Here is a 56404-nt window from a genome sequence, read left to right as displayed (position 1 = left end):
ATCCGCCAGTCCGGTCAGGTCTTCCTCGGCGAGGACGAGCTCACCGACGACACCATCATCCCGAAGCTGACCCTGGAGGCCAAGTCCGGCTTCGAGGAGCGCGTCTTCGTGCGCGGCGACAAGCGGGTCGACTACGGCCGGGTCGCGCAGGTGATGGCGATCGTCACCGGCGGCGGCTTCAAGAAGGTGGCGCTCGTCACCGAGCCCGAGCAGCGGTAGCGCGTCCGTGAGGCTCCCCTCCTTCCGCAGCGAACCGGGCTTCTGGGTCTCGGCCGGCACCCATGTCGGGCTGCTGGTCTTCGCCCTGTTCAGCGTCGCCGCGCCCGCGCTTCCCGAGGCGCAGGAGGGCGTGCCCGTCGAGGTGATCACCGAGAACCAGTTCTCCGAGCTGACCAAGGGCGAGCGCAACGCCGAGAAGCCGTTGTCGGACGCCAAGCCCCGTGCCGACAAGAAGGCGGAGAAGTTCGAAGAGAAGGAGCCGGAGAACGCGAAAGTCGATTCTCCGACAGCGCCGACGCGCACCAGCGACATGAAGCTCGCCAACGCCGACGAGATGCCGCTGCGCGTCAACGAGCCCGACCCGTCGGCGGAAGCGGCCAAGGCCGCCAAGATGGCCAAGGAGAAGGCGGAGGCCGAGAAGGCCGACGCCGCCAAAGCCGAGGCGAAGGCGGAAGCCGCCAAGGCCGCCGCCGCGGAGAAGGCCGCCGCCGCCAAGGCGGAAGCGAAGGCCGCCGCCGCCGAGGCCGCCAAGGCGGAGGCGGTGAAGCGCGAGCAGCTCGCCAAGCTCGTCGAGCGCGAGGAGGCGGAAGCCGCCGCCGCAGAAGCCAAGGCTGCGGATGCGAAGGCCAAAGCCGAGGCGAAAGCCAAGGCGGACGCGGCCAAGGAGGCGGCCAAGGCTGCCGAGAAGGCGGCCGCCGCCAAGGCCGAAGCCAAGGCGAAGGCGGAAGCCGAGGCCGAGCGCCAGAAGGAGATCGCCGAAGCCAAGGCCGAGGAGGCCAAGGAGAAGGCTGAGGCCGCAGCCGCCGCGAAGGCCGAGGCTGCGGCAAAAGCCAAGGCGAAGGCGGTCGCGGATGCGCGCGCCAAGGCCGACGCCGAGGCGAAGGCGCGCAAGCAGGCCGAGCTCGCCGCCAAGTTCAATGCCGGCGACATCAAGTCGATCCTGGCTTCGAAGGCGCCGTCGCAATCCACCGGCTCGACCGGTCACGAGGTCCAGCGCACGGCCTCCCTCGGCGCTGCCACCGGCACCGCGCAGCGCCTGTCGCCCTCGTTGCGCGACGCCCTCGTCGGCATGCTGCAGCAGCAGATCGAGCGCTGCTATTCGGCGCCGCCCGGCGCGGCGCAGGGCGTGGTGCTGCCGGTGCTCGACATCCGCCTGAACGCCGACGGCTCGCTCTCGACCGAGCCGCGGATAATGCGCGGCGGGTCGAGCTCGGTCGACCAGTCGATCGCGCAGGCGGCGTTGCGCGCCGTGCGCCGGTGCGCGCCCTACAAGATCCCGGCGCAGTACCAGCCCTATTACAACGACTGGAAGGCGATCAACGCGGAGTTCGAGTTCACCGCGACCTGACGCCGAAGCCGACCCGAAGTCTCGACCTCGCCGGCACCCGCTCCAACGTTTCCGGACCAAACCCCATGCTGCATCGTTCGCTCACCCGGGCCCGGCACGTGCCCGCCGCCCTCTATGGCCTCGCGCTGCTGCTGCTCGCGGCCATCGGCTTGAGCGGGCCGGCCCAGGCCCAGCTTCAGCTCCGCATCGGTGGCGGCTCGTTCCAGCCGATGCCGATCGCGGTGACCGACTTCTCGGGCGACGCGAACCTCGGCGGCCTCGTCTCGAGCGTCGTGACGAACGACCTGCGCCGCTCCGGCTACTTCCTGCCGCTGGAGAAGGGCCGATTCCCCGAATCGCCGAACTTCGATGCCGCCCCCGGCTTCGAGAAGTGGCGCGCGGCCGGCGTGCAGGGCCTCGTCACCGGCCGCGTCTCGCGCGACGCCTCGGGCCGCCTCAAGGTCGAGTTCCGCTTGTGGGACGTGACCTCGGGCCAGCAGATCACCGGCCAGCAATACGGCACCGACGCCGCCAACGCGCGCCGCGCCGGGCACCTGATCTCGGACAGCGTCTACACCAAGATCACCGGCCTCGGGCCGTGGTTCGACAGCCGCATCGCCTTCGTCGACGAATCCGGCCCGAAGGAGAACCGCCGCAAGCGCCTGATGGTGATGGACCAGGACGGCGCCAACGTCCGGGCGCTCACCACCGGCGAGAACGCCGTCGTCGCCCCGCGCTACTCGCCGGCGACGCAGGACATCGCCTTCATGGCGCAGGCCACCGGCCACCAGCCGCGGGTGCAGGTGATCAACCTCGAGACCGGCAGCCGGACGGCGATGGGCAACTTCGACTCGATGAGCGCGAGCCCGCGCTTCTCACCCGATGGCCGCCGCCTCATCATGAGCGTGCAGCAGGGCGGCAACGCAGACATCGTCACGATGGACATCGCCTCGAAGGCCCAGCATTCGATCACCAATGGCATGGCGATCGACACGTCGCCGACCTACTCGCCGGACGGCGGCCAGATCGTGTTCGAATCCGACCGCGGCGGCTCGCAGCAGGTCTACGTGATGGGCGCCGACGGCTCGAACCCGCACCGCATCTCGTTCGGGGAGGGCTCGGCCTCGCAGCCGGCCTGGTCGCCCAAAGGAGACCTCATCGCCTTCACCCGCCAGCGCAAGGGTGGCTTCGCGATCTGCGTGATGAAGCCCGACGGCTCCGGCGAGCGGGTGCTGACGGAAGGCTTCCACAACGAGGGGCCGACCTTCGCGCCGAACGGCCAGTACGTGCTGTTCTTCCGCGATCCCGGCGGCCAGGGCGGCGGCAAGCTCTACATGGTCGACATCACCGGCAAGGTCGAAAATCCGGTGCCGACCCCGTCCTACGCCTCCGACCCGACCTGGTCGCCGCTGCTGGCCGGGAAGTAGTTTTCGGAAGCGGAGCCCGGCGACCCGTCGGGCTCCCCTTCACCCGCGCTTCTGCGCCTTCACGTATCCACCGATCGCGGCCTGGCAGTTCGGCGAGAGGCTGGCGCGGTTCTGCTTGAAGCAGGCCTGGACCTCCGGGGCGTCGGGGGAGAATTCGCTGCATAAGGCGAGGTAATCGCCGGTGCAGTTCTGCTTCAGCGCGGCGCGGTCGGGCACGGCCGACGCGTTCGGCGCGGCGAGCGCGGCGGTGGCGGACAGGGTGAACGCGAACACGGTACGAACGAGCAAGGTCGGCTTCCTTCAGCGACCCGGACGACCCGGGCGGAGGTGCGTAGACCAGCCCATCCTGGCCGGAATGGGTTAGCTTGGCCGTCGGCCTCCAGCTTCACCCCTCGCGCAGAAGCCGGTCGCGCGCTCGGAGTGCCGGGAAGAGCCGGCCCCAGAGCACGGCGACCAGCACGGTGGCCGCGCCCCCGACCACCACGGCCGGCACCGCGCCGATCAGCGCCGCGACCGAGCCGGACTCGAACTCGCCGAGTTCGTTCGAGGCGCCGATGAAGACGGTGTTCACCGCCGACACCCGGCCGCGCATCGCGTCCGGGGTCTCGCCTTGAACGAAGGTCTGGCGGACGTAGACGCTGATCATGTCGGCGGCACCCGTGACGAACAGGCAGGCCATCGACAGCGGCAGGGAGGTCGAAAGGCCGAACACGATGATCGCGACACCGAAGACCGCTACGGCGCGCAGCATCCTCACGCCCGCATGGCGCCGCAGCGGCCGGTAGGCCAGCACGACGGCCATCAGCACGGCGCCGGCCGCGGGCATGCTCCGAAGCGCCCCGAGCCCGAGCGGGCCGACATGCAGCACCTCGGCCGCAAAGATCGGCAGCAGGGCGGTGGCGCCCCCGAGCAGCACCGCGAACAAGTCGAGGCTGATCGCGCCGAGCACCACCGGATGGGCCCGGATATAGCCGATCCCGGCCGACAGCGTCGCCCAGGTCACCGGCGGCCGCTCCGACACGGGGGCCGGGCGGAAGCGGATCGCGGCGGTGGCGACCGCCGCGAGGGCGAAGCTGGCGGAGGCCGAGCCGAACACCACCTTGGGCCCAAGGGCGTAGAGGAAGCCGCCGAGCGCCGGCCCGAGCACCGACGCGCTCTGCCAGAGCGAGGCGTTCCAGGCGATCGCCGAGCCGAACAGGTCGCGCGGCACCAAGGTCGGCAGCAGCGCCTGCAGGGAGGGGTTGGCGAAGGCGCGCGCCGTACCGATCAACACGACGAGCCCGTAGATCGGCCAGACCGCGCCGGCGCCGCGCCAGGCGTAGGCGAGCAGCGCCGCGCTGGTCGCCGCCTGCACCGCGAAGGACGCCGCCGCCACCAGGCGCCGGTCGTAGGTGTCGGCGACGTGCCCGGTGATCAGCGCGGCCAGCATCGCTGGGAGGAACCCCGCCAGCCCGACGAGGCCGAGCGCGAGCGCCGAGTGGGTCAGGTCGTAGACGAACCAGCCGACCGCCACCGCCTGCATCTGGTAGGCAAGGCCGGTGAGGAACCGGGACATGCCGAACAGGCGGAAGTCGCCGTTGCGGAAGACGGTCCAGCCGGATGAGGAAGGTTCGTACATCGCCTGCGTCGTGGCCACGCGAAACCGCTTGGTCAAGCCGGCCGGCGAGGTCGTATTGAGCGTCTGCGTCGAGACTGCGATACCAAGCGTGTGGATCGCTGCGAACGCGTCGGCGGCGTCATGGAATGTCTGCGATGCCGTCGCCGACCGCTAGCGGGACGACAGGGCGCAACCTTACTCTTAGATAGCCCCTTTGACTTACACCTAGAAGTTGTTGCTGCGACCCATAAACTAATATGTCATGTTAAAAGTCTTGGAAGCCGATTTTTTAAGCTTTCTCCGCAATATTACATGAAGATCACGAACTACAAGACTCACTGGAATGTCGTTTATCAACCAGAAGGTGAATGCCGTCATCGATGCGATCGACCGGTCACAGGCCCGCATTGTGTTCGGCCTGGACGGCCGGATCCTCGATGCAAACGCGAATTTCCTGAGCCTGTTCGGCTATGCCTTGTCTGAGATCCGCGGCCAGCATCACGGAATCTTGATGGAGGGCGCCGAGCGCGAGACCGCAGAGTATCGAGCGTTCTGGGAGGCCTTGGCCCGCGGCGAGACGCAAGCCCGCACCTTCAAGCGCGTCGCCAAGGACGGCCGTGAGATCTGGCTGCAGGCCTCCTACAATCCGGTGCTCGATCGCGGCGGCCGGCCGGTACAGGTCGTCAAACTCGCCACCGACATCACCGCCGAGACCAAGGCGGCAGCAATCTGCCAGGGCCAGATCGATGCGCTCAACCGCTCCCAGGCGGTGATCCACTTCACGCTGGACGGCATCGTCACCGATGCGAACGCGAACTTCCTTACGACGATGGGCTACCGCCTCGACGAAATCAAAGGCCGCCACCACCGGATCTTCGTCGAGGCGGCGGACGCCGCCTCGCCCGCCTACGCCGCGTTCTGGAAGACGCTAGCCGCGGGCACCTTCCAGGCGGGCGAGTTCCGCCGGGTGGGCAAGGCCGGCCAGGAGGTCTGGATCCACGGCGCCTACAATCCGATCCTGGACCGCGATGGACGTCCCTTCGCCGTGGTGAAGTTCGCTACCGACGTGACCGCGCAGGTAAACGAGCGCCGCCGCCGCGCTGAAGGCCAGCGCCTCATCCAGGTCGACCTCGGCCACATCATGCAGGAGATGTCGGGGGTCAGCCGCCAATCGACCGAGACCGCGCGCGCGGCGGCCGAGACCTCCGGCAACGTCCAGGCGGTGGCAGCCGGGGCCGAGGAGTTCTCGGCGTCGATCGAGGAACTGACCCGGCACGCGGTCGAGGCGAAGTCGGCATCCGACGAGGCGGTCGGCCGCTCGGACGAAGCGCGCACCATCATCTCCGGCCTCACGGCCTCGGCCGAGCGGATCGGCAGCGTCATCACCACGATTCGCACCATCGCCGACCAGACCAACCTCCTGGCTCTGAACGCGACCATCGAGGCGGCGCGCGCCGGTCAGGCTGGCCGCGGCTTCGCGGTGGTCGCCGCCGAGGTGAAGGCCCTGGCCACGCAGTCGTCGCAGGCGACCGAGGAGATCGGGAGGCAGGTCACCGCTGTGCAGGAGGCGACGGCCGAGGCAGTACGGGCGATCGAGCTCGTGAGCCAGACGATCGGGCAGGTCAGCCAAATCTCGCTCAGCGTCTCCTCCGCCGTGACGCAGCAGGCGGCGGTGACGCGTGACATGTCGGTGAACATGCAGAACGCGGCCGAGAGCGTCCAGCGCGTCCGGCTGAACATGGACGGCATCGCCGACGCCTCGAGGACCGTCGACACCCGCGTCCAGGCCGTGGCCGAGGCGGCCCGCGCCCTCGGCTGAACCGGGGCGGCCTACTCGGCCGCCTCCTCGGTCGCCTCGGATTCCAGGTCCCGCGCCGCGTGCGACGCGGGCAGGACGATCGGGAAGGTGCAGCTCACGCAGGTGCCGGCGCCGGGGCGCGAATCGAGCGAGACCCGGCCGCCATGCAGCTCGACGAAGGAGCGCACGATCGACAGGCCGAGGCCGACCCCGCGATGGCGCGTGCCGAGGGTGTGGCTCTCGAACCGGTCGAACACGTGGGCGGCGATCTCGGGCGGCATGCCACGGCCCTGGTCGCGCACGCTGAGGACGAGGTCGCCAGCCGTCCGGCGCGCCTGCACGGTGATGCTCTGGCCGGCGCTGGAGAAGCCGACGGCGTTCGACATCAGGTTGAAGAGGATCTGGCGGACGCGCTTCCCGTCCACGAACACGCTACCGATGTCGTCGGGCACGTCGAGGACGAGGCTGAGATCGGATTCCGCGAGGCGGTCCTCGATGCCGAGCAGCGCGGCCTCGATGGTGGCCTGAACGTCCACGGTCTCGCGCTGGAGCTCGAGGGAACCGGCATCGATCGAGGCGAGGTCGAGGATGTCGTTGATGATCACCAGGAGCGCGCCGGACGAGCGCATGATGTGATCGGAATATTCGCGCTGGCGGGCGTTCAGCGCACCCACGGTCTCGTCTCCGAGAAGCTGGGTGAAGCCGATGATGTTGGTGAGCGGCGAGCGCAGCTCGTAGGAGACGTGGTGGACGAACGTGTCGCGAAGCTGCGCCGCCTTTTCGAGCGCGTCGTTCTTCTCGGTCAGCGCCCGCTCGACGTTCACGCTTGCGGTGACGTCGATCAGGGTGATCAACGTCGCGCCTTCGGGCAGAGGCTGGGCGGTGCAGTCGAGCACGGTGCCGTCCACCATCTCGAGCTTGCAGGCGATGCCGGTGCGCGATTCGAGGCCAACCACCGCGTCGCGGATGTCGAGCCACGGCTCGTCGGCTGGCGCCAGCACGCGGCACGCCTCGATCACCGCCTCGACGTGCGGGCGGGCTTCCAGGCTCTCGTGGTCTAGTCGCCAGGCAGCGGCGAAGGCGCGGTTGGCAAAGGTGAGGCGCCCGTCGGCGCCGAACACCGCCACCGGCTCCTTGAGGGTATCCAGGGTCTCGGCCTGCACCCGCATCAGCGCATTGTATTGCGATTCGAGCTTCATCCGGTCTGAGACGTCATCGAAAAGGTAGGTCAGGCCGCCTTGCGGGTTCGGCTCGGCCAGCACCCGCAGCGTGCGGCCGTCGGGCAGGTACCACCAGGCCGGGTTGGCTTCCGCCGACCGGTAGGCGGCCAGCACGCCCTGCTTCCAGCTGCGGAAGTCGGCATGCTCCTCGAGCTTTCGCGCGGCGCGCAGGTGGTCGAGGATCTCGCCGTCGAGGGGGCGGGCGTCGAGGAAGCCTTGGTCGAGGTCCCAGAGCTGGCGGTAGGCGGCGTTGTGGAAGATCAGCCGCTGGCCGGCATCGAACATCGCGACCGCGGTCGGCAACTGGTCCAGGGTGCGGACATTGGCGTCCATCTGGCGCTGCAGGTCGGCGCGCACACTCTCCAGCTCGGAGACGTCCACCGCGATCCCGACCCGTCCGCCCTCCAGGGCGGTCTCGGTGACGTCGAGGATACGCCGGCCACCCGCCACCACCGCGGACAGGCGAAGTGCCGGACGTTGCCCGGCGGGGCGGCGCTGGGCGTCCTCGCGGGCGATCATCTCGCGGGCCGGACGGTCGAGGAGCTCGATGCCGTCCTGGATCGCGCCCTCGCGGGTGGTGGCTTCCACGGCGGCAACGTAGGCGGTGTTGACCCAGGCGAGGCTGCCCTCGCGGTTGCGCCGCCAGACCGGCTGCGGGATCGCGTCGAGGAGGCCGGCCAGCGCCGAGAGGCCGCGGCGGGCATCTTCCAGGGTCTCGCGCAACTCGGAGATCTGCCGTCGGTCCTCGGTGGTCTCGCGCAGGCGCAGCAGGACGCGGCCGGCCACCGCCTGACCCTGCGCCTCGATGCTGCGGCCGGACTGGCTCCGCAGCGTCGCGCGGAAGCTCGTGCCGCGCACCCGAAGCGCCTCGACGGCGGTCTCGACCGCCTCGGCGTCGGCGGGGACGAGCCAGCTGCCGAAGGCGAGGATGCGGCGGGCCGAGCCGGAGGCCGGACGCGCGCCGTCGAAGGCGAGGCCGACATCGCCTTCGACCACCGCCTCGCTGCGGCCGTCCCAGGTCACGATGATCTGGCGCTCGGCGGCGAGCAGCATTTCGGCCCGGTCGTGGGCGCCGCTGAGGGCGTCGAGGGCCGCCGCCTGCTCGCGCTCGCGGCGGGTCCAGCGCGAGCGCTCGCTCAGATAGAGAAGGGCGACGATGGTGGCGAAGGCGACGAGGCCGCCGAAGATCGCTGCGGCGGCGACGTTGTGCATGTGCGAGCCGAAACCCCAGCTCGGAAGGTCGGCGCCCGCCGCAAGGGAGGGAGCCGGCAGGCCGACGGCGGCGATGAAGAGAGCGCCGGCCCCGGCTGTGCGCCGTGCCGCCCGATCGACCGCCATGATCCGTCCCGTCTCCAAAAACCGCCGGTCAGATCGACGCGAACGAACGCGCGGCGACGGGTCCCCGCCCGCACGATTCGGGTGGATGGAGATCCGACGACCCGACGACCTGTCGAACCGCAGGTAGTCTAACGCGCCGGGGATTTGCGCCGGAAGGGGAATTAGCTTGGCTGTAACCCGTCGCCGGCAGGTCGCAGACGAACGACACACAGAAGACACAGTCCGCCATGGCCCTTGCGGCTTGACAAACGAAGAGGGCCCGGCGCTTCCGCCGGGCCCTCTTGTCGCTCGTCCGTACCGGTCGGCGCGTGCCCGCGCCGAGCGCCTCAGTAGCGGTAGTGGTCGGGCTTGAACGGGCCGTTCTCGGAGACGCCGATGTAGGCGGCCTGGTCGGGGCGGAGCTTGGAGAGCTTCACGCCGATCTTCTCGAGGTGGAGGAGGGCCACCTTCTCGTCCAGCGCCTTCGGCAGGGTGTAGACCTGCTTCTGGTACTTGCCCGGGTTGGTCCAAAGTTCGATCTGGGCGAGCGTCTGGTTGGTGAACGAGGCCGACATCACGAAGGACGGGTGGCCGGTGGCGTTGCCGAGGTTCACCAGGCGACCTTCCGACAGCAGGATGATGCGGTGGCCGTCGGCGAAGGTGATCTCGTCCACCTGCGGCTTGATGTTCGACCACTTGAGGTTCTTGAGGCCGGCGACCTGAATCTCGTTGTCGAAGTGACCGATGTTGCAGACGATCGCCCGGTCCTTCATCGCCCGCATGTGGTCGAGGGTGATGATGTCCTTGTTGCCGGTGGCGGTGACGAAGATGTCGGCGCGCGGCGCCGCGTCTTCCATCGTCACGACCTCGTAGCCTTCCATCGCGGCCTGGAGCGCGCAGATCGGGTCGACCTCCGAGACCAGCACGCGGCAGCCGGCGTGGCGCAGGGAGGACGCCGAGCCCTTGCCGACGTCGCCGAAGCCGGCGACCATCGCGACCTTGCCGGCCATCATCACGTCGGTGCCGCGGCGGATGCCGTCGACCAGCGACTCGCGGCAGCCGTAGAGGTTGTCGAACTTCGACTTGGTGACGGCGTCGTTCACGTTGATCGCCGGGAAGAGCAGCTTGCCCTCCTTGGCGAGGTTGTAGAGGCGGTGAACGCCGGTCGTGGTCTCTTCGGAGACGCCCTTGATCGAGTCGGCGAGACCGGCGAACCAGCCCTTCGGCTTCTCGGCGAGCTTCTTCTTCAGGAGCGCGAAGAAGATCTCCTCCTCCTCGGACTCCGGCTTGTCGAGGAAGGCGGTGTCGCCGTTCTCGGCACGCAGGCCCAGGTGGACGAACATGGTGGCGTCGCCGCCGTCGTCGAGGATCATGTTCGGCATGCCGCCGCCATGCCAGTCGAACAGCTTCGAAGTGTAGTCCCAGTACTCCTCCAGGGTCTCGCCCTTGATGGCGAAGACCGGGATGCCGGCGGCAGCGATCGCCGCGGCGGCGTGGTCCTGGGTCGAGTAGATGTTACAGGACACCCAGCGGATGTCGGCGCCGAGGGACTTCAGCGTCTCGATCAGCACCGCGGTCTGGATCGTCATGTGCAGCGAGCCGGCGATCCTGGCGCCCTTGAGCGGCTGCGACGGGCCGTACTCCTCGCGGGTGGCCATCAGGCCCGGCATCTCGGTCTCGGCGATCGAGATTTCCTTACGGCCGTAATCGGCCAGGCCGATGTCCTTGACGATGTAATCCTGGGCCATGCTGCGTCGCTCCGTGTCTCGGGTTGCCTCTCGCCGAGGCATCTAGCAGAGCACCGGATACGAAGCAATCAAGACATAAAGATGTCTTTATGCGTTTTCGAACGACTTCAGGAAGCTCGCGCTCAGCTCTTCAGGCGGTAACCGGTGCGGAAGATCCAGGCGACGAGGCCGAGGCAGACCGCCAGGAACAGGCCGGTCATCGCGAGGCTGATGCCGATGGCGACGTCGGCCGTGCCGAAGAAGGCCCAGCGGAATCCACTGATTAGGTAGACCACCGGGTTTGCGAGGCTGACGGTCCGCCAGAACGGCGGCAGCATCTCGATCGCGTAGAAGCTGCCGCCGAGGAAGGTCAGCGGCGTCACGACGAGGAGCGGCACCAGCTGCAGCTTCTCGAAGCCGTCGGCCCAGAGGCCGATGACGAAGCCGAACAGGCTGAAGGTCACCGCCGTCAGCACCAGGAAGGCCATCATCCAGACCGGGTGCTCGATGTGAAGCGGCACGAACAGGGCGGCGGTGGCGAGGATGATCAGCCCGATCAGGATCGATTTCGAGGCCGCGGCGCCGACATAACCGAGCACCACCTCCACCGGTGAGATCGGCGCCGACAGGATCTCGTAGATCGTGCCCGCGAAGCGCGGGAAGTAGATGCCGAACGAGGCGTTGGCGATGCTCTGGGTCAGCAGCGCGAGCATCACGAGGCCCGGCACGATGAAAAGGCCGTAGGGCACGCCGTCGACGGTGCTCATGCGCGACCCGATCGCCGCACCGAACACCACGAAGTAGAGCGAGGTCGAGATCACCGGTGCGAGGATGCTCTGCATCGCCGTGCGCCAGAAGCGGCTCATCTCGAACCGATAGATCGCGCGGATGGCAGGCCAGTTCATCGGTTTGCCTCTCGATACTGACGCCCAGAGAGGCGAGCGCCACACGGGCGGCGACGCGCATTCGCGCTTGCCGGCAGCCGGGGGATGGTGGGTTGGGATCTCGCGGCCGCCGGGATCATGCGCGTTCCCTGACGAGGTCGACGAAGATATCTTCCAGAGATGACTGGCTGGTGCGCAGGTCGCTGAACCGGATGCCGGCCGCGCCGAGGTCGGTGAGCAGGCCGGTGATGCCGGTGCGCTCGGCCTTGGCGTCGTAGGTGTAGACGAGCTCCTGCCCGCCTTGGCTCAATTCAAGGCCGCGGTCGGCAAGGTCGGCCGGCAACGCGGCCAGCGGCGCCTGCAACTGAAGCGTGAGCTGCTTGCGCCCGAGTTTGCGGATCAGCTCGGCCTTCTCCTCGACCAGGATGATCTCGCCCTTGCGGATCACGCCGATCCGGTCGGCCATCTCTTCGGCTTCTTCGATGTAGTGCGTGGTTAGGATCACGGTCACGCCCTGCTCGCGCAGGCGCCGCACCATGCGCCACATGTCCTGGCGGAGTTCCACGTCGACGCCCGCCGAGGGCTCGTCGAGGAACAGCACCGTCGGCTCGTGCGAGAGCGCCTTGGCGATGAGAACCCGGCGTTTCATGCCGCCCGACAGGGTCATCAGCCGCGCGTCGCGCTTCTCCCAGAGCGAGAGGTCGCGCAGCACGCGCTCGATGTGGCCTGGGTCCTTCTTCAGCCCGAACAGTCCGCGGGTGAAGCTCACCGTGTTCCACACGCTCTCGAAGGCGTCGGTGGTGAGTTCTTGAGGCACCAGCCCGATCGCCTTGCGCGCGCCGCGATAGCCGGAGCCGATGTCGTGCCCGTCCACCGTCACGGTGCCGGTGCTCGGCGTGACGATGCCGCAGACGATGTTGATGAGCGTCGACTTGCCGGCCCCGTTCGGCCCGAGCAGGGCGAAGATCTCGCCGCGGGCGATCGCGAGGTTCACGGTCTTCAGGGCCGAGAGGCCCGAGGCATAGGTCTTCGACAGGTTCTCGATGGAGATGATCGGCGACATCGTGGCCCGTTCAGGAAGTTCCGGCCCGGCGAAGGCGGAAAGGGAGTGCCCTACAGCATTTCCGTAGCGTCCTGCAGGGCGACGAATTAGACGCCCATCGCGCGCGGTGTTGAATGGCACCTGCCACTTTCACGTGCACCTCGGCAGCCATCGCGCCCGGCTCACCGCTTGCGCGGCGCCCGCCTCGCCGGCTTGCGGACCGGCGGCACCACCTCCGCGTCCGCCTCGAACATCTCGTCGGTCTCCGCCGGCGCCGGTGCGACCACACGCGGGGCCGGCTTCGGCACCGGGCGGAAGCGCGGCGGGTCGGCCACCGTCTCCGGCGCTTCCCACACCGCCAACATCGGCATCGGCGGCGGGTCGCGCTTCGGGCGGCCGCGCGGCTTCAGTTCGGGCTCTGGCTTCGGGTCGAAGGCGTGGGCCAGCACCTTCTTCATCACGCCGGGCAGCGGCTCCTCGTCGAGGTCGCGGCGCGGGGTGAAGCGCATCCCGGCCGGCGCCTGCGTCGACAGCGCGACGCGGGCCAGGAACACGGTCAGCTCCAGCGGGAAGTGGGTGAAGCCGTGCCGCACCAGGCCGGGCAGGCGCTTCCAGCGCGCGTCGAGCGGCGCGTCGAGGAGCGCGCCGGCAGGGTCGTAGTCGGGCGCCCACGGGCTCATCGGCGGCTCGGCCATGCTGCCGAGCAGGCCTTCCGGCGGGCGGGTGCGGAGCAGGACCGCCTCGTCACCCGAGCGGACCACGACGAAGGCCGCGCCGCGCCGCAGGGTGCCTTTCACCGCCTTCACCTTACGCGGGAAGGTCTCCGGGTTGCCGGCCGCGCGAGCGCGGCAGGGCGCCATCCACGGGCACAGCGCACAGGCCGGACGCTTGGGCGTGCAGATGGTGGCGCCGAGATCCATCACGGCCTGCGCGAAGTCGCCGGGCCGCTCGGTCGGCACCAAAGCTTGCGTCACGCGCCGGATTTCGGGACGCGCGCCGGGCAAGGGCGCCTCGATCGAAAACAGCCGCGTCATCACGCGCTCGACGTTGCCGTCCACCGCCGCCTCGGGCCGGTCGAAGGCGATCGCCGCCACCGCGCCCGCCGTGTAGGCGCCGACGCCGGGGAGCTTGCGCAACCCATCGAGGGTGTCGGGGAATCGCCCAGCCGCAGCGACCGCCTTGGCGCAGGCGTGGAGGTTGCGCGCCCGGGAATAGTAGCCGAGCCCGGCCCAGGCCGACATCACCGCCTCCTCCGGGGCCGCGGCCAGGGCTTCGATGTCGGGGAAACGGGCGAGGAAGGTCGCGAAGTAGGGCTTCACCGCCGCGATCGTGGTCTGCTGCAGCATCACCTCGGAGAGCCAGACCCGGTAGGGATCGGGCCGCTCGCCGGGCAGCGCGCGCCAAGGCAGGACGCGGCGGTGCCGGTCGTACCAGACCAGCAGGTCGGCGGCCTTCGGGGAGGGTTCGGACGCAGGCATCGCCGGCAGGCATAGCGGCATGGCGCGTGCGCCGAAAGCGCTCCCTTTGCCGCCGGCCTTGCGCTATCCTCGCCGTCGCAACCGGCGGGATCTTCCACAAGCATGGCGCGCGTCAAACCGCTGGCCGAACTGATCGAGGGCTGCATCGGCCCGGCCTTCGCGGCGCAGGGCTTCGCCTCGACCGACATCCTCGCGGCATGGCCGGACATCGTCGGCGAGCGCCTGGCGAAGTTCTGTAGGCCCTCGAAGCTCGAATGGCCCAAGCGCAAGCGCCGGACCGAGGACGCGCCCGATTCGGGCACGCTGGTGGTGCGGGTCGAGGGCGTGTTCGCGATCGAGCTGCAGCATCTGGCGCCGGTGGTGATCCAGCGGATCAACGCCCATTACGGCTGGGCCTGCGTCGGCCGCATCGTGCTGCAGCAGGACCGGGTCGGGCGCGTCGCCCGGCGCGCACCGGAACCGACGGTGGATCCGGGCCGGCGCGGCGAGATCGCGCAGGCGGTCTCCGCCATCGAGCACGACGGCCTACGCGATGCCCTCGACCGCCTCGGGCTCGCCGTCGTGGCGACCTCGCCCCGGCGCTAGGCGCCTTGCCAGGGTGCGCCGGCGCGGTTACCGCATCCCGAGAAGTCGACAGGACGGAACGCGGAAGGCAGGCACGGCCATGATCACCCGGCGCGACGCTTTGAAAGCCACGGGCCTCGCCATCGGCGCCGCCCTCATCCTGCCGAAGCTGTCGGCGGCCGCGTTCGCCGAGAGCGTGCCGGTCGACGGGCTGATGCAGCCGGGTCCGCTGGGCGACGTCTGGCTCGGGCCGAAGGACGCGAAGGTGACGATCATCGAGTACGCATCGATGACCTGCTCGCACTGCGCCGCCTTCCACAAGGCAACCTACCCGACCCTCAAGGAGCGCTACATCGACACCGGCAAGGTACGGTTCACGCTACGGGAATTCCCCCTCGATCCCCTCGCCACCGCCGCCTTCATGCTGGCGCGCTGCGACGGCGACGCGAAGTACTACCCGATCACCGACCTGCTCTTCGACCAGCAGCCGGCCTGGGCCTTCACGCCGAAGCCCGTCGACGCCCTGGAGCAGATGCTGAAGCAGGCCGGGATCTCGAAGGACAAGTTCGAGACCTGCCTCAAGGACCAGAAGCTTTACGCCGCCGTGAACGGCGTGAAGCAACGCGGGCTCGAGACCTTCAAGGTCGATTCGACGCCAACCTTCTTCATCAACGGCGAGCGTTACACCGGCGAGATGACGGTCGATGGAATCGAGAAGATCATCAAGCCGATCCTCGGCGCGTGAGGGGGTTCCGGCCGGCCTGCGCGCGACGGCTTGCGCGCGTGCGGGCTTGGGCCGGAATTCCTCAATGCCGAGAATGATTTAAGCTCGGCTTTTCGAGCCTTGACACCCTGGGGCGCCGAAACTAAGGTGCGCCGCGCTTCAAGGAGGCAATCCGCCCGGTTTCGTTCCTCTCGCCAATGTGAGTTTTCGCTGTGAGCGGCAACGACGCAAGGGAGGAGGGTGAGTCCGGACGGCCCGTGCCGCCCGACAGCGAACTCTCGGCGAGGCTCCGACGTCTCGAGACGCAGATCGAACGGAAGCGGCCCCCGGCCCCTCCCGCTCATCCGTCGCGTTCAGGGTCGTCCGGAAATCCCTCCGCCCTCGGGCAGGCCATGACGATCTCCACTGAGTTCGTCGCCGGCGTGATCGCGGGCGGGGTACTCGGCTGGATCTTCGATCGGATGCTCGGGACGAAGCCCTGGGGACTGATCGTCTTCCTGATGCTGGGGTTCGTCGCCGGCGTCTTCAACGTGATGCGGGCGTCCGGTTTCGCCGGGGCCCGTTCCGGACGGGACACCCCACGGGATCCGTGAGGGCGACCGGTGTCTTGTGACCAACGACCGGGTTCGGCCATGCGGGCCGCCGGCAGCGAAACGTGAGGGCGGAAGACGGCATGGCGGCCAGCATCGACCCGGGGCACTCCGTCGCCTTGCGACCGGATCCGATCCATCAGTTCGAGCTCAAGTCGATTCTGCCCTTCGGGCATCTCGGCCATCAGGAACTCGCGTTCACCCAGTCGGCGCTGTACATGTTCGCCGCCGTCGGCGTCATCGCGCTCCTGACGATCGTCGCGACCTCCAGCCGCTCGGTGGTGCCGGGCAGGATGCAGTCGCTGGCTGAGATCTTCTACGAGTTCATCGCCGACACCCTGCACCAGGCCACCGGCGACGGCGGCAAGCGCTTCATGCCGCTGGTGTTCTCGCTGTTCATGTTCGTGCTGATCCTCAACCTGTTCGGCATGATCCCCTACGCCTTCGCGGTGACGAGCCACCTCGTCGTCACCTTCGGCCTCGCGGCCCTGGTGATATCGGTCGTGGTGATCTACGGCGTGATGAAGCACGGCGCCCACTTCTTCGGCCTGTTCGTGCCGCAGGGCGTTCCGAAGCCGCTGCTGGCGCTTCTGGTGCCGATCGAGGTGATCTCGTTCATCTCGCGGCCGATCAGCTTGTCGGTGCGTCTGTTCGCCAACGTGCTCGCCGGGCACATCGCGATGAAGATCTTCGCATTCTTCGTCGTCGGGCTGCTTTCCGCAGGCGCATGGAGCGTGCTATCGCCCCTCCCGCTGTTCCTGACGATCGCGCTGACGGCCCTCGAATTCCTCGTTGCGGCGCTTCAGGCCTACGTCTTCGCGACGCTGACGGCGATCTACCTCAACGACGCGCTTCACCCCGGCCACTAACGGCCGGCTCCACCCGCGGCAAACGACGCACTCGTTTCTAGACACTTCAGGAGTTTTCTATGGATCCCGTCGCTGCGAAGTACATCGGCGCCGGCCTCGCTTGCCTCGGCATGGCCGGCGCGGGCATCGGCCTCGGAAATCTGTTCGGCCAGTTCCTGGCGGGCGCCCTTCGCAACCCCTCGGCCGCCGACGGCCAGCGCGCTACGCTGCTCCTCGGCTTCGCGCTGACGGAAGCGCTCGGCATCTTCTCGCTGCTGATCGCCCTGCTCCTGCTGTTCGCCGTCTGATCGACGTCGACATCGCCGCCGCGCCGTTCCAGGCCGCGGCGGCCGATCACCGGTGAGCGCTCCGCCCGTCGCGCGAGCGCTCGATTTCTTCCAAGGTCATACGGACGGGGCCATGGCGCAGCCGAATTCCCTCACCACACCGCCTCCCGGTTCCGACGTCCACATGGTGCCGGCCGGCGCCCCGGAGCCGGTGCATTCCGCTGCGTTCCCGCCCTTCGAGACCCACACCTTCCTGGCGCAGCTGATCTGGCTCGCCCTCGCCTTCGGCCTGCTCTACTGGCTGATGGCCAACATCGCCCTCCCGCGCATCCAGGGCATCCTGCACGACCGCTCCGCGCGACTCGCCGCCGACCTCGACCAGGCGCAGGCGATGAAGGCCGAGGCCGACGCCGCCGGCGAGGCCTACGCCAAGTCGCTGCGCGACGCGCAGGGCAAGGCCCGCGAGATCGCCCAGGGCACCCGCAACGACCTTGCCGCCGCCGCCGAGACCAAGCGAAAGGCGCTCGAGGCCGAGCTCAACCAGAAGATCGCAGCCTCCGAGGCGACGATCCAGAGCCGGACCCAGGAAGCCATGGGTAACGTGCGCTCCATCGCCAGCGAGACCGCCTCGGCGATCGTCGAGCGGCTGACGGGCCAGGCGCCGGACCAGGCCAGCCTCGACCGCGCCCTCGATTCCACCGCGACCGCGCACTGAGACGGAAGAACCCATCATGTTGATGACAGCGGAATTCTGGGTTGCCGTCGCGTTCGTCATTTTCATGGCGATCGTCTGGAAGGTCGGCGGCTTCGGGATCATGACCAAGGGCCTCGACGGCCGCGCCACCCGCGTCCGCCACGAGCTCGACGAGGCCAAGCGCCTGCGCGAGGAGGCGGCCGCCGTGCTCGCCGACTACAAGCGTCGCCGCACGGAAGCGGAGCGCGAGGCCGAGGCGATCATCTCGAGCGCCCGCGAGGAAGCCGAGCGCGCCGCAGCCGAAGGCCGCCAGCGCCTCGACGACTTCATCGCCCGCCGCACCAAGTCGGCCGAGACCAAGATCGCCCAGGCCGAGGCGAAGGCCCAGGCCGAAGTCCGCGCCGCCGCGGCCGACGCCGCGGTGAAGGTCTCCGAGACGATCCTGCGCGAGCGCATGCAGGGCGACGCCGCCCAGGCGCTGGTGCGTTCCAGCCTCGGCGAGATCCGGACCCGCATGCGGGCGTAAGCGCCGCATCACCGTGACGAACGGATCAAGCCGCCTTCGGGCGGCTTTTTCGTGTGCTTTCCAATGTGCGGAAGTCGTTCGAGCAGGCTTGTGCGTCGTTCGCCGCCAGCGCAGTCGGACGCCCCCGCCGTTCGAGGAAGGGGCGTGCGACTGCGGGCTTAACTGACAAGACGACGATGAGTGGTGGGCGCCAGGCGCGGGTGGTTCAGCCTGCCGCGCCCATCACCGCGCGCAGCTTCGCGCGGTAGGTGTCGATGACCACGAGCTTACCGGCGCGCTCGGCGTGCCAGAACGTCCAGCCGTTGCAGGCGGGCAGGCCCTGGACCAGGGCCCCGACCTTGTGGATCGAGCCGATGGCGACGCCGACGTCGAGCTGGCCGTCCGGACGCACGGTCGCCTTGAAGCGGCGGCGCTCGTCGGTAAGCACGTCGCCGGCCTTGAGGTGCCCGGCCTCGACCACGGAGAGGAACGGCACCCGCGGCTCGGCGCGCTTGGTCGGCGCGACGAGGAGCGCAGCCCGCGACAGCGGCACGACCGCGTCGATGCGCCGACGCGCGGCCTCCGCGTAGACCTCTTCGCGCTCGCAGCCGATGAAGCGGCGGCCTAGCAGCTTGGCCACGGCGCCGGTGGTGCCGGTGCCGAAGAACGGGTCGAGCACCACGTCGCCGGGGTTAGTCGCCGAGAGCAGCGTGCGCGCCAGCAGCGCCTCGGGCTTCTGGGTCGGGTGGACCTTGTTGCCGTCGGCACCCTTGAGGCGCTCGTCCCCGGTGCAGAGCGGAATGAACCAGTCCGAGCGCATCTGGAGGTCTTCGTTCCCCCCTTTGAGCGCGTCGTAGTGGAAGGTGTAGCCTTTCGATTCGGCGGAGCGGGAGGCCCAGATCAGGGTCTCGTGCGCGTTGGTGAAGCGCTTGCCGCGGAAGTTCGGCATCGGGTTGGCCTTGCGCCAGACGATGTCGTTGAGGATCCAGAAACCAAGATCCTGCAGCGCGCTGCCGACGCGGAAGATGTTGTGGTACGAGCCGATGACCCACAGGGTGGCGTTCGGCTTCATCACCCGGCGGCAGGCGGTGAGCCAATCGCGGGTGAAGCTGTCGTAGCTGGCGAAGCTTGCAAACTTGTCCCAGTCGTCGTCGACGGCGTCGACCCGGCTCTGGTCCGGCCGCATCAGCGAGGCGTCGCCGAGCTGCAGGTTGTAGGGCGGGTCCGCGAAGACGCAATCGACAGAGGATGCCGGCAGGCGGTTCATCGCCTCGATGCAGTCGCCGACGAGGATCTCGTCGAGGGGAAGGCGCTGGACGGCGGGTACGAGACCCAACCGTGGTGCCGACGAAGCGCGCCCGGTACGCGAGACAAGTTTCCGGGCGGCGGCGTCGGCAACCACGGTACGCGGGGAAGCCATGGCAAACACCGGTTACGCGACTGACAGGCAGACTATGCCCCCGTTAAGGTAAAGGTCGGGTTTCCAATTTGCGGAACTTCATGTCCCGGTTTGGGGCTGGCTCTGCTTGCAAGCTCTCCGATCTGGTCGCCGTGCGTTGCGTTCACACGGATTTAACCTTTGCCGCCGGCGCGGTTTGCCTGGTCGACTCCGAACGCAATCCGCCCCGGCCGGAGCCGACACGGAGTGCGCAACGAAGTGATCGCAGCGTTGCAACTTCAGACATGGAAAAGGCCGCCCCTCCCGGGGCGGCCCTTTCATTCGGCAATCTAAAAAGAAATCACCCGCCGATGCGGTTGGCGAGGGTGGCCGAGTGGCCGTGCTCGTCGGCGATGTAGGGCAGCGCCTCATTGGCGAACTGGCGGCCTGCGGCGTTGTCGCCGTTGCGCGAGTAGGTCTCGTAGAGTGCCAGGGTGCGGGCGTCCGAGCGGGCCTGCTGGTCGATGTAGGTGCGGTCGAAGTCACGGCCGTTGCGGGCCGACTTCAGGCGCTCGATCCGGTTCTGGCCGTTCGGGCCGATCGCGACGCGGCGACCGGGCTCGGTCGGGCTGTTGTCGATGATGCCGACGCCGCCGAGCACGCCGCCGACGATGCTGGTGCCGAGGTTGGCGGCGATGGTCACCGGGGCGAGCACGAGGCCGACCGGGTTGTCGATGCGGGTGTCGAAGCCCTGGCGATCGGAGACGACGGTGCCGCCGCTGCTCAGCGACGTGCCCTCGGGCAGCAGCGCCTTGGTGGTGGCCTCACGCTCGGTGATCACGCGGTTGGCGTAGTTGCGGACCCGAGGGTTGCGCGAACGCTCCAGGGCGATGCGGCTCGACTCGATGCTGACGGCGTCCGAGCGAAGCGCCTCGGCGCGGAACTCGGGGGTGTCGGTGCCGGCGGCGCCGACGCCGCGCTCGAACGGCGAGACGCGGATCGGAAGGGCGTCCTGCGCGAAGGCGGGGGCGGTCAGCGCGGCGAGCGAGAGGCCGAGCACGGCGAGGGTGGCGGTACGCTTCATAGGATGACGATCCTTTTTGTGGTTCGCCGGCACGTCGAGGCGCCAGGGCGATTGCCGGCACAACAACCTGCGTGTCCGCCTGTTCCGCACCTGCGAAGCTTAAAGCCAAGCTTGCGACGCATATCAGCCTACAGAGTTCGCCGTTCGCGAGCTTGTGAGAGGAGTGGCGGAACCCTGATTAATCGTTCTAACAGGATGACTTATGCGAGAACCGGGGGCTTCGCCTGCTTGCCCTACCTACCTGATTCAATGCATTCAATGCATAGCTGCGAGTGGTAGACGACATGCGAGCCCTCTGCTGGATGGTCTCAGTTCCCGGCAAACCGCACGGCGGTCGCGCAAGCGCGGAGGAAAACCCTACGCCTCGGGCTCGGCGTCGGTGAAGAGGCCGACCTGGGTGATCGGATCACGCTTCGGCACGGGAAACCCCATGTGCTCGAAGGCGCGCCGGGTCAGCACCCGTCCGCGTGGCGTGCGCTGCACGAAGCCCTGCTGGAGCAGGTAGGGTTCGATGATGTCCTCGATCGCATCGCGGGGCTCGGAAAGCGCGGCGGCGATGGTCTCGATCCCCACGGGGTTGCCGCCGAACGAGACCGCCAGCAGGGTCAGGTACTTGCGGTCCATCACGTCGAGGCCGACCGGGTCGACGTCGAGCAGCTTCAGCGCCCTGTCTGCGATCGCGCGCGTCACGGTCGGCGCCTCGGCGACCACGGCGAAGTCGCGCACCCGGCGCAGCAGGCGGCCGGCGATGCGCGGCGTGCCGCGGGCGCGTCGCGCGATCTCGTTGGCGCCGTCGTCCGACATGCCGAGCCCGAGCACGCGCGCACCGCGGGAGACGATGAGCTGAAGCTCGTCGATGTCGTAGAACTCGAGCCGGATCGGGATGCCGAAGCGGTCGCGCAGCGGCGTCGTCAGCAGGCCGGCGCGGGTGGTGGCGCCCACCAGCGTGAACTTCGGCAGCTCGATCTTCACGGAGCGGGCGGCCGGCCCCTCGCCGATGATCAGGTCGAGCTGGTAATCCTCCATCGCGGGATAGAGGATCTCCTCCACAGCCGGGTTGAGACGGTGGATCTCGTCGATGAAGAGCACGTCGCGCTCTTCGAGGTTGGTGAGCTGGGCCGCGAGGTCTCCGGCCTTGGCGATCACCGGCCCCGACGTCGAGCGGAAGTTCACCCCGAGCTCGCGCGCGACGATCTGCGCCAGCGTGGTCTTGCCCAGGCCCGGCGGCCCGACGAACAGGACGTGGTCGAGCGCCTGGCCGGTCATCTTCGCGGCCTGGATGAAGACCTCCATGTTGGCGCGCGCCGCCCGCTGGCCGATGAACTCGGACAGGCTCAGCGGACGGATGGTCTGATCGACGTCGTCAGCCCGCTTCTCCGGGTCGAGGATCGCGCTGGTCAGGGGTTTCGGCTTACTCATGGAGCCTCGGCTGGGGATGCGATCCTCCTAACCCGCGGCCGGCGCGATGTCTAAGCGCGGCGGCCGCTCGCCAGGTCGTCCCCTCTTATCGCTTCCGACGGCGCCACCACGCGACGAGGTCGGCCCAGGTCGCCTCGATCCAGCGGGCGGACTTTTCGAGCGGCACCTTCAGCCCGGGCACGTCCTGCGCCAGCAGCGCGAGGCCGAGCGGAAGCATCCACAAGCCGAGCACCGGCAGGATCGAGAAGATCCCGCCGAGGATGAACAGCAGCGCGGCCCCGACCCGCAGCCACACCCGCGACGGCTCGCGCAGCCAGTCGACCATGCGCCGCAAGGGATCGGGCAGTTTCTCGGAGAGACGCGAGACGCGCGCGTCCCAATCGTCCGGTGTCGGTTCCATCACCCAGGAACGCACAAGGCGCGAAAACGACGACTCGTTTTTTGGTCAGCGCGGGCGGGACGGCGGGATTCCTCGCTGCTCGCCCATCGAAGCCTGCAAAAACGGACGCCCAATCAGTAGCCCAACGCCAACCCCGTGTTCCGCCGCGGGTCGTTCGCCCCGTAGAACCGGTTCGCGCCGACGGCCTTGCCGCCCAGCACCGGCGCGCCGATCAGGATCGTAGCGAGGTGGTTGGCCGGCTGCGAGCCGGCGAAGTGGTGGCCCATGCCCTCCAGGATCTTGCGGGTGTCCGGCGAGAGCGCGAACCGCTCCACGTTGGTCACGTCGGGCATCCACTGGTTGTGGATGCGGGGCGCGTCGGCGGCCTCCTGCACGTTCATGCCGTAATCGACGACGTTGAGGATGCTTTGCAGCACGACCGTCGGGATGCGGCTGCCGCCCGGCGTCCCGGTGACGAGGACCGGCTTGCCGTCCTTCGAGACGATGGTCGGGCTCATCGAGCTGAGCGGCGTCTTGCCAGGCGCGATGGCGTTGGCCTTGCCCTGCACCAGGCCGTAGATGTTGGGCACCCCGACCTTGGCGGTGAAGTCGTCCATCTCGTCGTTGAGCAGCACGCCGGTGCCCGGCACGGTGATGCGTGCGCCGAACCAGTCGTTGAGGGTGTAGGTCACCGACACGGCGTTTCCGGCGCCGTCGACGATCGAATAATGCGTCGTGTTGCTGCCCTCGTGCGGGGCGACGCCCGGCCTTAGCGCGCTCGACACCCCGGCCTTGGCCGGGTCGATCGCGGCGCGGATGGTGGCGGCGTAGGCCTTGTCGGTGAGGCGCCGCGTCGGGTTGTCGACGAAGTCTGGGTCGCCGAGGTAGCTGTTGCGGTCGACGTAGGCGTGGCGCATCGCCTCGATCTCGTAGTGGATCGCCTGCGCCGAGCCCCAGCCGAGTTCCCCGAGGGGATAGCCTTCGAGGATGTTCAGCATCTCGCAGATGACGACGCCGCCCGAGCTCGGCGGCGGCGCCGAGATCACGCGATAGCCGCGATAGTCGCATTCCACCGGCGCCATCTCGCGGGTGCGGTAGCGGTCGAGGTCGGCCTGGACGATGAGCCCCTTGCCGGCCTGGCTCGAGGCGACGATCGCGTCGCCGACGCGGCCCGCGTAGAAGCCCGCCGGACCTTGCTCGGCGATGGCGCGCAGCGTACCCGCGAGGTCCGGCTGCACCAGCTTTCCGCCCGCCTGGAACGACGCGCCCGCATCGAGGAAGATCGCGGCGGAGGTCGGGTCCTTGCGCAGGTCGGGGCTCGCGATCGCGAACATGTCGGCATCGCCCTGCTTGAGCACGAAGCCGCCCTCGGCGTAGGCGATGGCCGGGGCGATCAGGTCGGCCCGCGACATCGTCCCGTACTTCTCGCGCGCCGTCTCCAGGCCCGAGACGGTGCCGGGCACCGCGACGGCGAGCGGACCGCTGACGCTCAAGCCCTTGATGACGTTGCCGTCCTTGTCGAGGTACATGTCGCGGGTCGCGGCCAGCGGCGCCTTCTCGCGGAAGTCGAGGAAGGTCCGGCGCCCGTCGGCGAGCTGAACGGTCATGAAGCCGCCGCCGCCGAGGTTGCCAGCGGCCGGGTAGACCACCGCCAGCGCGTAGCCGACGGCGACCGCCGCATCAATGGCGTTGCCGCCGCGCTTCAGCACGTCGACGCCGACCTGCGTCGCGAGGTACTGGGCGGTGACGACCATGGCGTGCTCGGCGACCGCCGGTGCGACGGAGGCGGCGCTGGCGGGCTCGGCCGCCGTCGCGAACGTCAGCAGCGCCATCGCGGCCACCGCGCGACGCCCCCGGGGCGATGTCCGATCGGTGGTGGCCTTCGTTCCGTCCGTTTGATCCAAGCGCATCGTCGCTCCGAGCCGTCATGGTGAAGGTGGCATGGACGGCGAAGGCCGGCTCCCCGTCAACCGGGGCTGTACAAGATCGGGCCACGGATCGCGTCCGCCGTCTCGCAAGCCGCGTTCCGCGACTTCGATCCGCGCTGGGCTTGGAGAAACGGCTCCCGCTGGCCTCGGCCCCGCGCCACCTGTTAAGAGGCCCATCGACGGGCGGCCCGCCAGAGGCTCGCCCCGACGGAGGAACGATGCCTCGCTTTATTCTCCCCATCGCCGGAGCCGTGCTGATCGCCATGACCGCTGCCGCCAACGCCGACTACACCACCCTCCCCTCCGGCCTGAAGTATCAGGATGAAGTCGTGGGCGCCGGCCCCGAGCCGAAGGCCGGCCAGAAGGTGACCGTGCAGTACACCGGCTGGCTCGACGACGCCGGCAAGAAGGGCAAGAAGTTCGATTCCTCGCGGGACCGCAACCAGCCCTTCACCTTCACCCTCGGCGCCGGCCAGGTGATCCAGGGTTGGGACCTCGGCGTCGCCACAATGAAGCAGGGCGGCAAGCGCACCCTGGTGATCCCGGCCGAGCTCGGCTACGGCGCCCGCGGCGCCGGCGGCATCATCCCACCCGGCGCGACGCTGATCTTCGACGTCGAGCTGCTCGGCGCGAAGTAAGGCAGACGGCTCGGCGGCGGGAAAGGTCGGCCCAGAATGCTGTTCGCGCAGCTTCCCGACGACCTGTTCCGGCCGCTGGCCTCGCCGAGCCGCGCGTTCAACGCGGCGCTGCTGCTGCACCTGCACCGGAAGGTGATGGGCACCAGCCCCGACCCGGTGCGCAAGGCGGAGCTGCTGGCCGCCATCGGCGACTTCTCCGCCGAGTGGGCGCTCGATCAGCAATCCGACGACGAGCCGGTGCCCATCGATCCGATCGAGCGCCGCTCGGCCCTTTTTCGGCGCTTCCTCGAGACCGGCTGGCTGATCGAGCGGCGCGAGCGCTACGTGCCGGTGGTCGACTTCGACCCGGAGGCGCGGCTCCTGCTCGAGGAGCTGTCGCGGATGGAGCGCGGCGAGACCCGCTCCTACGGCGCCGCCATCCTCGACGTGCTCGGCAGCCTGGAGAGTGCGATCGCCAACCCGGCCGACCGCTCGGAGGCGCTCGGCAATGCGGCGCGCGCGGCGCAGGCCTTCCTCGGCCACGTGCGGGGGCTGGCCGGCGCGATGCGCAAGATCGAGGAGCGCATCCTCCACGAGGAGGACATGCGCGCGGCCTTCCGCCTCTACTTCGAGGACTTCGTCGAGCGCCACCTGATCAGCGACTACCGGACGCTGAACACCCGCTACAACCCGTTCCGCTTCCGCTCGGCCATCGTGCGGGAGGCCGGACGCGCGCTTCGCGACCCGCTGCTGATCCGGGCGCTGGCCGAGGCGATCCTGCGCGAGGGCCGGGCGGCGGAGCTGCGCACCGCCGAGCGCGGGGTGCGCGCCGACCTCACCCAGATCCTGTCGATTTTCGAAGGCCTCGACCGGCACCTCGACGCCGTCGACGACGTGGTCGCGCGGATGGAACGCCGGATCGCGGCCGCCGTGCGCTACATGGACCGGCCGGATTCGGCGGGCATCGAGCGCACCGCGGCGGCGCTCCGCGCGGTCGGCGCGGCCGCGGGCGCGCCGGACGTGGCGCCGGCGATATCGCTCCTGCGGCCGCCGATCGGCACGCCGCACCTGTCGATCCCGCGCGGGCGCAAGGCGCCGATCGAGCTGGAGGCGCTGCCGGATTTCGAGATCGATCCGGCGATCGAGGCCTTCGTCGAGGCGAAGGCCGCCTACCGCCGGCGCACCACCGTGACGGCGGAAACGATGACCGCCTTCCTCGACCGCCATCTCGGATTGGACGGGACTCTGCGCGGCTCGGCGATCGCGGTGGCCGACGTCGACGCCTTCGTGGTGTTCCAGCGCCTGCGCGAGATCGACGTGCTGTTCGAGGGCGCCCTCGGCACCCGTTACGCCGTGTCGCGGGTGGAGGGGCGCCTCTCGAACGGGTGGCTCGATTGCCCCGACTTCGTCATCCGCCGCACCTCTAGCGATCGGCATGCGGGCGACCGACCCGCAGGGAATCGGCATGCTTGAGCCGTTCCGCGCCATCATCGACGGCGAGGAGACGCCGCCGCCCGGCGCCCGTGCGCCCGACGTGGAGGAGCTGACCCGGGCGCTCGCGGTGCTGCTGAAGGGCCAGGTGATCTATTCGAACACCCCCGGCATCGGCCGCAGCTACGAGCTCGCCCGGCACTATGCGCCGTTCTTCACCGACTACTTCGCCTGCCTCGGCTACGCGCTGACCGTTTCCCACCGCGACCAGATGGTTTCGCTGACCCTCGCGCCGGACGGGCCGCGCCACGACATCGTCGCCGAGCGCCTGCGCAAGGACGAGACCCTGGTGCTGCTGGCGTTGCGCCTGATCTACGAGGAGGGCCTGCGCGACCACCGCGTTTCCACAGACGGCCTGGTCGAGGCCACCACCGACGACGTCACCGAGCGCATCCGCACCGCAGCCCGCAACGACCCGCCGGAGGAGACGCGGCTGATCGAGATCCTCCGTCTCGTCGCCCGCCGCGGCGGCCTCCGGCTGGGCGAGCGCGACCGGGCCGAGCGCGTCACCCCGGTGAGCGTGCTGCCCGGCATCCTCGTGCTTGCCTCAGATGCGTGGCTCGACCGGCTTCGCGCGTGGTTGGAGGCCGGTGAGGCGTAAGGGTCAGGGCCTCTCCGCGTGCGGCGGGGGAACGAGCGTGCGCAAGGCCTCGAAGTAGCGTCGCCCGAGGATACGCTGCGAGGCGGCATCGAAGTGGATCCTGTCGCCCGCGTTGCCGGCGAGTCCGTCCGCGGAGACGTTGGTCGTCAGCGCGACGGCGTCGGAAAGATGCGCGAGCGCATCGAGGATCGCGAGCCGTGCCGGGCTCGACGTCACCCAGTCCGGCTCGAAACCGCCTGTCACGAACGGCACCTGGCGCGCGCCGCCGATGCGGGCGCGGAAAGCGGCGACGGTGCGGGCGAGCCGGGCGGCGTAGTCCGGACCGGACAAGGCGCCGGCGTCGGCCTCGCCCTGGTGCCAGAGAATCGCGGCGAGGCACGCGTTCGGCGCCGCGTCGAGTGCGGCCCGTGTCCGCCGCACCGCGCCCTCGAACAGATCGTCGCCGGGGTTCCAGTGGCCGTTGGCGAACCCGGTGCCGCCGACGGCCGCGGGTACGAGCAGGATGCGGCGGCCCGGCGGGCGCGTGGCGATGTAGGCGCGGGCGAAGCTCAACCCCAGGCCGACCCGCCCCGCGGCCGGGCCGGGATGCAGGAGCGGATCGATCGCAGGCACGATCCGGCCCCGGCTGCCGGCCTGGCTCCATTGGACGATGCGGGGATCGGGCATGCCGTCGAGGGTCGCGTCGAAGCCGAGGCCGAACCCAACCATGTTCGACTGTCCGGCGAGCAGCACCACGTCGGTGCCCCGGCCCCGATCGGTCGAACTGCACACGGCCGCCGCCGCAGACGACGCCAGCGCGAGGCCGATGAGAGACCAAAGACCGAGCTTCGAGGCCCACCGAGAACCCGTCCGATGCACCCTCGATGTCATGGTCGCCGTGCCCGCGCCCTCGGGATCGAGGGACCTTCGGTCCCGCTCTACACCGAAAACCGGTGCGGGCGCCGTCGTGCGTGGTGCGGGCGCCCTTGCGTCTGCCCGCGCGGTTGGCCAACTGGGCGCCCTCTCACCCGGATCGGACCCGCCCCCGGTGTACCGTCTCACCGACATCGCCCTTTCGAACTGGTATCTCATCCGGCGCGAGCAAATCCGGATTCGGGGCGCGGCGGCGCTCGTCGGGCCGACGGGGGCCGGCAAGTCGACGATCTTCGATGCGGTCGGCACGGTGCTCGCCGGCAACAACGCAAGCCGGCTCGCCCTGAACGCCTCGGCCTCGGGCCGCAGCGCGCGCACCGTGCGCGACTATTGCCTCGGCTGGATCAGCGATCCGGCCGAGGGCGGCCGCCCGACGCGCGAGGCCTGCGAGACCGTCATCGCCCTAGTGTTCGAGAACGCGGCGACCGGGCGCACGGTCTCGTTCGGGCTGGCTCTGGCGGCGCGCGCGAGCGACCAGAAGGAGGAGGTGCTCTCCCGCTTCATCGCCACCGGCCACCGCTTCGAGATCGGCGACTACCTCCGCACCAATTCCGAGGGCAGCTTCACCGCGCCCTGGACCGAGATCGCCAAGGACCTGCGGGTGCGCACCGAGCGCTTCGAGGAGTTCCGCTCGTCGGGCGAGCGCTTCACGGCGGAAGTGCTGGCGACGCTTCGCGAAGGCGCGCCCGCGCCTGACCCGCGCCACTTCCTGCGCACGTTCTCGAACGCCGTCGCGTTCAAGCCGATCTTCGATTCGAGCGCCTTCGTGCGCAGCTTCGTCCTCGATCCTGAACCGCTCGACGTCGCCCGCGTCCGGCAATCGGTGGAGAACTGGCGCCGCCTGCTGGAGACGATCGAGGAGCTGGAGGTCAAGCTCGCGCGGCTGAAGCGCCTCGCCGGGCGCTACGAATCCTGGGCCGACGCGGTGCTCGCCTCCGGCATCCACGAGGCCCGCGCGGCGACCGCCGAACTGCGTCGCCGCTGCCACGACCTCGTCGCCGTGCGGACCAAGCTCCGGGCCGGGGCCGAGGCCCTGCGCATCGCCCGCGAGAGCGTCGGCACGAGCCGCGGCTTCGTCCGCGACATCGACGGGGAGATCGCCGAGAAGAAAGCCCTCGTCGTCGGCGGGGCGACCGACGGGCGCCTGGCCGCCTCGACCATCGGCCTATCGATGCTGGAGCGCGACCGGCGGGACCTAGCGGCCCGCGTCGCCGACCTCGTCGGCCTCGTCGGACAGATGGGCAAGCTCCAGGCGGTCGCGCCGGTGTTGCGCCAGGTGGCGCCGCAGGCGGCGCGCCTCGCCGAGGCCTGCGCCCGCTCGGGGCTGCGCCGCGAGGCGCCGCCCGAGGAGACCTTGCGCCTCGACGGCCCGTTGGCCGACCTGATCGAGGGCCTGCTTCGCCTCCCCGAGTTCGACGAGGCCCTCGACCGGGCCGCCGAGGACACGGCGCTGAAGGCGCGCGCGCAGGAAAGCGAGGCCGAGCGCACGGCCCCTGCGCCCGCGTCCGGGCACGCCGCGCGACTCTCGTCCGACACGGTCGCCTTCCGGATGGAGCTGGCGCGCCGCAACATCGATGCGGTGCCGGTCTGCGAGCTTGCCGAGATCGTCGATCCGCATTGGGGGCCGGCGCTCGAAGGCCTGCTCGGCCGGGCGCGCGAGGCGCTGGTGGTCGCCCCCGATCGCCTGGAAGAAGCGCTGGGCGTGCTTCAGGGCAACCGCGACCGCTTCAGCCGCTGCATCCTGGTGAAGACCACCGACACCGCCGGCCAGCGCGCGCGGCGCTTCGACGACGGGCCACTCTCGGTAATCGAGACCGACGACCCCCACGCCGCCGCCTTCCTCGGCGTGCGGCTCGGCGGCTACGACCTCGCGCGCGACGACGCCGAGCTGCGCCGGATGAGCCGCGCGGTGGCGCCGAGCGGGCGCACCACCGCGGGCATGGCCTACTCGGTCACCCGTTCGGTCGACCTGCTGATGACCCGGGGCCAGCGCGGGCCCACCGCCGAAAGCCGGCGCAACCACGAGATCGCCGTCACGGAAGCCAAGCGCCTGCGCGGCGAGGCCGTGGTCCTGCGCGAGGCGGCGCGGACGGCGGCGGCGATCCGGGCGCGGATCGCCCGCGGCGTCGAGGATTGCGACGCCCTGCGGGAGGAGATCGACGGGATCGAAGGCCGCAAGCGTACCCTTGCCACCGAGCGCGAGGCGATCGAGAAGCGCGACACCGCCGGGCTCGCCGAGGAGATCAAGGCGCTCACCGCCGAGCGCATCGCGTATCTGCGTGAGCTGTCCGAGGTGCTGGAGCCGAAGCTCGACGGCCTGCTTGCGGAGGAGGCCAGCCTGCGGGCGCGGCTCGGGGCGGGGCGCGAGGCGGCGCGGGCCGCCTTCGTCGCTCGGCGGAGCAGCCTGCACCGGCTCGCCAGCGGGGACGCCCTGCGCATCCGCATGGTGCGCGGCCGGGTGTTCTCGGCGGCCCCTGTCCACGCGATCCGAAGCGAGCTGTCCGGGCTGGAGGCGAAGGCGATCTCGGCCGCGGCGTCGGCCGAGCGCGGCCTCGCGCAGGAGGCGGCCGAGAGCGCCCGCTCACACGGACGCGCGGCGGAGCGGGATCTGGCGGAGTATTGCGCCCAGTGGCGGATCGACAACCCGCTCGGGCGCGGCGACGGCAATCGCGGCGATCAGCCGGCGACCCTGGGCTACGCCTGGGTCCGGCGCGAGCACGACGAGGTCGAGGGCCACGAGCTGCGCCGCTACCGCGCCCAGGCCGAGCGCGCCACCGACGAGATGCGCCGGCTGATGACCGAGGACCTGCTGACGCGGCTGGCCGACAAGTTCGAGCGCGTCCGCGCCCGCCTCGACGCCCTCAACGAGCGGCTCTCGACCCAGCGCTTCACCGGCCAGACCTACGCCTTCGAGGCGACCGTCGATCGCCGCTACGCCGCCGTGCACGCCTTGGCGACCGAGGTGGCGCGCTCGCCCGACGCCGCGCAGGCGCTGCTGCCCGACGACGGCGAGGGTCCGATGGCGGCGGCTTTGGCGGAGGTCACCGCCCTGATCTCGGGGGCCGAGGACGCGGCGCGGCTCGCCGACTACCGCAACTACTTCGTCTACGAGATCGGGATGCGGGACGGGGCCGGCAACCGCACGACGATGTCGAGCCGGGCGCTGCGCGGATCGGGCGGCGAAGCGCAGGCGCCGTTCTACGTGGCGATCGCCGCCTCGCTCGCCAGCGCCTACTATCCCGGCGACCGGCCGGGCGACGAGAATCCCGGTTTCGGCCTATGCCTGCTCGACGAGGCGTTCTCGAAGCTCGACGTGCGCAACAGCCAAGCGCTGGTCGACCTCTATGCGGCGTGGGGGCTGCAACTGCTGATCGCCGCCCCGGAGGACAAGCGCACGACCCTGACCGAGGTGATGGACACCATCGTCACCGTCTACAAGAGCCCGGACCTCGCCTCGGTGCGGATCGAATCCGAGCACCCGCTGGAGGCGGCCAAGCGTGCCCTGCACGCGATCAATCCGGAACGGTACGACGACGATCGCGATGCGGCCGAATAGGTGGCGCGGTGCGAATTAGGCACCGCCGGCACGAGAACGATCGGGAGAACGTCCGGCCAGCGGTGCCAGCCAGACGAGAGGGGGGAACTCATCAAGCCGGCTTCAACTTAAAATAAGCAAGCCCAGCCGGCATTCACATTTGTCAAAACGGCACCGACAAAACGCGCCGTCGTCCCACTTATCCACCGGCCGCCCTCCCCGACCCCTCGTCGTGAAGGTGGAGGGCCGGAAAGGCGGGTCGCACAGGGGCTTAGTTGAGGTAGGTGCGGATCCAGTTCGGGGACAGGATCTCGCCCTCCTCCGTGATGATCCAGGGCTGCTTGGCCGGGTCGGTCAGCGCGCCGGCTGCGGCGGCGATCGCCTCGCGCAGGGTGCCGTAGCGCTCGGGCTGCGCCAGCGGCGAGGTTGCCGGCAGGGTGCGCCAGATCGTCAGGTCGGCGGGTCGTTCGAGAGCCTCGGTTTCCATCTCACTCTTTTCCTTCCGAAACGGCATCGTCCGTTCAGGCGTCCGCAGCCGACGCGAGGGTCGGCCGACCAGGAACACACCGTATTCATTCGAGAAACGAAGCATCTCTAAGGCGGCTTCACGATCATTGCGGCATCCTGGTCAGAAACCGGTCATGATTGCGTCGCAAATCGTTCGCGTCTCCTTGCCCACCAGAAGTGGCAGATTAGACGCGGACACCTCGGAGCTTCGTCTTGTCTTCCCGAAACTGTGGTCTCGAGGAATGACCATTCCGTTAGCGTCTCCGCCGCGCCGCGACGGTGCGGCGCCACTCCTTGATCATTCCCGTGCAAGAACGTTGAAGCGCACAGGCTGAATGCCACGTTAAGGGCGGCGCGCAGGTCAGCCCCGCGTCTGCGCCCGCCTGCCGGAGAGGTCACCCATCGTGCCGGATCGTTTTGTGCGCCTCGTGCTGGCGGCCGTCCTGGTGCTGCTGACGCTGTTCGTCGCCCAGCCCTACGTCACCGCATTCCTGTTCTCGCGCGGGGTCCCCCGCGCGATCACCGCCCGCGGCGATCTCGCGCCGGCGGAGGCGACGACGGTAGCGCTGTTCGAGCGGGCGAGTCCCTCGGTCGTCCACGTCTTCGCGCAGGGCGCGGCCCGCGGCGCCGACCTGATGAGCCTCGACGACGAATCCGAGCAGGGCCAAGCGGGCGGTCAAGGGGGCGGCCAGGGCGGTTCCGGCAACACCCAGACCGGGACCGGCTTCGTCTGGGACGCCGGCGGCCACGTCGTCACCAACAACCACGTCGTGCAGGCGGCGATCCAGTCGGGCGGGCCGATCTCGGTCCGGCTGTCCTCGGGCGAGGTCGTGACGGCGACGGTGGTCGGCGCCGCGCCGGCCTACGACCTCGCGGTGCTGCGCCTCGGGCGCGTCGCCAAGGCGCCGCCGCCGCTGGCCGTCGGCACATCGGCCGACCTCAAGGTCGGCCAGTCGACCTTCGCCATCGGCAACCCGTTCGGCCTCGACCACACGCTGACCACCGGCGTGATCAGCGCCCTGCAGCGGCGCCTGCCGACGAGCGAGGGGCGCGAGCTGTCCGGGGTGATCCAGACCGATGCGGCGATCAATCCCGGCAATTCCGGTGGGCCGCTGCTCGATTCCGCCGGGCGGCTGATCGGGGTCAACACCGCGATCTTCTCGCCGTCCGGCGCCAGCGCCGGTATCGGCTTCGCGGTGCCGGTGGACGTGGTGAACCGCGTCGTGCCGGACCTGATCCGCAACGGGCGTGTGCGCAATCCCGGCGTCGGCATCATCGCCGGGCAGGAGGCCACAGCCGCCCGGCTCGGCATCGACGGCGTCGTGGTCCTGCGCTTGCTGCGCGGATCGCCAGCCGCGAGCGCGGGCCTACGTGGCGTCGACCCGCAGACCGGCACGGTCGGCGACGTCATCGTCGGCGTCGGCGACCGCCCGGTGCATCGCCTCGCCGACCTTACCGCGGCGATCGAGGCGGCGGGCCTGGGACAGCAGATTGACCTCGCGGTTGAGCGGGACGGGCGCGTCCGCCGCGTGCGCATCACGACGGCGGACGTCGCGGAGAACCGGCCATGATCCATCCTCGCCTGCTCGTCGTCGGCCTTGCGGCCGGCCTCTGTACGGCCCCTCCCCTCCCCGCCCAGGCCACCGAGCGGCAAGCCATCGAGCGACAAGCCCGCTCGCGGCTCTGCCCGGAGGATGCGCCCGAAGGTGTGCGCCTGCCGCCGCAGCCCGGCTGCGGATCGCGCGAGGTCCCCGCCTCAAGGCGCGAGACCGGGTTCCACGAGATTCTGCCGGGAACGGCCATCCGCGTCGGCGGACGCGCGAGCTCCACCTTCGACATGCGGCGCTGACGCGATGCTGCTCGCCCTTGGTCTTCTGGCGTGTTCCGGCTTGTGGTGGCTCGGCCGCAACGGCGGCAGGCTCGGCCCACGGCTCACGCCGCGGCTGATCCGGCGAGCGGGCGCGTGGGTTGCGCTCGCGCTCGCCGCCATCCTGATGCTGCGCGGCCAGCTCGGCCCTGCCCTCGTCCTCGGGCTCGGTGCCGTCTGGCTGCTCGACGGGCCGGAGACGCTGGGCGCCCGGCTGAAACGCTGGGTTTCATCCGTGACGCCGTCGCCGCGACGGCACCGGACGGCCCGCATCGACTTCGTCGTGGGCGACGACGGCAAGGTCGGCGACGGCATCCTGCGCGGCGGGCCGCTCGGAGGGCGGCGGCTCGAGAGCCTGGGACTCGCCGACCTCCGCGCCGTGCTGGCGGTCTGCCGCGTCCAGGACCCCGCCGCGGTGGTTCCGCTAGAGGCGTATCTCGACCGCAGGCACGCCGGCTGGCGTGTAGACGCTGAGCGCGATGGCCACCCGCGGCCGGGCCGCCCGGCGCAGCCAGGGGCGATGACGCAGGACGAGGCCTATCAGATCCTGGGGCTTGAGCGCGGGGCGACCCCAGAGGCCGTCCGCACGGCTCACCGGACGCTGATGAAGCGGGCCCACCCCGACCAGGGGGGAAGCGCCGAGGGGGCGGCCCGCGTCAACGCGGCCCGCGACAGGCTGACGAACCGACATCGCTGATACTCCACGCGCGTTGCCAGGGGTACGGGACGGCTTTCGCCGAGGGCGGGATCCGCCGTCGGCGCGAGGCACGATCGTCACGGCGAAGGCCGTTGATCGTAGAGCGTCACGGTCGAACGGACCGCGACGGCATCGGGAAAGAGATCAGCTGCGGGTGGCGAAGCAGCTGAAGCCGCTGCGCTTCAAGGTGGAGCAGGCATCCTGCGCCGCGTCCTGCTCCTGGAAGCCGGAGAAGCGGGCGCGGTAGAGTGTGGCGCCGCTGTGCTCGACCTTGACCGTGTAGGGGGCGGCCTTCGAGAGGCTGCCGCCGCCCTTCACCTTGGCGTCGGCGAGCATCGCCTTGGCCTTGCCCTCGTCGTCCATGGCGCCGAGCTGGATCACCCAGGCCGTCGGCACGATCTTCGGGCCGAGGACGGGCTTGGGTGCCTCGGCGCGGGCGACCGGGCCGTCGGCCGAGGCGATGCGCTGGTCGGACTTGCGCGCGCCGGGGAACGCGGCCTGCGCGGTCGAGGGGGCAGCGTAGGCCTGCGCCGCCTTCGGCAGCGGGCCGGCCTTGAACGCGCCGGCGCTGCCGGGGGTCGCGGTCGAGCGGCGGGGCGAGATGTCGAGGGGCTGGGTGGCATCGGTCGAGTTCGTAGTCTCGACCTCGTCGTCCTCGGCCGAGGCGAGCTGTGTCCGGGTGCGCGAGACCGCGTCGGCGACGACCGCCGGGCGGGCGCGCTCGGCGACCTCGACGGTCGGCGGCGCCTGCCGGGCGCCGGCATAGGCCCGCGGCAGGCTCCCCCGGACGAGGTCGGCCATGATCCGGTCGCGGCTGGCGCCCGACTTGCCGCCGAGCACGATCGCGACGATCTGGCGGTCGTCGGACTTGGCAGCGGTCATTAGGTTGAAGCCGGAATCGCGAGTGTATCCGGTCTTGATGCCATCCACGCCCTCGACGTTGCCGAGCAGGTGGTTGTGGTTGCCGATGGTTCGGCCGCGGAAGGCGAAGGACCGGGTCTGGAAGTAGCGGTAGTAGCGCGGGAAGCGATCTTGGATCGCGCGGGCGAGCACCGTCAGGTCGCGGGCGGTGGTGATCTGCTCGGCATCGGGCAGGCCCGAGGCGTTGGCGTAATGCGTGCGGCTCATGCCGAGCGCATGGGCCTTGGCGGTCATCAGCTCGGCGAAGCGCTCCTCGGACCCGGCGATGTTCTCGCCGATGGCGCAGGCCACGTCGTTGGCCGACTTCGTCACGATCGCCTTGATGGCGTCCTCGACGGCGATGGTCTGGCCGGGGCGCAGGCCGAGCTTGGACGGCGCCTGCGCTGCGGCGTGGGCCGAGATCGTCAGCTCGGAATCGAGCGCGAAACGCCCCTTCTCCATCTGCTCGAACAGCATGTAGAGGGTCATGACCTTGGTGATCGAGGCCGGATGCCGGAGGGCGTCCTCGTTCACCGCATGCAGCGTGCGGCCAGACTTCACGTCGACCACCATCGCGGCGTAGGGCGGGTTGTAGCCGCCGCCCGGGCGGACGTGGCGACCGTGGCGGCGCGCCTCGGCGGGCGAGGCCATCGCGGTCAGCACCGCGGCGGCGGCGAGCGCGGCCGACAGGGCGGGCAGGGTTCGAGAGCGACGGGAAACGCTACGCATCACGACTCATTGCCCTCGACAGACCGGCCGCGACCGGTTTGCAACGCACCATTCAGCTCGGGACGCGCTCGAGGCGTGGCCCGATCGCGTCTGTCAAACACGCTACGGTGATGCAGTTACGGCGCGGTTAATGGAGTCGCCGCAGTTTGCACGTGTACTTCGCAGTGCAAACGTGGATTGACGTTCGATGGTGCGGCGCACAAATATCGTCTGCCGCGTCGACCTGTTCGGCCGAGAATCCTTGCTTGCACCGTCGCGCGGCGAGCCCGCTGCGTCGCAGGAGGCCCACCATGACCCTCGCTTCGAACCCGGCCGGTGAGCTCTCTCGTCAGGGTTTCGCGCGCACCCAGGCCGGCGCCGCCGCGCTGAGCCGAAGCGTCGGCGCCGCCGCCCGCACGAGCCAGACCATCGGGATCGAGTGGATGGACTATCTCAAGCAGGTCAGCTCCGAGGTCGTCGCGACCACCGAGAAGGTCGTGAAGGCCGGTAGCCCGGTGAAGGTGATAGCGATTCAGGGCGACTTCGTGAAGGCCGCGGGCGAACTCTGGATGGCGCGCGCCGGGACCTTCCGCGACCTCTACGCGACCCTGGCGACGGACATGGCGGGCCCGTTCGCGAAACCCTTCGCAAACCCCTTCGCCGCGGCGACGGGCAGGTCCGTAACGGCGGCGACGGAGCCGAAGGCCGCCTGACTCGGAGGCCGGGGCGGCGGGCCGCTCCCGGACAGTTGCGCGCAGACGACTGGCGAAACCGAATCCCGCCCTCTAGATTGGCTCGACGCGGCCGGACCCGTCGCAGCGATGCGACGAGCGACGGCCGGCATGAAGGAGCCGGTTCGATCACGATGACAGACGTCCCGATGCGGGGCACCGCTCATCCCCATACGCGTGTAATCCGGCCCTCCCTCGCGGCGGCGCGATCCGCCGCGGTCGCGTCCGACCCCGGATCGCCGGGCGGGGACGATCGCTCGAACACCGCGATCATCACGCGTACCAAGCCGAAGACCAAGCGACCGAGCCTGTATCGGGTGCTGCTGCTCAACGACGACTACACGCCGATGGAATTCGTCGTGCTCGTGGTCGAGCGGTTCTTCAACAAGACTCAGGAAGACGCCTACCAGATCATGATGCACGTGCATCAGAACGGCGCCGGAGAATGCGGGGTGTTCACCTACGAGGTCGCCGAGACCAAGGTGACGCAGGTCATGGACTTTGCGCGCAAACACCAACATCCTCTGCAGTGTGTTATGGAAAAAAAGTAGGCTCACGCAGCACAAAGGCTCGAGCATTGCCCAGCTTCTCACGCAGCCTTGAACAAGCTCTTCACCGCGCCCTCGCGCTCGCCGGCGAGCGCCGGCACGAATACGCCACGCTGGAGCACCTGCTTCTGGCGCTGGTCGACGACCAGGACGCGGCCGCAGTCATGCGGGCCTGCAACGTCGAGATCGACACGCTGAAGCGCAGCCTCGTCGAGTACGTCGACACCGAGCTCTCCAACCTCACCGGCGACGGCCGCCAGGACGCCAAGCCCACGGCCGGCTTCCAGCGCGTGATCCAGCGCGCGGTGATCCACGTGCAGTCGTCAGGCCGCGAGGAGGTGACCGGGGCCAACGTGCTCGTCGCGATCTTCGCCGAGCGCGAGAGCCATGCCGCCTACTTCCTGCAGGAGCAGGACATGACCCGCTACGACGCGGTCAACTACATCAGCCATGGCATCGCCAAGCGCCCCGGCGCGTCGGAGTCCAAGCCCGTTCGCGGCGCGGACGAGGAAGGCTCGAACGAACGCCCGAGCGACGACGGCGAGAACCGCACCAAGAAGAAGGGCGACGCCCTCGACGCCTACTGCGTCAATCTCAACAAGAAGGCCCGCGACGGCAAGGTCGACCCGCTGATCGGTCGCGAGAGCGAGGTCCAGCGCACGATCCAGGTGCTGTGCCGTCGCCAGAAGAACAACCCGCTCCTCGTCGGCGACCCCGGTGTCGGCAAGACCGCGATCGCGGAAGGCCTCGCCCGCAAGATCGTGCAGAAGGAGGTGCCGGAGGTCCTGGCCGACGCCACCGTGTTCTCGCTCGACATGGGCACGCTGCTCGCCGGCACCCGCTACCGTGGCGATTTCGAGGAGCGTCTCAAGCAGGTGATGAAGGAGATCGAGGCGCACCCGAACGCGGTGCTCTTCATTGACGAGATCCACACGGTGATCGGCGCCGGCGCCACCTCCGGCGGGGCGATGGACGCCTCGAACCTCCTGAAGCCCGCACTCGCCGCCGGCACGCTGCGTTGCATCGGCTCGACCACCTACAAGGAATACCGCCAGTACTTCGAGAAGGACCGCGCCCTGGTGCGGCGGTTCCAGAAGATCGACGTCGCCGAGCCGTCGATCCCGGACGCGATCGAGATCGTGAAGGGACTCCGCCCGTATTACGAGGAGTTCCACAAGCTCAAGTTCACCACCGAGGCCGTGAAGGCCGCGGTCGAGCTGTCGGCGCGCTACATCAACGACCGCAAGCTGCCCGACAAGGCGATCGACGTGATCGACGAGACCGGCGCCTCGCAGATGCTGGTGCCGGAGGCGCGCCGGAAGCGCGTGATCGGCATCAAGGAGATCGAGGCGACGATCGCCACGATGGCACGCATCCCGCCCAAGACCGTGTCGAAGGACGACGCGGTGGTGCTCCAGCATTTGACCGAGAACCTGAAGCGGGTGGTCTACGGCCAGCCCAACGCCATCGAGGCGCTGACCTCGGCGATCAAATTGGCCCGCGCGGGCCTGCGCGATCCTGACAAGCCGATCGGCTCCTACCTGTTCGCCGGCCCGACCGGCGTCGGCAAGACCGAGGCCGCCAAGCAGCTGGCATCGTCGCTCGGCGTCGAGATGCTCCGGTTCGACATGTCGGAATACATGGAGCGCCACACCGTCTCGCGGCTGATCGGCGCCCCACCCGGCTATGTCGGCTTCGATCAGGGCGGACTGCTCACCGACGGCATCGACCAGCACCCGCATTGCGTGCTGCTGCTCGACGAGATCGAGAAGGCGCACCCGGACCTGTTCAACATCCTGTTGCAGGTCATGGATCACGGCAAGCTCACCGACCACAACGGCAAGCAGGTCGATTTCCGTAACGTGATCATCATCATGACCACGAACGCGGGCGCCTCCGACCTCGCGAAGTCGGCCTACGGCTTCACCCAGGCCAAGCGCACGGGCGACGACGTCGAAGCGATCAACAAGCTGTTTGCGCCGGAATTCCGTAACCGGCTTGATGCGATCATCTCCTTCGGCCACCTGCCGAAGGAGGTCGTGGCCAAGGTCGTCGACAAGTTCGTGCTCCAGCTCGAGGCGCAGCTCGCCGACCGCAACGTCACGATCGAGTTGTCGGACGAGGCGCGTGCTTGGCTGGTCGAGCACGGCTATGACGACGCGATGGGCGCCCGCCCGATGGCGCGGCTGATCCAGTCGAGCATCAAGACGCAGCTCGCCGACGAGGTGCTGTTCGGCAAGCTGAAGAACGGCGGCGCGGTCCGCGTCATTGTGCGCAAGCCCGAGGATGCCGAGGCGAAGGCCGGCGGCAAGGAGACGCTGGGCTTCGAGTTCCCGGCCGGCCCTGTGGTGCCGAAGCCCGAGGCCGACGTGACCAACGCCGTCAAGAAGCACAAGCGGGCCAAGCCCCGGGCCGCCGCACGCAAGAAGACGCCCAAGGACGACAAGGGCGGCAATTCCGGCGGCGGTGGCGTCCGCACGGTGCCGAAGGTGCCCCTCGTCCGGGCCTGACGACGAACGGACGAAACGCCGTTTCGGCAGGCCCTGAAGCGCTCCCAGCGCTTCGGGGCCTTGCGCATGACGGCGATTGCGGCTTTCAGGATCGTGGACAACCACGACATGGACGCGGCGACCGTACGCCGCCGCGAAGGACCGAGGGGGCGTGACAATGAGCGAACTGCATGAGGGCCCCCTCCTGCCCGTCGAGCAACCCACGCTGGCGGCGGCACGACCGAAGCCCCTCACCCGCCGTGAGGAGCGGCGGCGGCGGCGCACCCGCCGTCGCCGCGGCGAGGAGATCCTGGCCTGGGTGCTCGTGCCGCTGATCTGCCTCGGGATCTACTGGGGCATCAACGCCGGCTTCGAGTTCATGGGGACCTCGCCCGGCCAGGTCTGGGACCAGCTCATGCAGGTGAAGGCGATGATGGAGAAGCGCGCCTGATCGCGCCGCTCCGGTCGCCGCATCCTCTCGCGCGAACGGAGCGTTCATGCCCCTCACCCGCCGCGCCGCGCTGATCGGCGCCCTCCTCGCGGCTCCCGCCGCGAAGGCGGCCCGGCGCGACGGGCCGGTGGTCGTCGTCGGCGCAGGCGCGGCCGGGCTCGCCGCCGCCGACATCCTGCGCCAGGCCGGCCGAGCCTTCACCGTCATCGAGGCGCGCAACCGCATCGGAGGACGCGCCTACACCGAGATCGGGCTCGGGCCGGACTGCCCCTTCGATGCCGGCGCCGAGTACGTGCACTGGGCCGAGTGCAACCCGTGGCGGGCCATCGCCGAACGCGACGGCGTGCGCATCGCCGGCCAGGAAGGCTGGGCGCGGACGCTGTTCGTCGATGGGCATCCTGCGACGGATAGCGAGCGCAACCGGCGCCGTGCCGCCTTCTCCGGTCTCGACGCTGCGCTGAAGCCGGTCGCGGGCCCCGACCGGTCGCTCGCCGAAGCCGCCGCCGTCGCCGGCCCTGACATGGTTCAGGCGGCGGCGGGCCTCTCCCGGCTGTCGCTCGGCGAGGAGCCCGATCGCGTCTCGCTCCTCGATTATGACCGCCTGTGGTCCGGCACCGACCTCTGGCTCGACGGCTACGGCAGTCTCGTGCGCCGCCGCTTCGCGATGATGCCGGTCGCCCTCGGCACGGCCGCGACCGGCATCGACTGGTCGGGCGGCGGGGTGCGGGTGACGACACCGGGCGGCATCCTCGACGCCGCGGCCGTGATCCTCACCGTTCCGGTCGGCGTGCTGGCGTCGGGCGCGATCCACTTCACGCCGGATTTGCCTGCCCCGACGCGGGATGCGCTCGGCGGCCTCGGCATGGGGGCCTACAGCAAGGTCGGCCTCCGGCTCGACCCCGCCCGGATCGATCTGAAGGCCTTGGGCGATGCGGTCTCGGTGGCGCGGCGCGGCGAGCAGGACCGGACGATCTACTTCGAGGTCTCGCCGTTCGACAGGCCGCTCGCGGTGGCCAACATCGGCGGAGACGGATCGCGCGCCTTGTGCGAACTCGGCGAGGCCGCCGCCGTCGCCGAGGTCACGGACCGTTTGGTGGCGATCCTCGGTACGCAGGCGCGCGGCGCGGTGACGGCCGGGAAGCTCGCCGGCTGGTGGACCGACCCATATGCCCGCGGCAGTTACTCGATCGCCCGCCCTGGTCATGCCGACGCCCGGGCCGCTCTCCAGGCGGGCATCGGCGAGCGCATCTTCCTCGCCGGTGAAGCCTATGCCGGAGGAGGAGCCATGACGGTCGGCGGCGCGACGTTGGACGGCGAACGCGCTGGGCAGGCCGTCCTGCGGATGCTGGGCTGAGGGTTTCGAGCAGGAAGTCGGACGCAAACGGCACTTAGACGTTCGGGTCACGAGGCCCGGAGCCCCTCTCCCCTGCGGGAGAGGGGCCCCCGATGCGCTTCACGCGACCTGCTCACGAAGGTTTATCTCATCAAGCCCTACCCGAAGCGCAGTGCGTGGACGGAGAACAGCGCCTCGGGATCGGTCCACACGGTGATGGCCGCCCAGCCGGCCTGCTCGGCGAGATCGCGAAATCCGTCGATCGTGTACTTGTAGCTGTTCTCGGTATGGATCGTTTCGCCCTCGGCGAAGGCGAAGGCGTGTCCGGCCACCGTCACGGTCTGGTTCGCACGGCTGACGAGGTGCATCTCGATCCGCGAGGCCGTGCGGTTGAACACCGCCCGATGGCCGAAGGCTGACGCGTCGAAAGTGCCGGAGAGTTCCCGGTCGATCCGAGTCAGCAGGTTGAGGTTGAACGCCGCGGTGGTGCCAGCCGCGTCGTCGTAGGCCGCTTCCAGTACGGCTGCGTCCTTCACGAGGTCCACGCCGACGACGAGCGTCGCGCCGGCGCCGAGCACGTCGCCGAACTGGCGGAGGAGCCGAGCCGCCTCCGCGGGCTCGAAGTTGCCGATGGTCGAGCCGGGGAAGAACCCGGCGCGCGGGGCCTCGCCGAGATCGGCAGGAAGGGCGAAGGGCTGCGTGAAGTCGGCAGCGATCGGCGCGATGCGCAGGTTCGGATAGTCCGTCTGCAGCGCCGCCGCCTCGCTACGCAGGAACGTCTCGGAAACGTCCACGGGCACGTAGGCGGCGAGGTCGGACATGTGGCGGAGAAGCCGGCGCACCTTCACGGTCGAGCCGCTACCAAACTCTACGAGGGCGGCGCCGCGCGGCAGGGCGGCAGAAATCTCGGCACCGCGCGCGTCGAGAATGCCAAGCTCCGTCCGGGTCGGGTAGTATTCCGGCAGCAAGGTGATCTGCTCGAACAGGTCTGACCCGGCGGCGTCATAGAAGTACTTCGCCGGCAGCGTCTTCTGTGGCTTGACGAAGCCCGCGAGCACGTCGGCGAGGAACGCCTGATCGTCGGGTAGGCGCGCGAGCGGCGTCGCGTCCGCGAAAACGGGCTTGATGGTCACGCGTGATAGCTCCGGAAGACGTTCGTCAGGCGCGGGACTGCGCGAGGCGCAGGCCCGTGAACTGCCAGCGCTGATGGGGATAGAAGAAGTTGCGGTACGGCCGGCGGGCATGTCCCTCCGGCGTCGCCACCGACGAGCCGCGCAGGACGATTTGGTTCAACATGAACTTGCCGTTGTACTCGCCAAGCGCACCCGGCAGCGGGCGATAGCCCGGGTAGGCGGTGTAGGCGCTGCGCGTCCACTGCCAGACCAGGCCGAACGCGTCGTCGAGCCCGCCCTCGGCGGCGGCGACCTCCCACTCGAACTCGGTCGGCAAATCGCGGCCAGCCCAGCGGGCGTAGGCGTCCGCTTCGTAGTAGCTGACATGGGTCACGGGCTGCGCCGGATCGATCGGGCGGCGGCCGGCGAGGGTCATGCAAGTCCAGCCCTGCTCGCCCGGCTGCCAGTAGCCCGGTGCCTCCCAGCCTTCCGCCTGGGCCGCGAGCCAGCCGTCGGACAGCCAGAGCTCGGAGCGGGTATAGCTGCCATCGGCCATGAACCGCAGCCATTCCGCGTTCGTGACCAACCCCCGATCGATCGACGTCGGCAAAATCAGGCTGTCGTGGCGCGGATGCTCGTTGTCGAACGAGAACCCATCGCCTGCGTGTCCAACTTGATGGATGCCGTGCGCGAGCTCGATTGCGCCCGGGCTGCTCGTCGCCTGCGGGAAGCGCCACGCGGGATCGTAGACCGGGTGCAGCGGGTTCTGAGCGAAGGCGTGCAGGATGTCCGTGATCAAGAGTTCCTGGTGCTGCTGCTCGTGGAACAAGCCGATCTCGAGGATCGGCAGCACCTTCTCCAGCGCGCCGGGGGCGGCCTGCGCCAGCAGGGTCTCGACCGCCCGATCGATGTGGGCGCGGTAAGCGGCGATCTCCTCGGTGGTCGGCCGCGTGATCAGCCCCCGCATGATCCGCGGCTGACGCGGGCCGGCGGCGACGTAGTAGGAATTGAACAGATAGTGCAGCCGCTCGTCGTGGATCTGGTAGCCGGGCAGATGCTCGCGCAGCAGGAACTGCTCGAAGAACCACGTCGTGTGTGCGCGGTGCCACTTGGTCGGGCTGGCGTCGGCCATGGACTGGACCTGCTGGTCCTCCGGTGACAGCGGCGCGGCGCGGCGCTCGGTCTCGGCGCGAACGAAGCGGAAGGCGGCGATCCAGGCGTCCCGGTCCACCGGGCGGGCGGAGACGGGCGGCGGCGGGAAGGCTTGAGCCGGGAAGGCCGGGTCGCGAAGTGCGGCTGTCGCAGCCATGGTCTGTTCTCCCCGTCGTCCGTTCGACCGGCGGTCATGGACGGTGGAGATATGGTCGAAGGTCTCGCAGACAACGGCAGCGCGACGATTCAGTCTGCGATCGCGCCGGAGCGGTGGATTACGGGACAACAAGCCAGCCCCAGCGAAATCGATAGCCTTTTTGCAGCCGCAGTGAGGTGGCCTTAACCCTCTCGCCCAAGACTGCGAGGCTCTGATGCTGGGGTACGCGTTCTGATGCGGATCGATCTGATGGCCGGAGCGAGCCTGTCGGCCGCCGTCCTGCGCGGGGCGCCCGAGCCCACCATCCTTGTGTTCGATTCCGGCCTCGGCGGGTTGACGGTGCTGGAGCAGGTGCGCCGCGCCCGTCCCGACGCGCGATACGTCTACGCCGCCGACGACGCCGCCTTCCCCTACGGCCGCCTGTCGGAGCCGGTCCTGGTCCAGCGCGTGCTCGACGTGATGGCACGCCTGATCGCGACGCACCGACCGGACCTCGTAGTCATCGCGTGCAACACCGCCTCGACGCTGGTGCTGCCGGCCCTGCGCCAGCGCTTCCCGACGCCCTTCGTCGGCGTGGTGCCGCCGATCAAGCCGGCGGCCGAGACAAGCCGCTCGCGCCTCGTCACGCTGCTGGCGACGCCCGGCACCGTCGCCCGCTCCTACACCCGCGACCTGATCGCGACCTACGCCGCCGCCTGCTCGGTTACGTCGGTCGGCTCGCACCATCTGGCCAACTACGCCGAGGCGGAGCTCGCCGGCACGCCGGTGGACGACGCGGCGATCGCCGCCGAGATCGCGCCGTGCTTCGTCACCGCCGAGGACGGCCGCCGGACCGATGTCGTCTGCCTCGCCTGCACGCATTATCCGCTGCTGCGCCCGCGCTTCGAGCGGCTCGCGCCCTGGCCCGTCACCTGGATCGACCCGGCCCCGGCCATCGCCCGCCGGGTGACGCAGCTGCTCGGTAGCACCCCGCGCGACGCGCGCTCCGACGAGGGCCCAGTGCTCGGCGCCTTCACCGGCGGCGCCACGCTGACCGAGGCCTTGCGCGCCTCGCTCGACCGGCGCGGCATCCCCTCGGTCGGCGTCGACCCGATGCCCCTGGCGCTGCAGTAGCGCCGTCTTCCGACCCTTCGATCAGGGCTGTGCCGCGGCGACCGCCCTGGGCCGCGGCCGCTCGACGACAGTGCGGCGGTTGAGCCCGGCGGCCTTGTAGGCGGCGAAGGCGAAGGCGGCGCCGAGCCCGAGCAGCGCTAGGTCGAACCCGTAGAACGCCGCGTCGCCCGCGCGTAGGCTCGCGACGAGGTGACGACCGGTGGTGAGCCCGCCGACGACCGGCACCGCAGCGAGCAGGGCCGCCGCGGTCGCGAGCATCGCCGTCCAGCCGGCGCGCGGCGTTAGAACCAGAGGCACCAGGGCGGCGACGACCCAGGCGGCGAAGAAGGCCGTCACCTCCGTCTCCTTGCGCTCGGCGATGCCGAGCGGCAGCAGACGGTTCGCCAGGAAGTAGCAGGCGATGGCGATCGGCAGGCCGGCGATCGTGCAGACGTTGAGTGCCTGGACCAGCCGCAGGCCGAGATGCGCCCTCGCCCCGCTGCCGGGCTTCGGTACCCGCGCCACGGTCCACAGGATCAGTCCGGTCGCCACCATGGTCGCGCCCATGACGCCGCTGAGGAAGAACAGCACCCGCAGGGCCGGCCCTGCGAAATGCGCTTCGTGCAGGCCGACCATCGTGGTGAAGGCGCCCGCCGCCGGACGCATCGGCCCCAGAGTCTCGATCACCGCGCCGGTTGTGCCGTCGAACGCCACCTGCGGGTGCCGGTGCATCAGGCCGTGCGGCTCCTCGAACACTGCGACGACTACGGCGTTGGCGTCGCCCGGGTTCTGCACCGTGATCCGCTCCAGCGGCTCGGCGTTCATCGCCAGCGCGCGCTCGACCATTGGCCCGAGGGGTGCCAGCGGCGTCGGCCGTCCGGCGGGGGGCCGCGTAGCGGTGATCTGGCCGGATTCCGCGTAGAAGGCCTGGGCGTCGCCGTGATAGGCGGTTGTGACGCCCCAGGGCATGTACATCACGCAGAGCGTGACGATGCCGGTGTAGGTGATCATAAGGTGGAAAGGCAGCGCCAGCACGCCGGTGACGTTATGCGCATCGAGCCAGCCGCGCTGCGCCGACTTGGCGTGACGCCGGAAGGTGAACAGGTCGGCGAAGATCCGCCGGTGCGTGACGATTCCGGAGACCAGTACGACGAGCATGATCATCGCGCAGATGCCAACAACCCAGCGACCCCACAGGGGCGCCATGCTCAGCTCGAAGTGGAAGCGGTAGAGGAAGTCGCCGCCGCGCGTATCGCGGACCGAGGCTGGCGCGCCGGTCGCGGGATCGAGCGTCGCCTGGCCCGGCGGCGTGCCGGGCTTGCGACGCCAGAACAGGTCGAGGGTCGGCCGGTCGGGGCTCGGCAGGGTGATGAACCAGCTGCGCGCGCCCTTCGCATGGGTGTCGAGATGGAGGCGGGCGAGGTCGGCGGCGTGGCCGAGGGCGGCCGGACTCATCGGAGCCGCGGCCTTCAGCTCCGGCCGCATCCATTGCGAGATCTCCGAGCGGTAGTAGCTCGCGGTGCCGGTGACGAAGACGGCGAACAGCACCCAGCCGACCACGAGGCCGGACCACGCGTGCAGCCACGCCATCGATTGCCGGAAGCCGGTTCGCATGGTCTCGCGCCCTACCAGCGGTAACGCAGCGTGGCGTAGACCGTGCGCGGCAGCCCGTAATAGCAACTGGTGTAGCCGTTGCAGCCGCTGACGTAGGTCTCGTCGAGGAGGTTGGTGGCGTTCACCTGCACGGAGAAGCCGGCCAGCGTCGGGTCGAGGTTGCGCAGGTCGTAGGAGGCCGTGGCGTCGACGAGCACGCTTTCGGGCACCTTGAAGGTGTTGGCCGCGTCGCCCCAGGAGGTGCCGAGGTAGCGGACGCCGCCGCCGAATTCCAGGCCGAGCAACGGCCCGTCGAGGAATCGGTAGGTCGCGAGCAGCGAGGCGGTGGTATCCGGAACCAACACCGGCCGCCGGCCCTGGAGCGGGACCGTCTGCCCGGTGAGGTCGTTGGCGGTCCGGCCGTCGTCCCGGACGTTGCGGATGTCGAGGAGCGAGAAGCCGCCGATCAAGGTGATGCCCTCGGTGAGGTTCGCCCGCGCCTCGAACTCGACCCCCTGCACGCCGACCTCGCCGGTCTGCAGCACGAAGCCGGTGGGGCGGCCGAGCGTCGTGTCGGCGGTGGTCCGGTTCGACTGGCGGATGTCGAAGACCGATGCGGTGAGCAGGATGTCGGTACCCGGCGGCTGGTACTTGATGCCGGCCTCGTACTGGTCGCTCAGCTGCGGGTCGGGGATGCGCCCGACCGTGCCGAAGGCCGTGTCGAACACTCGGCCGGCGACGATCGGCTCGAAGGCCTGGCTGTAGGACACGTAGGGCGCGACGCCCGAAGGGAACAGGTAGAGCAGGCTCGCCCGGCCGGTGAAGGCGTCGGAGGGCGCGTCCTGCAGCGTCAGCGTGCTGCCGGTGGCGGTGAAGCTGCGGGTCGGCCCGGACTGGCGGGCGACATCGTAGCGTCCGCCGAGGGTCAGGATCAGGCCGTCGACCTTCATCTGGTCCTGGAAGTAGACGCCGGTCTGCTGCGCGTCGATGCGCGAGGTGGTGGTGAAGGCCGGGAACGGGATGTTCATCGCGTAGTTCGGCGCGAGCACGTTCAGGTCGGGCGCGTTCGGAAACGGCGTCCCGCTGGTGCGCGTGCTGAAGGTGCGGTGGTCCACGCCGAGCAGCGCCGTGTGGGCGATCGGACCGGTGTCGAAGTTGGCCACGACGTTCGAATCCAACGTGTAGGCCTCGGCCGCGACGACGTTGCCGATCACTGCGCGCGGCAGCAGCGGGCCGCTGGCGAACGGGCCGTTTCGCGGGTTGAACGCGCTGTAGACGCTGCGATAATCGCCCTGCGTACGCAGGTAGCGTCCGGCCGAGTGGAAGCGCAGGTTCTCGTTGAAGCGGTGGTCGAACAGGTATTCGATCGAGGCCTGGGTCCGGTCCGAGCGCTCGACGCTTTTGTCGCCGTCGTAGAAGTTGACCGGCAGGCGCCCGATCACGCCGTTGCCGAAGTCACGCGGGAACACCGTGCCGACCGCCGGGAAGCCACCGTAGAAGCCAGAGAACGGGTCGCGCTGGTAGTTGCCGATGATCGTGAGCTGCGTGTCGGTCGAGGCCCGCCAAGTCACGCTCGGATTGACGAAGGCGCGCTCGACCCGCGTCGTGTCCACCGGGCCGTCGCCGTTCCAGCCGGAACCGACGATGCGGTAGGCGAACTGATCGGCGAGCCACGGCACCTCGGACTGGATCGGCCCGCCCACGTCGACGCCGCCGCGGACCTCGTTGAAGCCGCCGCCCTGGACGAAGACTTCGCCGTGCCGGACGAATTGCGGGATCTTCGAGACCAGGTTGACGATGCCGCCAGGCCCCGACTGCCCGTACAGCACCGAGGCCGGCCCCTTGATCACGTCGACCCGCTCCAGCCGATAGGGGTCGATGGTGGCGTTGGCGTCGCGGCCGGCGATGAGTGCCATGCCGTCGAGGAAGATCGGCGCGTTGAACCCACGGATCAGGAACTGCTCCAACCGGGTCGAGCCGGCGCCGCCGCGCTGCTCGGTGGTGACGCCGGGCGTGTAGCGTAGGGCCTGGTTCACGGTGAGCGCGTTCTGGTCCTCGATCTGCTTGCGCCCGATCACCGAGATCGACTGCGCGGTCTCGATGATCGGCGTATCGGTCTTGGTGGCGACGGTGCTGCGGCTGGCGACGTAACCGGGGACCGCACCGGACGCACCGCCCGATCCGTAGAGCGTGCCGCCGAGGCTGCGGCCGGCGCCCTCGCCGGTGACGCTGAGCTCGCCGAGCTCGATGTCGGTCGTCGGCGCGGTCTGCGCCGAGGCGGCCGACGGCGACAGGATCGCGCAGGTCGTGGATAGTAGAGCCAGCCCCAGTACGGTGCGGAACGGGCGCACGGAAGCTGGCCCTGCGGCGCACGGGCAGTAATGAATCATCTAGTTGATCCCAGACGCGACACGTAACGACGAAGACCCGCGACATGCACTTGCGCATCACGGCGGCGTGATCGGCTTATCGTTAAGTTCTCGCCCCAGCACAATTTCTATCTTGTGGAAGCGTTCCAGAGTAACTTCGAAAGGTTCCAGGCTATCTCGACGTGCACGGTCACGCGGGATGACGATGCACAGGGGCGTGGGCGGTTTCGTGCGCTCTGCATGCCCAGACAGGATGGTGCCCGCGACGCAACTTGCCGGTGCATAAGCTGCCAGGCTGTGTTCAATCGGTGACACCTCGCGGGCGCCTGGTCGCCTCAAATCAGGCCGGCGGCGACGCCCGCTTGGGGTCGACCCAGGCGCCCAGCGTCTCGGTGCGCGCCTGCGACAGGATTTCCGTAGGCGCTTCAGCGCACGGAGTCCCCTCCGGATTGTCGGCCCCAAAGGCGGCGAGCGCCACGCGGGTCTCGGGGTCGGCGCAGGCGCGCGCGAACGCCGCGCGGTCGAGGCAGGTGAGGCGCCCAGTCTCGAAGCAGGCGTAGACCAGGCCGGAGCCGGCTTCCGCGAAGCGGACCGAGCGGAGGCGCCGGGCGCATTGGCGCAGGAAGCCGGTGTTCCGTTCCGGCGCCAGGGCGGCGGCGTCCGGGTAGACCTCCGCCGGTGAGAGCGCGTCGATGTTAATCTTGGTGTAGCGGGCGATGTCGATCAGGTAGCCGGCGTTGAGGACGGTCAGGTTGCCGTTCTCGCCGAAGGCGACGGTGCGCGGGCGTTCGCCAAGCGGCACGCTGTTGTCGAGGAACTCGTAATACACCTGCTTGTCGGCCTTGGCCGCCCAGGTGAAGAACAGCTCCGGCATTCCGGTGAAGGCCTCGACGTTGTGGGCGAGGAGGTCGTCCACCGCCTTGTAGCGACCGAAGATCCGTCCGCGGATCCAGGCGCGTTCGACCGTCGCGTCAGGCGGCGTGATCATGAACAACATGAAGACGCGGTGCCCGAAGCGGGTCAGCAACTGGCTACCGTCCTGCGTACGGGAATCGGCGTTGAAGCTGTCGAACCGGAACCGGTCGATCAGCAGATGCGACATCCGCCCCTCGCGGGCCTTGCGCGCCATGTAGCGATCGAGCTTGCGATCGACGATCTCGACCTCGTGCCCGGTGAGCGTGCCGGCATAGCCGATCGCGTCGCCGATCGAGTCGTAGTCGAGCAGGAACTTGCGCCAGATGTCGGGGGTGATCACCGCGAAGTCCGACCAGGATTCGCCGAGCCGGCGGGCCAGAGCGCGCTGCAGCGGGCGCATTGTGCTCTTGCCCGAGGCCGAGGCGCCCTTGACGTTCATCACGATCGGCGCCGCCTGCGCGCGGACCGGAACGTAGCCTTCGCGCGCCACGGCCTCGGCGAACCACGGCTCGATCAGGCAGCCGATGCGGCGGCTGCCCTCGTCATTGGCCACGAGCGTGGTAGCAAGGCTCGCGAGCAAGCTGCGATCCCCGATGAGCTTGCCCCGGTGCCGGACGATCCCCGACACAACCCTGTGAAGCGCCGCGCTCGCCACCTGCTCGAGGGCATCCTCGCCCTGCCCGGCGCGGACGCACCAATCGGCGCAGTTGGCCAGCACACGCTCTTCAGGAGACCGCCCGTCAACGGGCGGCGGCTCCGGCCGCGGCGCTAGGCCCAGCACGTGGCGCCAGGTTTTGGGCGTTGCCGGCGCCGGAGCGGGCGGCGCGAACGCCGCGTCGAGCTCAGCCGTGATGCGGGTGCGCGCCGCCTCCGCAACGGCGCTCAGAGTCTCAGCGACGGCCGCCGCGTGCGGTGCGACCGCGTCGGCGAGGATGTGCGCGACGATCGCACGGAAGTTGACGCCAAGGTCGCCATAGGTCTCGCCGACCGGGACCGAGAGGTCGGCCATCACCCGGATCAGCACCTCGTGGACGACGAGGCGCTCGGGCCGGAAGGCGACGATTTCCGGCATCGGCAGGCCGGAGAAGGCGGCGAGTTCGACCGCCTCGGCCAGGGGCGTCGCAACGTTCTCGGGCCGGTACAGGGTGGTCAGCGCGAGAAAGCGCCGTGGCAGCGTCGATTCGATACCGGGATTCCACGGCCCGCGCTCGACGACGCCGTCGTCCGGCAGCGCATACCCGGCCGCCGCGTTCATCGCACCACGGCCAGACCTCGCACGGGACCGAGGCTCAAGCCGCCTCGGCCGAAGCCCGGAACAGGCTGGCGCAGCCCGAGCCACGATGCATGCTCAGGATCGAGGCCCGGTCGATCTCCGGGTGCGCCGCGAGCACGTGGCGGACGCAATCGACGACCTTCTCGTACTGCGATGCCTCGTAGTTGCGCTCGAGCGGGCTCACCGCGATGTAGGTCTCGACGACCAGCACCCGCTCGGCACGCTCCTGCGTGACCTCGACGGCGATCCAGGATGACTTGATCAGGCGGGAACTCGAAAGCATGGGCGTACCTCCGTCGGTCTGCGCTTGTTTGCCGAGCGCCGTTTGATCGGGAGGATGAACCCGTATTCCGTCGCTGCCAAGGGGCGCGAACGCGGAAGGTGTCGCCAGCACCGGGAACCTACGGCTTGGCGGCAATGGCCAAGCGTGACGTCCGCCCGGTCAGTCGAAGTCACCGACCGCCGACATCACCTGATCGAAGATGAGCTGATCGCCGAGCCAAACGATCAGCGACAGGAGAAGCCCGAGGCCGGCGATGTAGAGGATCGCGAACAGGTCGGCGTTGTCGCGACGCATCGACAGCACGAGCCATGCGAAGGGAATCGACTGGACGGCCAAGGCGGCGGGAACGTTCATCGCACGGCTCCGCAAGAAACCGTAAGGTGCCATGCATTCGTATGGCGGAATAGGCCGATATTCGATCGTGATTCCGAAATCTGATCAATTTTCGATGAGGCATTCTGCAGTTGTGAGACATCAGGCCGGTCGTTGGACGAGCGAAGACCGTGCAACCGAAGACATCGGGCCGGACGAACATCGCGCCGTGGGTCACGTCGTTTGGCATATTGCATGCCATCGTCACTTCGGCCATCCTGCGGGGCAACGGCCGACAAGGCCGACTTAGACGAAGCAACAGGGATGGAGCGTCGCAATGCCCCTCGGGCGCCATCAGGGCTGCCTGCCTTTCGGGCCGCAGGGCTTCCCATCTGCGTGCCTTCGGGCCGCGACGCGCGCTGAGCCGCGCACCGGCCCTAGCCAGAAGCGCGGCTTGGCCGAAGGCGGACTTTTATTGACTTGACCATTGGCGAGCGCGCCCGGCAGGCATGAGGCCTGACGGGACCGCGGCCCGACACCTTCGAAGCCGAGCGGCATCGCCGGTATCCCGACCCACCTGGAACGATCAGAGACAGACCCATGAGCAAGGCCCTGGAAGGCGTCAAAATCCTGGACTTCACCCACGTCCAGTCCGGCCCGACCTGCACGCAGTTGCTCGCGTGGTTCGGCGCCGACGTGATCAAGGTCGAGCGTCCCGGCGCCGGCGACGCGACGCGCGCGCAGCTTCAGGACGTTCCTGATGTGGACAGTTTGTATTTCACCATGCTGAACCACAACAAGCGTTCGATCACCCTCGATTCGAAGACGGCCAAGGGCAAGGACGTGCTCTGGCGCCTGGTGAAGGAGTGCGACGTGCTCGTCGAGAACTTCGCCCCCGGCGCGCTCGCCCGCATGGGCCTGACCTGGGAGAAGATCCACGAGGCCAACCCGCGCATGATCCTGGCTTCGGTGAAGGGCTTCGGTCCCGGCCGCTACGAGGATTGCAAGGTCTACGAGAACGTCGCCCAGTGCGCCGGCGGCTCGGCCTCCACCACCGGCTTCCGCGACGGCATCCCGATGGTGACCGGCGCGCAGATCGGCGATTCCGGCACCGGCCTGCATCTCGCGCTCGGCATCGTCACCGCCCTGTTCCACCGCACCGTCACCGGGCTGGGCCAGAAGGTCGACTGCGCCATGCAGGACAGCGTGCTCAACCTCTGCCGGGTGAAGCTGCGCGACCAGCAGCGCCTCGATCACGGCCCGCTCACCGAGTACAGCCAGTTCGGCGAGGGCATCCCGTTCGGCGACTCGACCCCGCGCGCCGGCAACGATTCCGGCGGCGGCCAGCCCGGCCGCATCCTCAAGTGCAAGGGCTGGGAGCACGATCCCAACGCGTACCTGTACTTCATCACCCAGGCCGCGGTCTGGGCGCCGATCTGCGACATCATCGGAGAGCCGGACTGGAAGACCGATCCGGGCTACGCCACGCCCAAGGCGCGCCTGCCGCACCTGAACGAGATCTTCACGCGCATCGAAGCCTGGACGATGAAGCACGACAAGTTCGAGGCGATGGACATCCTCAACGCGTACGACATCCCCTGCGGCCCGATCCTGTCGATGAAGGAGATCGCCGCCGACGAGTCCCTGCGCAAGACCGGCACGATCGTCGAGGTCGAGCATCCCACGCGCGGCACCTACCTGACCGTCGGAAACCCGATCAAGCTCTCGGCGAGCCCGAGCGAGGTGACCCGCTCGCCGCTGCTCGGCGAGCACACCGACGAGATCCTCCGCAGCGTCCTCAAGTACACCGACGCCGAGGTGGACGAGATCGCGAATTCAGGCGCGGTCGGCCGCATCGAGAAGATCGCGGCGGAGTAGGCGGTCGCCGAAAAACGGCGGATTCGTTCCTGCACTTCTATCGATCCATCTACACGGACCGGCATTTGCCCAACCACTGACACCGACATCCCGAGGGGCCCGCGACAGCGGACCTCGACGGTGCCCTCCGGCGGGCGCGCGACGACCGGAGCCCTCCTTGGGGGCTTGCCGCCTCGCGAAAGCGCCTCGGGACGAGGTGGTGGGCAGGATCGGCGGTCGAGCAGAGTCCGGGGCGGACCGTCCCATCGCGACGACAACGAGGCTTCCATGCGCATCGCCTTCATCGGTCAGCAGGATTTCGGCAAGGCGGTGCTGGAGGCCTTCCTGAAGCGCGGCGACACGGTGGCCGGCGTGTTCTGCGCCCCCGAGAAGGAGGGCGCCAAGCCCGACGTGCTGAAGACCGCCGCCCTCGAGCAGGGGCTGCAGGTGTTCCAGTTCCCGAGCCTGAAGAGCGCCGAGGCGGAGGCCGCCATGCGCGGGCTCGACGCCGACATCGGCGTGATGGCCTACGTGCTGCAGTTCGCGCCGCAGGACTTCGTCACGATCCCGAAGCACGGCACGATCCAGTACCACCCCTCGTTGCTGCCGCGGTATCGCGGGCCGTCCTCGATCAACTGGCCGATCGCCAAGGGCGACACCCGGACCGGGCTGACGATCTTCCGCCCGACCGACGGCCTCGACGAGGGCCCGGTCATTTTGCAGAAGACCTGCGACATCGGCCCCGACGACACGCTGGGCGACGTCTACTTCAAGAGCCTGTTCCCGATGGGCGTCGCGGCGATGCTGGAGGCGGCCGACCTCGTCGTCGCCGGCCGGCACATGGAGGTCGACCAGGACGAGGACGCGGCGAGCTACGAGGGCTGGTTCCGCGCCCGCGAGGCGGCGATCAACTGGGCCGCCCACGCCAACCAGATCTACGACCTGATCCGCGCCGCCAACCCCGCCCCCGGCGCCTGGACAACGATGAACGGCGCCAAGCTGCAGATCTTCGACGCGCGGCTGCACCCGGTGCGGGCGCTCGGCGGCGTGAAGGGCAAGGTCGGCGAGGTGATCGCGGTCGGCGACGAGTCGATCCGCGTCACCGCGCAGGGCGGCCAGATCGAGATCTTCAAGGTGAAGCCGGAGGGCGGCAAGAAGCTCTCCGCGGCGGAGTTCGCCCAGGACGGCGGCTTGAGCGTGGGCACGATTCTGGGCGGCTGAAACGCGTGGGTCGTCGCCCCATCCCGTCGGCTGCGATCAGCCGGCGGGTCTTTCGCGTTCGATCGCATCGAGAAGGATCGCGCTGATCCGGGCCTGCCAACCCGGTCCGCCTGCTCGGAAATGAGCTGGTGGTGAAAACCTGACGGATGGAACCCACCACGAACGTCCGCGATGGGTGGGAGGCAGGCCGTCTGCTCTTGAGCGAGTGTTATCTTAAAGCAGACTTTGGTAAAAGCGCCGGCGCGGCTTGTCCGGTAGAACATAAATGCGTGTTGGCACTGCCGCATCCTTATCATGTCCTTGTTGTCGGCCACGAAGCCGAGGCCTTTAAGACCGTCTACGATCCGCCTCAGGCGTTCAGCTTCTTGCTCGCAGAGAGCTTGCACTAGCAACTTCGGGAAACCAACGTGACCTTAACAGCCGTTAGTCCACCCGGCGGAGGACCCTCTAATGCCTGCTCACCAAAATCGAAAATAATGCCGCAAGGCTAAATCCCTTGGCATCAGCACCGATAAACGCGGTGTACGACGCGATAAAATGGATCGTCAGGATCGCAACGAGCCCCCTGGAAAAAAGATAGTAGACCCCCTCCACGTCCGAGGTCTTTCGGGTTGGATTTGGGCCCCAGGCCGCGCTCATGTGGCCGGGCGAGGTGATCGTCTTGATTGCAAGTATGAAAAACATCACGATCCAAACCGCGTCAGATATGATGTTCGAACGTTCATGTCCGATCTGCTCGGGAAACCAGGGCGCGTGCGGGATGTAGGACGTAATTTCACTAGGCCATCCGAATAGCTTTCGACTTGTCCAAAGGAGAAAGCTAATTACTGCAATCTTTGTGATTACATTAATTTTATCAGACGCTCCATAAAAAACCTTCCGAAACAGCCATCGGCCGACCTTGCTGCTAAAGCTAACAGCCTTGTCTTTTGGCCGTAGAGCCGACGCGTCTTTTATAGCGGCTGGCCCAAGCAGGAAGGTCAAACCTACATACCCGAGCGCATGCAGTATCCAGTCGTTCTGACCTGAGTAAAAATGATACAGGGCAGGCAGCATGACGACAGTTGTCCAGCATGCGGCTGAAACTTTACTTGCAACGGTGCCGACGTCCTCGACAGGACCATTGAACAAATTGTACAGCCTTTTATCAAGAAACGCGCCCATGATGCTGCTTGGGTCTTGGCCTAAAGCATCAGATTTTGAATAATACTGCAAATCAAAGAAATAAAAATATAAATATAATAT

50 protein-coding genes (1 of these 50 cut by a window edge) are annotated in these 56404 nt (G+C 69.1%); 27 read left to right on the top strand and 23 right to left on the bottom strand.

Annotated elements, in window-relative coordinates:
- The 3 genes from FV226_RS09460 to tolB form a co-directional block, all read left to right on the top strand.
- Positions 1-219, top strand: the 3' end of a protein-coding gene (locus FV226_RS09460; protein WP_187273574.1) for a biopolymer transporter ExbD. Its footprint begins 225 nt before the window's first position; 219 of the gene's 444 nt are visible here — the last part of the coding sequence; its start codon lies off the left edge, out of view; it ends in the stop codon at positions 217-219.
- A gap of 7 nt (positions 220-226) precedes the next feature.
- Positions 227-1567, top strand: coding sequence for a cell envelope integrity protein TolA (gene tolA, locus FV226_RS09455; RefSeq protein WP_147762708.1), 1341 nt, complete (start codon positions 227-229; stop codon positions 1565-1567).
- 65 nt (positions 1568-1632) lie between these two features.
- Entirely contained in the window at positions 1633-2973 is a 1341-nt protein-coding gene (gene tolB, locus FV226_RS09450; RefSeq protein ID WP_147762707.1) for a Tol-Pal system beta propeller repeat protein TolB, read from the top strand.
- Positions 2974-3012: 39 nt separating this feature from the next.
- On the opposite strand, the gene FV226_RS09445 is transcribed toward tolB, so the two are convergent.
- Positions 3013-3261: a hypothetical protein gene (locus FV226_RS09445; RefSeq protein WP_147762706.1), complete on the bottom strand. Its 249-nt coding sequence runs from the start codon at positions 3259-3261 to the stop codon at positions 3013-3015.
- 97 nt (positions 3262-3358) lie between these two features.
- Entirely contained in the window at positions 3359-4591 is a 1233-nt protein-coding gene (locus FV226_RS09440; RefSeq protein ID WP_147762705.1) for an MFS transporter, read from the bottom strand.
- Between the two features lie 322 nt (positions 4592-4913).
- Here FV226_RS09440 and FV226_RS09435 point away from each other — a divergent pair, with 322 nt between their 5' ends.
- A complete protein-coding gene (locus tag FV226_RS09435; protein ID WP_147762704.1) occupies positions 4914-6389 on the top strand; it encodes a PAS domain-containing methyl-accepting chemotaxis protein in 1476 nt (491 codons plus the stop codon).
- 11 nt (positions 6390-6400) lie between these two features.
- Here FV226_RS09435 and FV226_RS09430 read toward each other — a convergent pair whose 3' ends face one another.
- From FV226_RS09430 to mutY, 5 genes are all read right to left on the bottom strand, one after another.
- On the bottom strand, positions 6401-8926 hold the full coding sequence (locus FV226_RS09430) for a PAS domain-containing sensor histidine kinase (protein WP_147762703.1): 2526 nt from the start codon (positions 8924-8926) through the stop codon (positions 6401-6403).
- 326 nt (positions 8927-9252) lie between these two features.
- Positions 9253-10653 carry an adenosylhomocysteinase gene (ahcY, locus tag FV226_RS09425; protein WP_147762702.1) on the bottom strand — a complete coding sequence of 467 codons (1401 nt, stop codon included), beginning with the start codon at positions 10651-10653 and terminating at the stop codon, positions 9253-9255.
- Positions 10654-10775: 122 nt separating this feature from the next.
- A complete protein-coding gene (locus FV226_RS09420; RefSeq protein ID WP_147727174.1) occupies positions 10776-11537 on the bottom strand; it encodes an ABC transporter permease in 762 nt (253 codons plus the stop codon).
- Between the two features lie 115 nt (positions 11538-11652).
- A complete protein-coding gene (locus tag FV226_RS09415) occupies positions 11653-12579 on the bottom strand; it encodes an ABC transporter ATP-binding protein (protein WP_147762701.1) in 927 nt (308 codons plus the stop codon).
- Between the two features lie 161 nt (positions 12580-12740).
- Positions 12741-14036: an A/G-specific adenine glycosylase gene (mutY, locus tag FV226_RS09410; protein WP_147762700.1), complete on the bottom strand. Its 1296-nt coding sequence runs from the start codon at positions 14034-14036 to the stop codon at positions 12741-12743.
- Between the two features lie 102 nt (positions 14037-14138).
- On the opposite strand from mutY, the gene FV226_RS09405 reads away from it, so the two are divergent.
- The 7 genes from FV226_RS09405 (at position 14139) to FV226_RS09375 (ending at position 18269) form a co-directional block, all read left to right on the top strand.
- On the top strand, positions 14139-14621 hold the full coding sequence (locus FV226_RS09405) for a DciA family protein (protein WP_147750598.1): 483 nt from the start codon (positions 14139-14141) through the stop codon (positions 14619-14621).
- A gap of 79 nt (positions 14622-14700) precedes the next feature.
- On the top strand, positions 14701-15345 hold the full coding sequence (locus FV226_RS09400; protein WP_147750599.1) for a DsbA family protein: 645 nt from the start codon (positions 14701-14703) through the stop codon (positions 15343-15345).
- 191 nt (positions 15346-15536) lie between these two features.
- Complete coding sequence (locus FV226_RS09395) at positions 15537-15917, top strand: AtpZ/AtpI family protein (RefSeq protein ID WP_147762699.1); 381 nt, start codon at positions 15537-15539, stop codon at positions 15915-15917.
- 80 nt (positions 15918-15997) lie between these two features.
- The gene (locus FV226_RS09390) at positions 15998-16783 is read left to right on the top strand and encodes a F0F1 ATP synthase subunit A (protein ID WP_147750601.1); all 786 of its coding nucleotides are present in this window, start codon (positions 15998-16000) and stop codon (positions 16781-16783) included.
- A 59-nt stretch (positions 16784-16842) separates the two neighbouring features.
- Entirely contained in the window at positions 16843-17070 is a 228-nt protein-coding gene (locus tag FV226_RS09385) for a F0F1 ATP synthase subunit C (protein WP_007566773.1), read from the top strand.
- A gap of 163 nt (positions 17071-17233) precedes the next feature.
- Positions 17234-17764 carry a F0F1 ATP synthase subunit B' gene (locus FV226_RS09380; protein ID WP_238270850.1) on the top strand — a complete coding sequence of 177 codons (531 nt, stop codon included), beginning with the start codon at positions 17234-17236 and terminating at the stop codon, positions 17762-17764.
- A 19-nt stretch (positions 17765-17783) separates the two neighbouring features.
- Complete coding sequence (locus FV226_RS09375; protein ID WP_187273579.1) at positions 17784-18269, top strand: ATP F0F1 synthase subunit B; 486 nt, start codon at positions 17784-17786, stop codon at positions 18267-18269.
- Between the two features lie 205 nt (positions 18270-18474).
- On the opposite strand, the gene FV226_RS09370 is transcribed toward FV226_RS09375, so the two are convergent.
- The 5 genes from FV226_RS09370 to ggt form a co-directional block, all read right to left on the bottom strand.
- A complete protein-coding gene (locus FV226_RS09370) occupies positions 18475-19668 on the bottom strand; it encodes a site-specific DNA-methyltransferase (RefSeq protein WP_147762697.1) in 1194 nt (397 codons plus the stop codon).
- A 319-nt stretch (positions 19669-19987) separates the two neighbouring features.
- Positions 19988-20710 carry a DUF4142 domain-containing protein gene (locus tag FV226_RS09365; RefSeq protein WP_147750605.1) on the bottom strand — a complete coding sequence of 241 codons (723 nt, stop codon included), beginning with the start codon at positions 20708-20710 and terminating at the stop codon, positions 19988-19990.
- A 357-nt stretch (positions 20711-21067) separates the two neighbouring features.
- The gene (gene ruvB, locus FV226_RS09360) at positions 21068-22129 is read right to left on the bottom strand and encodes a Holliday junction branch migration DNA helicase RuvB (RefSeq protein WP_147750606.1); all 1062 of its coding nucleotides are present in this window, start codon (positions 22127-22129) and stop codon (positions 21068-21070) included.
- A gap of 85 nt (positions 22130-22214) precedes the next feature.
- Positions 22215-22529, bottom strand: coding sequence for a hypothetical protein (locus FV226_RS09355; protein ID WP_147762696.1), 315 nt, complete (start codon positions 22527-22529; stop codon positions 22215-22217).
- A gap of 113 nt (positions 22530-22642) precedes the next feature.
- The gene (gene ggt / locus FV226_RS09350) at positions 22643-24340 is read right to left on the bottom strand and encodes a gamma-glutamyltransferase (protein WP_210246506.1); all 1698 of its coding nucleotides are present in this window, start codon (positions 24338-24340) and stop codon (positions 22643-22645) included.
- 314 nt (positions 24341-24654) lie between these two features.
- Between ggt and FV226_RS09345 the strand changes: the two genes are divergently transcribed.
- From FV226_RS09345 to FV226_RS09335, 3 genes are read left to right on the top strand one after another with little or no spacing between them, the layout of a single operon-like run.
- Positions 24655-25074 carry an FKBP-type peptidyl-prolyl cis-trans isomerase gene (locus FV226_RS09345; RefSeq protein ID WP_147750609.1) on the top strand — a complete coding sequence of 140 codons (420 nt, stop codon included), beginning with the start codon at positions 24655-24657 and terminating at the stop codon, positions 25072-25074.
- A gap of 36 nt (positions 25075-25110) precedes the next feature.
- Entirely contained in the window at positions 25111-26526 is a 1416-nt protein-coding gene (locus FV226_RS09340) for a Wadjet anti-phage system protein JetA family protein (RefSeq protein ID WP_147762694.1), read from the top strand.
- Entirely contained in the window at positions 26519-27145 is a 627-nt protein-coding gene (locus FV226_RS09335; protein WP_147762693.1) for a DUF4194 domain-containing protein, read from the top strand. Before FV226_RS09340 ends, FV226_RS09335 begins: the two co-directional genes overlap by 8 nt.
- Positions 27146-27148: 3 nt before the next feature.
- Here the strand turns inward: FV226_RS09335 and FV226_RS09330 are convergent, their stop codons facing one another.
- A complete protein-coding gene (locus FV226_RS09330) occupies positions 27149-27916 on the bottom strand; it encodes a sialate O-acetylesterase (RefSeq protein WP_187273575.1) in 768 nt (255 codons plus the stop codon).
- Between the two features lie 256 nt (positions 27917-28172).
- Here FV226_RS09330 and FV226_RS09325 point away from each other — a divergent pair, with 256 nt between their 5' ends.
- Entirely contained in the window at positions 28173-31613 is a 3441-nt protein-coding gene (locus tag FV226_RS09325; protein ID WP_147762691.1) for an SbcC/MukB-like Walker B domain-containing protein, read from the top strand.
- 250 nt (positions 31614-31863) lie between these two features.
- On the opposite strand, the gene FV226_RS09320 is transcribed toward FV226_RS09325, so the two are convergent.
- Positions 31864-32079, bottom strand: coding sequence for a hypothetical protein (locus FV226_RS09320; RefSeq protein WP_147750614.1), 216 nt, complete (start codon positions 32077-32079; stop codon positions 31864-31866).
- Positions 32080-32503: 424 nt separating this feature from the next.
- Between FV226_RS09320 and FV226_RS09315 the strand changes: the two genes are divergently transcribed.
- From FV226_RS09315 to FV226_RS09305, 3 genes are read left to right on the top strand one after another with little or no spacing between them, the layout of a single operon-like run.
- Positions 32504-33670 (top strand): trypsin-like peptidase domain-containing protein, encoded by a 1167-nt coding sequence (locus FV226_RS09315; RefSeq protein WP_147762690.1) that lies wholly within the window; start codon positions 32504-32506, stop codon positions 33668-33670.
- Positions 33667-33948: a hypothetical protein gene (locus tag FV226_RS09310; RefSeq protein WP_147762689.1), complete on the top strand. Its 282-nt coding sequence runs from the start codon at positions 33667-33669 to the stop codon at positions 33946-33948. Before FV226_RS09315 ends, FV226_RS09310 begins: the two co-directional genes overlap by 4 nt.
- Before the next feature lie 4 nt (positions 33949-33952).
- Complete coding sequence (locus FV226_RS09305; protein ID WP_147750616.1) at positions 33953-34663, top strand: DnaJ domain-containing protein; 711 nt, start codon at positions 33953-33955, stop codon at positions 34661-34663.
- Between the two features lie 144 nt (positions 34664-34807).
- Here the strand turns inward: FV226_RS09305 and FV226_RS09300 are convergent, their stop codons facing one another.
- Complete coding sequence (locus FV226_RS09300) at positions 34808-36292, bottom strand: D-alanyl-D-alanine carboxypeptidase (protein WP_147762688.1); 1485 nt, start codon at positions 36290-36292, stop codon at positions 34808-34810.
- A gap of 290 nt (positions 36293-36582) precedes the next feature.
- Between FV226_RS09300 and FV226_RS09295 the strand changes: the two genes are divergently transcribed.
- The 5 genes from FV226_RS09295 to FV226_RS09275 all read left to right on the top strand — a co-directional run bounded on the left by FV226_RS09295 (position 36583) and on the right by FV226_RS09275 (position 41844).
- Positions 36583-36984, top strand: a complete 402-nt coding sequence (locus FV226_RS09295; RefSeq protein WP_147762687.1) for a phasin family protein — start codon at positions 36583-36585, stop codon at positions 36982-36984.
- Between the two features lie 167 nt (positions 36985-37151).
- Positions 37152-37553, top strand: coding sequence for an ATP-dependent Clp protease adapter ClpS (gene clpS, locus FV226_RS09290; RefSeq protein WP_147762718.1), 402 nt, complete (start codon positions 37152-37154; stop codon positions 37551-37553).
- Between the two features lie 26 nt (positions 37554-37579).
- Positions 37580-40060 (top strand): ATP-dependent Clp protease ATP-binding subunit ClpA, encoded by a 2481-nt coding sequence (clpA, locus tag FV226_RS09285; protein ID WP_147750619.1) that lies wholly within the window; start codon positions 37580-37582, stop codon positions 40058-40060.
- A gap of 157 nt (positions 40061-40217) precedes the next feature.
- A complete protein-coding gene (locus FV226_RS09280; protein ID WP_147750620.1) occupies positions 40218-40490 on the top strand; it encodes a hypothetical protein in 273 nt (90 codons plus the stop codon).
- A 46-nt stretch (positions 40491-40536) separates the two neighbouring features.
- Entirely contained in the window at positions 40537-41844 is a 1308-nt protein-coding gene (locus tag FV226_RS09275) for an FAD-dependent oxidoreductase (protein ID WP_147762686.1), read from the top strand.
- Positions 41845-41981: 137 nt separating this feature from the next.
- Here FV226_RS09275 and egtD read toward each other — a convergent pair whose 3' ends face one another.
- Both egtD and egtB read right to left on the bottom strand, forming a co-directional pair.
- Positions 41982-42956 carry an L-histidine N(alpha)-methyltransferase gene (gene egtD, locus FV226_RS09270; protein WP_238270590.1) on the bottom strand — a complete coding sequence of 325 codons (975 nt, stop codon included), beginning with the start codon at positions 42954-42956 and terminating at the stop codon, positions 41982-41984.
- A gap of 25 nt (positions 42957-42981) precedes the next feature.
- The gene (egtB, locus tag FV226_RS09265; RefSeq protein WP_147762684.1) at positions 42982-44244 is read right to left on the bottom strand and encodes an ergothioneine biosynthesis protein EgtB; all 1263 of its coding nucleotides are present in this window, start codon (positions 44242-44244) and stop codon (positions 42982-42984) included.
- 234 nt (positions 44245-44478) lie between these two features.
- Here egtB and murI point away from each other — a divergent pair, with 234 nt between their 5' ends.
- Positions 44479-45357, top strand: a complete 879-nt coding sequence (gene murI, locus FV226_RS09260) for a glutamate racemase (protein ID WP_147762683.1) — start codon at positions 44479-44481, stop codon at positions 45355-45357.
- 21 nt (positions 45358-45378) lie between these two features.
- Here the strand turns inward: murI and FV226_RS09255 are convergent, their stop codons facing one another.
- From FV226_RS09255 to FV226_RS09235, 5 genes are all read right to left on the bottom strand, one after another.
- Positions 45379-46950 (bottom strand): PepSY-associated TM helix domain-containing protein, encoded by a 1572-nt coding sequence (locus FV226_RS09255; RefSeq protein WP_147762682.1) that lies wholly within the window; start codon positions 46948-46950, stop codon positions 45379-45381.
- Positions 46951-46961: 11 nt separating this feature from the next.
- The gene (locus FV226_RS09250) at positions 46962-49319 is read right to left on the bottom strand and encodes a TonB-dependent siderophore receptor (RefSeq protein ID WP_147762681.1); all 2358 of its coding nucleotides are present in this window, start codon (positions 49317-49319) and stop codon (positions 46962-46964) included.
- 319 nt (positions 49320-49638) lie between these two features.
- The gene (locus FV226_RS09245) at positions 49639-51468 is read right to left on the bottom strand and encodes a hypothetical protein (protein ID WP_147762680.1); all 1830 of its coding nucleotides are present in this window, start codon (positions 51466-51468) and stop codon (positions 49639-49641) included.
- 34 nt (positions 51469-51502) lie between these two features.
- On the bottom strand, positions 51503-51769 hold the full coding sequence (locus FV226_RS09240; protein ID WP_147762679.1) for a hypothetical protein: 267 nt from the start codon (positions 51767-51769) through the stop codon (positions 51503-51505).
- Positions 51770-51928: 159 nt separating this feature from the next.
- Positions 51929-52123: a hypothetical protein gene (locus FV226_RS09235; RefSeq protein ID WP_147762678.1), complete on the bottom strand. Its 195-nt coding sequence runs from the start codon at positions 52121-52123 to the stop codon at positions 51929-51931.
- Positions 52124-52681: 558 nt separating this feature from the next.
- Here FV226_RS09235 and frc point away from each other — a divergent pair.
- The 3 genes from frc to FV226_RS09215 all read left to right on the top strand — a co-directional run bounded on the left by frc (position 52682) and on the right by FV226_RS09215 (position 55548).
- Positions 52682-53959 carry a formyl-CoA transferase gene (gene frc, locus FV226_RS09230; protein ID WP_147762677.1) on the top strand — a complete coding sequence of 426 codons (1278 nt, stop codon included), beginning with the start codon at positions 52682-52684 and terminating at the stop codon, positions 53957-53959.
- A gap of 267 nt (positions 53960-54226) precedes the next feature.
- A complete protein-coding gene (locus tag FV226_RS09225) occupies positions 54227-55159 on the top strand; it encodes a methionyl-tRNA formyltransferase (protein WP_147762676.1) in 933 nt (310 codons plus the stop codon).
- A gap of 146 nt (positions 55160-55305) precedes the next feature.
- On the top strand, positions 55306-55548 hold the full coding sequence (locus FV226_RS09215) for a hypothetical protein (RefSeq protein ID WP_147762675.1): 243 nt from the start codon (positions 55306-55308) through the stop codon (positions 55546-55548).
- A gap of 58 nt (positions 55549-55606) precedes the next feature.
- Here the strand turns inward: FV226_RS09215 and FV226_RS27930 are convergent.
- On the bottom strand, positions 55607-56404 hold a 798-nt coding region (locus FV226_RS27930), incomplete at its 5' end, for a hypothetical protein (protein ID WP_187278724.1).

The organism is Methylobacterium sp. WL12 (genome assembly GCF_008039475.1).
GTDB classification, from domain to species: Bacteria; Pseudomonadota; Alphaproteobacteria; order Rhizobiales; family Beijerinckiaceae; genus Methylobacterium; species Methylobacterium cerastii.
This window is presented reverse-complemented; position numbering and strand designations above follow the sequence as displayed.

What these genes read in the sequence shown, in the direction of transcription:
- FV226_RS09215 (WP_147762675.1), top strand. Translation starts at nt 55,306, where the DNA reads ATGGAACCCACCACGAACGTCCGCGATGGGTGGGAGGCAGGCCGTCTG.
- FV226_RS09225 (WP_147762676.1), top strand. Translation starts at nt 54,227, where the DNA reads ATGCGCATCGCCTTCATCGGTCAGCAGGATTTCGGCAAGGCGGTGCTG.
- FV226_RS09300 (WP_147762688.1), bottom strand. Translation starts at nt 36,292, where the DNA reads ATGCGTAGCGTTTCCCGTCGCTCTCGAACCCTGCCCGCCCTGTCGGCC.
- FV226_RS09250 (WP_147762681.1), bottom strand. Translation starts at nt 49,319, where the DNA reads ATGATTCATTACTGCCCGTGCGCCGCAGGGCCAGCTTCCGTGCGCCCG.
- ruvB (WP_147750606.1), bottom strand. Translation starts at nt 22,129, where the DNA reads ATGAGTAAGCCGAAACCCCTGACCAGCGCGATCCTCGACCCGGAGAAG.
- FV226_RS09255 (WP_147762682.1), bottom strand. Translation starts at nt 46,950, where the DNA reads ATGCGAACCGGCTTCCGGCAATCGATGGCGTGGCTGCACGCGTGGTCC.
- FV226_RS09355 (WP_147762696.1), bottom strand. Translation starts at nt 22,529, where the DNA reads ATGGAACCGACACCGGACGATTGGGACGCGCGCGTCTCGCGTCTCTCC.
- FV226_RS09385 (WP_007566773.1), top strand. Translation starts at nt 16,843, where the DNA reads ATGGATCCCGTCGCTGCGAAGTACATCGGCGCCGGCCTCGCTTGCCTC.
- FV226_RS09335 (WP_147762693.1), top strand. Translation starts at nt 26,519, where the DNA reads ATGCTTGAGCCGTTCCGCGCCATCATCGACGGCGAGGAGACGCCGCCG.
- FV226_RS09340 (WP_147762694.1), top strand. Translation starts at nt 25,111, where the DNA reads ATGCTGTTCGCGCAGCTTCCCGACGACCTGTTCCGGCCGCTGGCCTCG.
- FV226_RS09440 (WP_147762705.1), bottom strand. Translation starts at nt 4,591, where the DNA reads ATGTACGAACCTTCCTCATCCGGCTGGACCGTCTTCCGCAACGGCGAC.
- FV226_RS09405 (WP_147750598.1), top strand. Translation starts at nt 14,139, where the DNA reads ATGGCGCGCGTCAAACCGCTGGCCGAACTGATCGAGGGCTGCATCGGC.
- FV226_RS09370 (WP_147762697.1), bottom strand. Translation starts at nt 19,668, where the DNA reads ATGGCTTCCCCGCGTACCGTGGTTGCCGACGCCGCCGCCCGGAAACTT.
- FV226_RS09275 (WP_147762686.1), top strand. Translation starts at nt 40,537, where the DNA reads ATGCCCCTCACCCGCCGCGCCGCGCTGATCGGCGCCCTCCTCGCGGCT.
- FV226_RS09380 (WP_238270850.1), top strand. Translation starts at nt 17,234, where the DNA reads ATGGTGCCGGCCGGCGCCCCGGAGCCGGTGCATTCCGCTGCGTTCCCG.
- FV226_RS09345 (WP_147750609.1), top strand. Translation starts at nt 24,655, where the DNA reads ATGCCTCGCTTTATTCTCCCCATCGCCGGAGCCGTGCTGATCGCCATG.
- FV226_RS09415 (WP_147762701.1), bottom strand. Translation starts at nt 12,579, where the DNA reads ATGTCGCCGATCATCTCCATCGAGAACCTGTCGAAGACCTATGCCTCG.
- FV226_RS09365 (WP_147750605.1), bottom strand. Translation starts at nt 20,710, where the DNA reads ATGAAGCGTACCGCCACCCTCGCCGTGCTCGGCCTCTCGCTCGCCGCG.
- mutY (WP_147762700.1), bottom strand. Translation starts at nt 14,036, where the DNA reads ATGCCTGCGTCCGAACCCTCCCCGAAGGCCGCCGACCTGCTGGTCTGG.
- FV226_RS09235 (WP_147762678.1), bottom strand. Translation starts at nt 52,123, where the DNA reads ATGAACGTTCCCGCCGCCTTGGCCGTCCAGTCGATTCCCTTCGCATGG.
- FV226_RS09280 (WP_147750620.1), top strand. Translation starts at nt 40,218, where the DNA reads ATGAGCGAACTGCATGAGGGCCCCCTCCTGCCCGTCGAGCAACCCACG.
- FV226_RS09435 (WP_147762704.1), top strand. Translation starts at nt 4,914, where the DNA reads ATGTCGTTTATCAACCAGAAGGTGAATGCCGTCATCGATGCGATCGAC.
- FV226_RS09295 (WP_147762687.1), top strand. Translation starts at nt 36,583, where the DNA reads ATGACCCTCGCTTCGAACCCGGCCGGTGAGCTCTCTCGTCAGGGTTTC.
- FV226_RS09240 (WP_147762679.1), bottom strand. Translation starts at nt 51,769, where the DNA reads ATGCTTTCGAGTTCCCGCCTGATCAAGTCATCCTGGATCGCCGTCGAG.
- tolB (WP_147762707.1), top strand. Translation starts at nt 1,633, where the DNA reads ATGCTGCATCGTTCGCTCACCCGGGCCCGGCACGTGCCCGCCGCCCTC.
- ggt (WP_210246506.1), bottom strand. Translation starts at nt 24,340, where the DNA reads ATGGCGCTGCTGACGTTCGCGACGGCGGCCGAGCCCGCCAGCGCCGCC.
- frc (WP_147762677.1), top strand. Translation starts at nt 52,682, where the DNA reads ATGAGCAAGGCCCTGGAAGGCGTCAAAATCCTGGACTTCACCCACGTC.
- ahcY (WP_147762702.1), bottom strand. Translation starts at nt 10,653, where the DNA reads ATGGCCCAGGATTACATCGTCAAGGACATCGGCCTGGCCGATTACGGC.
- FV226_RS09310 (WP_147762689.1), top strand. Translation starts at nt 33,667, where the DNA reads ATGATCCATCCTCGCCTGCTCGTCGTCGGCCTTGCGGCCGGCCTCTGT.
- murI (WP_147762683.1), top strand. Translation starts at nt 44,479, where the DNA reads ATGCGGATCGATCTGATGGCCGGAGCGAGCCTGTCGGCCGCCGTCCTG.
- FV226_RS09245 (WP_147762680.1), bottom strand. Translation starts at nt 51,468, where the DNA reads ATGAACGCGGCGGCCGGGTATGCGCTGCCGGACGACGGCGTCGTCGAG.
- FV226_RS09400 (WP_147750599.1), top strand. Translation starts at nt 14,701, where the DNA reads ATGATCACCCGGCGCGACGCTTTGAAAGCCACGGGCCTCGCCATCGGC.
- FV226_RS09430 (WP_147762703.1), bottom strand. Translation starts at nt 8,926, where the DNA reads ATGGCGGTCGATCGGGCGGCACGGCGCACAGCCGGGGCCGGCGCTCTC.
- FV226_RS09390 (WP_147750601.1), top strand. Translation starts at nt 15,998, where the DNA reads ATGGCGGCCAGCATCGACCCGGGGCACTCCGTCGCCTTGCGACCGGAT.
- FV226_RS09420 (WP_147727174.1), bottom strand. Translation starts at nt 11,537, where the DNA reads ATGAACTGGCCTGCCATCCGCGCGATCTATCGGTTCGAGATGAGCCGC.
- egtB (WP_147762684.1), bottom strand. Translation starts at nt 44,244, where the DNA reads ATGGCTGCGACAGCCGCACTTCGCGACCCGGCCTTCCCGGCTCAAGCC.
- FV226_RS09305 (WP_147750616.1), top strand. Translation starts at nt 33,953, where the DNA reads ATGCTGCTCGCCCTTGGTCTTCTGGCGTGTTCCGGCTTGTGGTGGCTC.
- clpS (WP_147762718.1), top strand. Translation starts at nt 37,152, where the DNA reads ATGCGGGGCACCGCTCATCCCCATACGCGTGTAATCCGGCCCTCCCTC.
- FV226_RS09320 (WP_147750614.1), bottom strand. Translation starts at nt 32,079, where the DNA reads ATGGAAACCGAGGCTCTCGAACGACCCGCCGACCTGACGATCTGGCGC.